Source organism: Tolumonas lignilytica (assembly GCF_000527035.1).
Taxonomy (GTDB): domain Bacteria; phylum Pseudomonadota; class Gammaproteobacteria; order Enterobacterales; family Aeromonadaceae; genus Tolumonas; species Tolumonas lignilytica.
On record NZ_AZUK01000001.1, the window covers coordinates 1,522,501 to 1,580,171 of the forward strand.

Sequence of the window (57,671 nt, forward strand, 5' to 3'; positions counted from 1 at the left end):
CATTGATTAAATTTTTTCAATCTAATCAATCTACGCAAGTGCCCACACAGATTGCTTGATATGTTGTTAAAGAGCGTGGCTGTTAGGCCAGGGAGGCGAATCATACGCTTTCCCTCTTCGTTGTCAAGCGGTGTTTATCACAAACGGCTTGGCAACTTGAATCTTTACTGAGTTAACGTGCTGAATCTCAACTCGTTGCGGCGTCTGCCGTCTCAGTGGGGCCGCATTATAGGGGCCGATCTTTTTTGATCAAGTGCTTTTTATGAAGTTTTTATCGAGCGATGTTTTTTTAACCTCATCGTTCATCTAACCATCATTTATTGACCGCGATCTCACCACCATTCTCAAATCATGTCGAATCCGTCCTGCTGAACTAATAAAAATGTGCCATCTTTAAAATACATTAATGTTGTTTTCTATAGGTTGCATGTTTATGAAACAGCTAACGATGGGTTCGGATTCTTTTCTTTCATTTGTACGCCAAGCGATCATTGTTGCTTGTTCCGTTCATTCTGTTTTCATACTACTGTTCTCTATCTTGAAAATTCCGGTACTGATTGTCACAAATATTGGTAGCTTGCTGCTTTATGCGGCTGCGATATGGCTTATCGCCTCTTCTTCATTTAGAGCTATAGCCACTTTATTCTGGATTGATCTCGCGGGTCATGCCCTGATCTCCAGTGAAGTCCTTGGATGGTATTCAGGTTTTCACTTCTATTTGCTAATGCTGATCCCCATGTGTTTTCTGTATACGAGTTGTAGTCAGACCAAGCGAATTTATCTGATTGAACTCATTATTTTGTTTTACCTGGTGTTGGATTATCACTCTTATAGCAAGCCAGCCATGGTTGAGTTATCGCCCCTTTTTCTCGAATTGATGCGCTACGCAAACATGACCATTGCCATTGGTGGGCTTACTTACCAAATCCATATGTATAAAACCTTGTTACAACAAGATGTCTCCTCTACCGAATCGTCTTTAACTGATCAATTAACCGGATTACATAATCGCTATGCCATTTTGAACAAGATTGATGAGTTGTTTTCATCCTCTTCACATACCCGTCAACCCATGGCATTAGTGATTGCAGATATTGATCACTTTAAATTACTCAATGAACAATATGGCCAAGCCACAGGAGATGATGTTCTGGTCTATGTCGCTCAGATATTACATGCATCGGTTCGTCACAATGATCGCGCCTCGCGCTGGGGCGGCAGTGAGTTTCTATTGTTATTACCGGGTGGCTCTCTTGATTCCGCAGAGAAAATAGCACTGAGAGCACAGAAAAAATTATCAACCGAACCGTTTAATGTAAAAGGAAAGAGTATTTCGGTTTCTATGACATTTGGTGTCGCTGAGTTATTACCTGATGAGGATTTTAATCAATGCCTGATCCGTGCTGACATCGCATTGCAGAGAGGGAAACAAAATGGGCGTAACCGGATCGAGTTGGCATCTGAAAATGATGCCGTGGCCGCATCTGTCTGATTTGTCATACCCACGGGCATTCAGATATGGGCATCTGAATATAAAATAGACAAAACATATCTAGTGATTTATACCCCTGCTGTCTCTTTATAATGAATTTTTATTCATTATAAAGAGACATAACTTTGCAAATATCTCGCTATTTGTAGTAAATTCCACCGAATATCTGGATACATTTTTACGCTTTTCTCTCTATCCCTTCTGCGATTTTGTAACTATGTACCTGCATATATGATGCATCCGCTTTGATTTACCACCATGGACAGGGCTCACTGACAGGATGTTTTTTGTTTTAACTACATCTACTTAGGAATAAAACTATAATGAAAATGAATAAACTGACAGCCATGATCCTGATCAGTATGTTGGTGGGGATTCTCACTGGCTACTTGTATCGGGCTAATGTGGCTGATCCTTCCTCGATTGCCTCGTTTGCATCAAACATTTCAATTCTGACCGATATCTTTTTGCGTCTGATCAAAATGATTATCGCTCCCTTGGTCTTTTCTACCTTAGTTGTAGGCATTGCCAAAATGGGTGATAGCAGCACGGTGGGGCGCGTAGGTATGAAGTCTATGGCTTGGTTCATGACCGCGTCACTGGTTTCTCTGACACTGGGCCTCATCATGGTCAATTTGTTGAAACCTGGTGTTGGTCTGAATTTGCCATTACCTGATATTTCAGCAAAATCAGGGATCAGTGCCGCAGCCATTACGTTGAAAGACTTTGTCACGCATGCGATTCCTAAAAGTGTTGTGGAAGCCATGGCGACCAATGAAATTCTGCAGCTAGTCGTTTTTTCGCTCTTTTTTGGTGTGGCCGCCGCTGGGCTGGGACAAAAAGCGAAGCCTGTGGTTGATGTCATGGAAAGCATTGCCAACATCATGTTGAAGGTGACCGGATATGTGATGAATTTTGCGCCATTTGCCGTCTTTGGTGCGATATCCGCGCTGATCGCCAAGCAGGGACTGGGTATCCTGCTGACTTATGGCACATTCGTTACGGAAGTCTACGGTTCGATTCTCATCCTTTGGGTCTTATTGCTGTTGATGGGAAGTGTATTCTTGGGAAGTCGTGTTTTGGGTTTACCGAAATTTATTCGTGAACCTATCCTCCTCGCTTTTTCTACTGCCAGTTCAGAAGCGGCTTACCCGAAAACACTGCAGGGTCTGAAACGTTTTGGCTGCTCAGAAAAAATCTCCAGTTTTGTATTGCCTGTGGGTTATTCCTTTAATCTGGATGGATCCATGATGTATTGCACCTTTGCGACGATGTTTATCGCTCAGGCTTACGGCATGGAGATTTCGATCAGCCAACAAATCACAATGCTGTTATTGCTGATGGTGACCTCCAAAGGGATGGCCGGGGTTCCACGTGCTTCTCTGGTCGTGATTGCTGCAGCGATGGCGCAGTTCCATATTCCAGAAGCGGGTTTATTACTGTTGCTCGGCGTGGATCATTTCTTGGATATGGCTCGTTCTGCGACCAATGTGGTCGGCAACGCGATTGCCTCTTCTGTGGTGGCTAAATTGGAAGGGGAATTAACTGCTGCACAGGAAGGCGATGAATTACTGGATGATACCGTTTTAGTTGAAGACCAGGTTACCAACTAACGCCATTAAAAAGCCCGCTCTGATAAGCGGGCTTTTTACTTAATCACTATTCAATGTTTTGGATCTGTTCACGCATCTGTTCAATCAGCACTTTCAGCTCCACCGCTGCTTGGGTTACTTCCGCATTAATTGATTTGGATGCTAACGTGTTCGATTCCCGGTTAAATTCCTGCATCATGAAATCCAGACGACGTCCGCAGGCACCACCCTTGCTGATGATCTTGTGGGTTTCGGTCACATGCATGTCAAGACGATCCAGCTCTTCGGCAACATCGATCTTCTGAGCCAACAAGACGATTTCCTGTTCCACGCGGGCAGGATCCAGCTCCACCTTGGCTTCAGCCAGACGGTCGAGTAGGCGCTGGCGCTGCCAGTTCAGGATCGCCGGCATATGCGCCCGCACTTTCGCCGCTTCACCGGCAACACTTTCCAGACGCTGTTCCAACAACAGTTTTAATTTGTCGCCTTCGGAACGTCGAGCCGCGATAAACGCCTTAAAGACCTCATCAAATGCCGCCAACAGGGTGACATTCAGCGCATCCATATCTTGCTCTTCACCTTCCATTACGCCCGGCCAGCGCAAAATATCCACGGGGTTCAGCTGCCCCTGCCCGGCACGATCAATCACCCATAGCGCATTATCAATCAGCTGCTCTGCAAGCGCCTCGTTGACTTGCAATTGTCCCTGACTGACCTGGCTTTCAAAGCGCAGGTTGCACTCTATCTTGCCGCGTTCCAAACCTTGACGGAAACGCTCACGCAATACCGCCTCCAAATTACGGAATGATTCGGGTAGACGGAAATAGGTTTCCAGATAGCGCTGGTTGACGGAGCGGATTTCCCAGACTGCCGTTCCCCAGTCGCCTTTGAATTCTTTGCGGGCGTAACCGGTCATACTATGGATCATGGCGTGCTCTTTAAATTGGCCAGAAATTCCGGTGATTATACGCGCCCAAGCCTGCGCCGTCAGTAGCCATGCAATGCATGCCGAGATCGCATATAATCTGCGGCAATTAAATACTGTCAGGAATCATCATGCGCCCAAGCGGAAGAACGCCGGAACAACTGCGTCCCATCACTATTACTCGTCAATATACCTGCCATGCGGAAGGCTCCGTGCTGGTTGAGTTTGGTCGCACCAAAGTGCTTTGTACCGCCACTGTTGCCGATGGGGTCCCGCGCTTTCTGAAAGGGAAAGGCCAAGGCTGGATCACCGCTGAATATGGCATGTTACCGCGCTCAACACATTCCCGAATGAACCGCGAGGCCGCTTCTGGTAAACAGGGTGGCCGGACACTGGAAATCCAGCGGTTAATTGCCCGTTCACTGCGTGCCGCCGTCGATCTCACCAAGCTCGGCGAATATACCATCACCGTGGACTGTGATGTATTGCAGGCCGATGGCGGCACCCGTACTGCGTCCATTACTGGCGCCTGTGTGGCTCTGGTGGACGCATTGAACTGGATGCTGGAAAAAGGCGTTATTAAAAACAATCCGATGAATTTCATGGTCGCGGCCGTGTCAGTCGGCATTTATGACGGTGTACCGGTTTGCGATTTGGATTATGACGAAGATTCCAGCGCCGAAACGGACATGAATCTGGTAATGACAGAAACCGGCAAAATGATTGAAATTCAGGGTACCGCCGAAGGCGAACCTTTCTCGCAGGAAGAACTCATGCAACTGCTGGAATTGGGTAAACAGGGTATTCAGCAGATTATTCAGCAGCAACATCAAGCACTGGCTTAATTTAACGTTTTACGTCACAAGGAATGAAATTACGATGAAGGCATATCAGCGCGAGTTTATTGAATTTGCTCTGGAAAAACAGGTTCTGAAATTTGGTGAATTTACCCTGAAATCAGGCCGTAAAAGCCCCTATTTCTTCAATGCCGGTTTATTTAATTCAGGCCGTGATCTGGCGAAATTAGGCCGTTACTATGCCGCTGCGCTGGTTGATAGCGCGATCAGTTACAACGTGCTGTTCGGTCCGGCCTATAAAGGGATCCCGATTGCCTCGGCAACTGCCGTACAGTTAGCGGAATTGCACGATCAGGATGTACCCTGGTGTTTTAACCGCAAAGAAGCCAAAGATCATGGTGAAGGTGGCAATCTTGTTGGCAGCCCGTTGAAAGGCCGGATCATGCTGGTTGATGATGTGATCACCGCTGGCACCGCCATTCGTGAATCGATGGATCTGATCCAGGCCAATGGTGCAGAGCTGGCCGGAGTATTAATTGCACTGGATCGTCAGGAAAAAGGCAAAGGGGAACTGTCTGCCATTCAGGAAGTACAGCGCGATTATCATGCGCCGGTGATCGCGATCATCACTCTGGGTGACTTAATCAGTTATCTGGAAACGCAGCCGGAAATGGCTGAGCATTTGGAAAAAGTAAAAGAATACCGCGCAACTTATGGCGTTTGATCGGCGTTAGATTCCGTCATGAAGCAGGCTGGTTACGGCTGGCCTGCCTGATTCAGCGCAAAACTACATCCCCAGCCATTTCATTAACATCAAGATGTAATCCACCATGTGGCACGCTCCGTCTTGTCATTATCATTTGTATAACTTGATACAAATTATGACAAAAGAAGCGTGCTTAGACACGCTTCTTTACACTTGATCCTAATGGATCAATGACGTCCTGACGAACCAAAACCACCTTCGCCACGTTCAGAAGCATCAAATTCATCAACCACCGCAAATGTCGCCTGCACTACCGGCATAAATACCAGTTGGGCAATGCGCTCGCCCGGCTGAATGGTAAATGTCACCTGACCCCGATTCCAGACTGACACCATCAGTTGCCCCTGATAATCAGAATCAATCAGACCCACCAAATTACCCAGTACGATACCGTGTTTATGACCTAAACCGGACCGAGGCAGAATGGTGGCACAAAGCCCCGGATCAGCGATATGAATGGCCAGCCCGGTTGGGATCAGTTGTGTTTCACCCGGAGCCAGCTCTACAGCGGCATCCAGACAAGCACGTAAATCTAAACCCGCAGAGCCGGGGGTTGCGTATTCCGGCAAAGGAAATTCATTACCGATGCGAGCATCGAGGATTTTCAGTTCAATTTGTTTCATGTTGATAGTGCTTAATAATTAATGAAATAAGTTGCTGTGCAACCTGCTGTTTACTGGCCAGTGGCAGTTCCTGCTGACCATCGGCCCAGAATACGGTCAGTGCATTCTGGTCGGCATTAAAGCCTTGGTCTGCGCGGCTGACATCATTGGCTGCGATCATATCGAGCCCTTTGCGTTGCAATTTATCCTGTGCATAGCGGGCCACGTCCTGTGTTTCGGCAGCGAAGCCTACCACAAACGGTTTATTCGTGCGCCTTGCCACACCTGCGATAATGTCTGGATTTTTAACCAACTCCAACGTCATGGTGTCACTGTCAGCCTGTTTTTTCATTTTCTGTGGTGCCACGGCGACCATCCGGTAATCCGCCACGGCAGCACAACCGATAAAAATCTGATGTTCCGCTACCTGCGCCTCGACGGCGGCCTGCATCTCCAGCGCACTTTCCACGTCAATACGCACCACCCCTTTGGGTGTAGGCAGATTCACCGGGCCGGCAACCAATGTCACCTTTGCACCTAATGCTGCGGCTGCGGCTGCGACGGCAAAGCCCATTTTGCCCGAGCTGTGGTTACTGATAAAACGCACCGGATCAATCGCTTCACGCGTTGGCCCTGCCGTGATCAAAAACGACAATTCAGGATAGGCAGCCGATTGAAAGAAACGGATAACTTCCGCAACAATATCAACCGGATCCAGCATCCGCCCCGGCCCCACATCGCCACAAGCCTGGCTGCCAATACCTGGCCCCCAGATCTGCACACCGCGTTGTGCCAACACTTGCAGATTACTTTGCGTCGCCGCATGCAGATACATTTGCATATTCATCGCTGGTGCAATCGCCAGCGGTGAAGGACTCGCGAGACACAGCGTGGTTAGCAACTCATCGCCCATGCCGGTGGTCAGACGGGAGATCACATTCGCGGTGGCCGGGGCAATCAAGACCAAATCGGCCCATTTGGCCAGTTCGATATGACCCATCCCCGCTTCCGCCTGCGGATCAAACATGCTGTTCGCCACCATATGGCCGGAGACAGCCTGTAACGTCAGCGGCGTAATGAATTCTTTGGCAGCGTCCGTCATCACGACCCTAACTTCCGCTCCTTGTTCCCGCAGACGGCGAACAATTTCTGCCGCTTTATAAGCCGCGATCCCACCGGTGACACCGAGCAGGATCCGTTTATCTTGTAATTGCATCAGTATGCCCCCAGATCCATCAAAACTTAGCCAGATAGTACACAATGCCTGTCGGGGATCACAGGCATTTACGCGTCAGTTCCTCACGTAAAGTAGGCATTTTCATTGCCGACAAAGGAAAAAAGATGGCGATCTGTGACTGGCCGGAAGACGAACGCCCACGCGAAAAATTGCTGCAACGCGGCGCAGCTGCACTCAGCGATGCTGAATTGTTAGCCATATTTTTACGTACCGGTGTGGCGGGTTGTAATGCCATCGAACTGGCTCGTAAACTGTTACGGGAATTTGGTTCATTACGGGCATTGCTGGCCGCCGAACAGACGCAATTCTGTCAGGCGCACGGGCTCGGCCCGGCTAAGTATGTACAACTGCAGGCCGTGTTAGAAATGAGTCATCGCTATCTGTCAGAACAGTTGCAACGCGGCGATGCCCTGACTAGTCCGCAGTTAGTCCGCCATTATCTGCAAGCCCAGCTTCGCGATCGCCCTCGTGAAATTTTCGCCATGTTATTGCTGGATAATCAGCATCGCGTGCTGCAATTTTGCGAATTATTTTTTGGCACCATCGATGCGGCCAGTGTTTATCCCCGCGAAATCGTACAAACCGTATTAAAACATAATGCCGCAGCAGTCATTCTCTGTCATAATCATCCTTCCGGCGTAGCAGAACCAAGTCACGCCGATCGCCATATCACTGCGCGCATTTGCGACGCTTTACGTCTGATCGACGTGCGGGTGTTGGATCACTTTGTGATCGGAGACGGTGAGCCAGTCTCCTTTGCCGAACGCGGATGGTTATAAAACGTTCCTGACAAGGGCTTTTTGCTTGATCTTGTCGGGGCGATGCTGTATAAAATGCCGCCTTCTATCTATGTGCTCTGCTATACGGCAGCGGGGCATCAGAAAATGCGCGAGCAGAAGTAAGATTTTTGGAGAGACAACAATGTCTAGAGTGTGTCAAGTAACTGGTAAGCGTCCAACAGTGGGGAACAACCGTTCTCACGCTAAAAACGCAACCCGTCGCCGTTTCCTGCCTAACCTGCAATCTCACCGTTTCTGGGTTGAAGGCGAGAAGCGTTTTGTTACCCTGCGTTTAACACCGAAGGGTATGCGTATCATCGACAAGCTGGGTATCGAAGCTGTGCTGGCTGATATCCGTGCTAATGGCGAAAAAGTGTAAGGAGATAAATCATGGCTAAAGGTGCTCGCGAAAAAATTCGTCTGAACTCCAGTGCCGGTACTGGTCACTTCTACACTACGACCAAGAACAAGCGCACCATGCCTGAGAAAATGGAGATCAAAAAATTTGATCCTGTTGTTCGTCAGCATGTAATCTACAAGGAAGGCAAGATCAAGTAATTGGTCTGCACTCCTGAAAAACCCGGTCTTGTGCCGGGTTTTTTGTTATCAGCCCGTCATCTGACCGGTATCACTTTTCCTGTTACTTGATAGGAGCGCATGATGGCTGCTGCAGGTACATTATTTATTATTTCCTCGCCCAGTGGCGCGGGAAAATCCAGCCTGTTAAGCGCGTTATTATCCCGCTATAACAGTGATGGCCGTATGGCACTTTCTGTTTCTCATACCACCCGCGCCATGCGCCCTGGTGAAGAGAATGGCGTGCATTACCATTTTGTCAGCAAAGACGAGTTTCAGGCCCTGATCGCCCGGGATGCCTTCTTTGAATGGGCAGAAGTCTTTGGTAATTATTACGGTACATCGAAAGAATTGATTGAACAGGCTCTGGCCCAAGGTATTGATGTCTTCCTCGATATCGATTGGCAGGGCGCGCGGCAGATCCGCGAACTGTATAGTGAAACACAGTCGATTTTTGTATTACCACCCAGTCTACCGGTGCTTGAGCAACGCTTGATTGGTCGTGGTCAGGACAGTGACGAAGTCATTGCCAAACGCATGGCGCAGGCAGTTTCTGAAATGTCACACTATCCTGAATATGACTATCTGATCATCAATGATGATTTTGAACTGGCATTGCAACAATTGCAGGCCATTGTACTGGCGGAACGTGCGAAATTGCGTCCGCAGGCGATTTGTCATGCCGATCTGCTCAATCAGCTACTGGCAGGATAAATTAAAACCAAGTAGAATTTTCACCCTCGATTTATATGGGAGTTTGCTATGGCACGCGTTACTGTTGAAGATGCGGTAAAACAAGTTGGCAACCGCTTTGATTTGGTGCTGGTGGCCGCTCGCCGCGCTCGTCAGCTTGCCGTTCAGGGCAAAGATCCGCTGGTGGATGAAGAGAACGACAAACCAACCGTGATCGCATTACGCGAGATCGAAGAAGGTTTGATCTCTGATCAGTTCATGGATGCACAAGAACGCATTGAACAACAACAGCAAGAAGCCAGCGAACTGGCTGCGGTAGCAGCGCTGACTCAGGATCGCGATTACGGATTCTAAGCAACGATTTGCTGCTTACGAACGGCACCTTAGGGTGCCGTTTTTGTCATTATTTACAAGTGTGCGGAATAATCGCAAACTGCAGGATATGGTTGTACGCCGATGAGTCGTGAAGCGGGGTCACTTTTGTATCTGTTTGAAGATTTAAAAACATTACTGGGCAGCTATTTGCCTGCGGAACAGGTGACTCAGATCCAGAATGCCTTTCTGGTCGCTCGTGATGCGCATGAAGGACAAACACGTTCCAGCGGCGAACCCTATATCACGCACCCCGTGGCGGTAGCGACGATCCTCGCTGACATGCACCTGGATTATGAAACGATCTCGGCCGCACTGCTGCATGATGTGATTGAAGATACCCCCGTCACCAAAGAGCAGTTGGCGGCACAGTTTGGTCAGCCGGTCGCCGAATTGGTCGCCGGTGTCTCCAAGCTGGATAAATTGAAATTCCGCGATCACGTCGAGGCGCAGGCGGAAAACTTCCGCAAGATGGTAATGGCGATGGTGCAGGATATCCGCGTTATCCTGATCAAGCTCGCGGACCGGACGCACAATATGCGCACCCTGGGTGCACTGCGGCCGGATAAGCGCCGTCGGATTGCCCGTGAAACGCTGGAGATCTTCTCCCCTATTGCCAACCGGCTGGGTATTCACGCCTTCAAGAGTGAACTCGAAGAGCTGGGGTTTGAAGCGCTCTATCCCATGCGCGCCCGGATCCTGCGAGAGTCGGTGAAACGCGCACGCGGCAACCGGAAAGCGGTGATCGACTCGATCAAAGAGGGCATCGCACATCGTCTGCAGGAAGTCGGCATCAAAGCCGAAGTATATGGCCGGGAGAAAAACCTCTATTCCATCTACAACAAGATGGTGAAGAAAGAGCTGCGCTTTTATGAGGTGATGGATATCTATGCGTTCCGTGTGATCGTCGATGATATCGATACCTGCTACCGTGTGCTCGGTCAGATGCACAGCCTGTATAAGCCCCGCCCCGGTCGTTTCAAAGATTATATTGCTATCCCCAAAACCAATGGCTATCAGTCGCTGCACACCTCATTGGTTGGCCCGCACGGTGTTCCGGTTGAGATCCAAATCCGCACAGATTATATGGATCAAATGGCCGATAAAGGGGTTGCCGCGCATTGGGCCTATAAGAGCAATGGCGATGCCTCTGGCAGTACGGCTCAAATTCGCGCCCAGCGCTGGATGAAAAATCTGTTGGAACTGCAACAAAGTGCCGGTAACTCGTTTGAATTTATTGAAAGTGTAAAAACCGACCTCTTCCCGGATGAAATCTATGTCTTTACGCCGGAAGGCCGAATTCTTGAGTTGCCGACAGGCGCCACACCGGTCGATTTTGCCTATGCCGTACATACCGATATCGGTAACAGCTGCGTCGGGGCACGGGTGGAGCGTCAACCCTTCCCGCTCAGTCGTCCGCTGACCTCCGGCCAGACCATTGAAATTATTACCGCGCCCGGCGCCCGTCCGAATGCAGCCTGGCTCAACTTTGTCGTCACTTCGCGGGCGCGAACCAAGATCCGCCAGTTCCTGAAAAATCTGCGCGCCGAAGAGTCGATTATTCTCGGCCGCCGCCTGCTCAGTCATTCACTGGGCGGCAAAAAAATCGAAGATCTGCCGCCGGAAAATCTGCAGCAGGTCTTGCACGATACCCGCCACGACTCGCTGGATGGTTTGCTCGCTGACATCGGCCTCGGCAATCAGATGAGCGTGGTGATTGCGCGTCGCCTGCTGGGACAACATGAGCAGGAACCCGAGAAGAAAACGTCAACCTCGCATCGCAAACTGCCGATCCGGGGTGCCGGCGGCATCCTGGTCAGTTTTGCCAAGTGCTGTCGACCGATCCCCGGTGATGCCATCATTGCCCATATCAGCCCGGGTAAGGGGCTGGTCGTGCATCAGGAAGGGTGTCCGAACATTCGCAACTACACCCGTGAACCAGACAAATACCAGCCCGTACAATGGGATATGGAACAGCTCGGGGATAAGGAATTCAAAACCGGCATTCTGGTGGAGGTGAATAACCATCAGGGCGTCTTGGCCCAGCTGGCCAATGTCATTGCCGCGACCGGCGCCAATATCCACAGCATCAGTACCGAAGAAAAAGATGCCCGTGTTTATCAGGTCAATCTGTTGATCACCGCACGACATCGCGTCCATCTGGCCGATATCATGCGCAAGATCCGTGTCATGCCGGATGTATTACGTGTCAATCGAACCACCAGCCGGTTACGCGTTAAAGAATCAGACTCATGAGCCCGGAACGACTTTCCCGAATCCGGCAGATGCTGGCCCGCCGGCAGCCGGATTTGACCGTGTGTCTTGAACACGTCAATAAGGCCCATAACATTGCGGCTATTATCCGCACCTGTGATGCGGTTGGCGTGCATGAGATCCATGCTGTTTGGCCCGAAGCGGTGCGGGAAAACAATCGAGCCGCCAAAGGCAGCCATCACTGGCTCAGACAGCAGCGGCACGACACCATTGCGCAGGCGATCTCGACGCTGAAACAGCAAAATATGCAGGTTTTGGCCACTCATCTCTCGTCCCGTGCCGTGGATTTTCGCGAAATTGACTACACCAAGCCGACCGCTATCCTGTTGGGCGCCGAAAAACACGGTATCAGCCAGGAAGCCTTAGCCCTTGCAGATCAAGACATCATCATTCCTATGGTAGGGATGGTGCAGTCGCTGAATGTCTCTGTTGCCAGTGCATTGATCTTGTATGAAGCACAACGTCAGCGACAGCAAGCCGGATACTATCAGCGTGAATGCCAGTTACCGCGGGATGAACAGCAACGTCTGCTATTTGAAGGCGGTTACCCCCGATTGGCCACCTTCTGCCAGGACAAAGCTCTCGAATATCCGGCCATTGGTGAACATGGGGAGATTTTGGCCCATGCCGACTGGTGGAAACGGCTACAATTAAACCCTGCACAGTGGGATGAGACGTCATTACCTGCCTAGGCATAGGCTTCACTCGTAATAAAAATCATTTCACTTGAATGTTAATGCGGTGTTATTGATCATTCGGTATACTGACACTGCTCTCATAATCCGCCATGTCGTCGTTATCTTGAGGTTCCCGCATGTATAAAGTCGTTATCTCTGATCTGGATGGAACGCTGCTGAACAATCAGCATCATGTTTCACCGCATACTCGTAAAATACTCAAAAAGCTGGTGGCGGAAGGAACCAAATTTGTGGTGGCAACCGGCCGCCATCATATTGATGTCAAGGCGATCCGGGATGCACTGGGGCTGGATATCTACCTGGTGACCGCCAACGGTGCAGTTGTGACCGATAAACAGGACGCCATCATCTTTAATCGCACCCTCCCCACTGATATTGCGCAGGAACTCTCAGAGTTACCGCTGCCCGATCCGGATATCGCGGTTAATATTTATACGCCAGAAGCCTGGTTTACGAATAAAGATATGCCGGAATATCTGGAATATCATAAAGATACTGGTTTCTGCTATACCAAAACCGATCTGGTGACATTGGATAAAAGCAGTATCAACAAATTCTTTTTCATTGCCGAACATGAACCGTTGCTGGAATTGGAAAATACCCTGCTGGAACGTTATGCCGGCCAGCTCAGCATCGCCTTTTCACAACCCGACTGTCTGGAAGTCATGGCGCTGGGCGTGAATAAAGGGGCCGCCATTGCCTCCATTCTGACCCAGCATGATATCCCGCTCAGTGCCGCGATTGCCTTTGGTGACGGCATGAATGATTACGAAATGTTATCGATGGTGGGGCATGGCGTGGTGATGGGCAATGCGCATGACCGGTTAAAGATGGCCTTGCCAGAACTGCCTCGCGCCGGGATCAACGACGAAGATGGTGTGGCAGAATATCTGCAGCAACTCCTGCTGACCGAATAAGCTTTTTTAACACGTACTGCGGCGAAAACAGGCAAAATCGGATAAACTGGACAGAATATTTTTTGTACGGGGAGCCCTATGCCGTTGTCACGTTTTGTCTTGTCTGGTTTGTTGATGGCGCTGGTCAGTTGCAGCAGCCAGACTGCCGGTACTTCCGGCAGTCACGCTCAGGTCGATATGTCAGCCAAGCTGCAGAAAGAGCTGGCTCCCTTGTTCCGGGGTACCATTCAACGCCAGAACGAACAAGCCACCTTTACGCCCTGCGGCAGCAAGCAGCAATGGCAAGTGGTCATGGATGACAACTTCTGGCAACAGTGGCAACAACTCGGTTCGCCACAAACACTACAAGCCAGTTTAAGTGGCCAACTTTCTGCAGGCGAAGATCGTGGCGCCCCTTTTCGTCTGGAGGCGGAACAGGTTTCCCACATCACGACCGACCAAAGCCTTTGCCAGGATACCGGCAATACGTATCTGTTAAAGGCTGGCAACAACCAACCGTTCTGGTCAATTGTCATCGATGGTCAGCAAGCCTCACTGACCACACCGAATGGGGTGGATAGTTATCAACTGGATACGGTTTCTCGACCAACCGACAAACAGTTACAACTGGCCTTAGTCAATACCAAGGGTAAAAAAGCGACACTGAATCTGCAGTCAGGTTATTGTCAGGATAGCGGTACGCAACAATGGCTCGGTTATACGGTGACACTGCAGTTGGATGATGGTCAGACCCTGTCCGGTTGTGGTGAACAAGGCACCTCACTCATTCAGAAACAGCCAGCTCATGACTGGCAGGGGCATGATGATGCACAGCAAGCGGATGTCAGCCTGATTCTGGATAGTAACTATCAGGCGAAAATGACTTATACCCGGGAAACAGGGCCGACCGTGACCTATGACGGGGTCTGGCAACCCCAGAAAAATCAAACAATCCGCGTCATGTTTAATCAGCGGTTGGGCTTACCGACCCATGAGAATATCCCTTTCCGCTGGCAGAATGACACCTTAACTGCAGATTATCGTGAACTGGAAGCGGGCAAAGCCTATTTTGATAAGCCACTGGTATTAAAAGCCAAAATCGGTGCGGAAAATTCGACGGCCAATACAGCTGCCGAGGCGACACCGGATGCTACCAGCACTGCCGCAGCAGTGGTGACGCCACCAGCACTGACTGAACCACCAGCCGGACAACAGAGTTTTGCGCAGAATGAAACCATACTGAACGGAGCCTCTGCGGCTGCGGCCACAACTACCACTGCAGCCACCGCAGCCACCGCAGCCACCGCAGCCACCGCAGCCACCGCAGCCACCGCAGCCACGATACCTGTAGCAGCAGGGACAGAGCAAACGCAAACGGTCACAGCAATAAAACCACCTGCGACGGCCAGCTTTTCTGCCGGTATGCTGCAAGCCTCAACACAGCCCGATCCGGCCATTGAACAGGCTTTACGCCAGATCCTGCAGAACAATGGCGGACAGGCCAGTGGCACGCAGTATCGCTATGTCAAAACTGACTTGAATGGAGATGGGTCGCTGGATGCACTGGTCGAAATGAACTGGTGCGATAAATCAGGCTGCGTCTGGCTGGTGTTGCAGGGCAACCATGGTCAGTATCAGCAAGTCGGCCGCTTAGAAGGCTTTAGTGGCACGGTTATGGTCTCTCCGGTGATGCATCAGGGTTGGTTTGATCTGCTCACGCCATCGAAAGACCAGGAAAATCACTATCTGGTGCTGGCGCATGATGATCAGGGTTATCCCGCCCGACCGGCAGAGACCAGCGAACAGCCGGATCTGAACACGCTGTTGCAGTTACGCTTTGACGGTGAAAACTGGCTGACGATGCCATAATGCCCAATCCGGGTCGGTACCACTTCTGACCGGCCCGGCTCTGGAAAAGCACATGACGTTCGTTATAATGCCCGCCCTTTTGAATCACAGAGAACTCGCTTATGGCCCGCACCGCATCCGCTTTACACATTCTGGTAAAAACAGAAGCGCAGGCGCTGGATATTATGAAACAACTGGCCGCAGGCGCAGATTTTCAGCAACTGGCCAAGAAATATTCCACCTGCCCGTCGAAAAAACGTGGCGGTGATTTGGGTGAATTTCAAAAAGGGGATATGGTCGCGCCCTTCGACAAAGCCGTCTTTTCCTGCGAACTGCTGCAACCAGTCGGACCGGTGAGAACCCGCTTTGGTTACCACATCATCAAGGTGTTATATCGCTCCTGAGCCTAAGCTCGGGTCGTTACGCGTAACAAAATTCTTTTCCTTATGACATGAGTAAGTAAGATAGGCTTCTTCTTTCCTTTTTCCGAGCCCGCTTATGTCATCTTCCGGGACACTGAAACACCCTGTTTTTGTACGTTTTTTAAGTAGCATGGCCCTCTCTTCGCTGGCCTATCAGATGCTGGTCGTTGCGGTAGGCTGGCAGGTTTATGATTTAACGCACAGCGCGTTGAATCTGGGCCTGATCGGACTCATGCAATTTACGCCACAACTGCTGCTGACCTTAGTCGTGGGCCATGTTGCCGATCGCTATGACCGTCGCTTGATCGTGGTCACCACCCGCTCGGTACAAGCCATTCTGGTGGCGGTGCTAGCGATTGGCAGTTGGCAGGCATGGATCAATATTCACGGCATCTTTGCCTGTGCGTTCTTGTTGGGGGCGACCAGAGCATTTGAATCGCCAGCCCAGCAAGCCTTGTTACCCAGCCTCATCGACAGCTCACATCTGCCTCGGGCACTGGCACTCAACAGCTCGTTGCGGGAGGCCTCGGTGATCATCGGTCCGGCCATGGGCGGTTTTCTGTATGCACTGCATCCGGAAATGGTTTATTGGTGCAGCTCGGTCAGCTTCCTGCTGGCGTCTGTGGCGATGTCGTTGATCCCCAAACCGGAACGGATCATCCACCGGGAACCGCCGACACTGCGTTCGGTCTTTGCCGGATTCAGCTACATCCGGCATAACCCGGTCGTACTCGGTGCCATGTCGCTCGATTTGTTCTCGGTGTTATTGGGTGGCGCCACCGCACTGTTACCCATCTTTGCCCGAGATATTCTGCATACCGGCCCCTGGGGACTTGGCCTGCTGCGTGCCGCCCCGTCAGTCGGTGCGGTGTTAATGTCGTTGGTATTGGCACGACACACCATTAAACGGCATGCCGGCATGCTGATGTTTGCCGCCGTCGCGACCTTTGGTGTCGCCACCATTATCTTTGGCTTATCCCAGTCCTTTCTGGTCTCGTTCAGTGCGCTGTTAATCTTAGGCGCCTCCGACATGATCAGTGTGGTGATCCGTTCTTCGCTGATCCAGCTGGAGACCCCGGATGCCATGCGCGGTCGGGTCAGCGCCGTGAATTTCATTTTTATCGGCGCATCCAATCAACTGGGCGAATTTGAGTCTGGTGTGACGGCGGCCTGGTGGGGTGTGGTGCCCGCCGTGATTGTGGGCGGTTTAGGAACGCTGATGATCGTCGGGTTATGGATGAAATTTTTCCCCGAATTAACCCGTCGTCAGGAACTGACCAAAGCCATCCGCTAATGAGAACGTAGCTTCAAGTTTGAAGTGCGACATAGCTTAACGATACTCACGGATAAATTCCTCCGGGGTTTTAAATCCAAGCACTTTCCTTGGTCTCGTGTTTAATCTTCTGGCTATGTCGCTGCAATGCCGTTGACCTAACAACGCCATGCTTTGCTTTTTGGGGATGTATTGTCTGATCAGACCATTGGTGTTTTCGTTGGTTCCTCGCTCCCACGAATGATACGGCGTCGCAAAGTAAAAGTCACAACCGTGGCTACGTTCTAACTGCTGATATTGGTTAAATTCAGTGCCGTTGTCGGCTGTGATGGTTTTAAATGGTAGGCCCGTTTCTTTGATCAGCCAACCGACTCGTCTGTTCAGGCTTTCTGTTGTCCGATCATCCAGTTGGCCTATGAGGGTATAGCGGCTTTGTCTTTCTACCATCGTGACTAGGCAATGTTTACTGCCGTGTCCAATGACTGTATCGATTTCCCAGTGTCCGAACTCTTCTCGTTCGTTCACTAGTGTAGGGCGTTCGCTGATATGCCGTTTGGCTGCTACTCGCCCTCGGCTGTCTTTGCTTCGATAGCGTTTACGTCTAATTTTCGGCGACTGTCTCAGGTATTGCCAAAGATTGCCGCCTTCATTTTTATCAGCCCAGACATGCTGGTAAATCGTTTCATGGCTCATCACCGGATAGCCTTTGTAACGAAAATAGCCAACGATCTGTTCTGGACTCCAATGCAATTTCAGTAAGGCATCAACCAGCAGAAAGTCCATGTGATCATACCGTTTGTTCCTTCGGGCTTTCTTTGTTCTTACCCTGACTTTTTGCTGGGCTCGCGCTGGTTGGTAACTATAAAGCTGGTCATAATTGCACCATCGGGAGTTTCGTTCCACTTCCCGGTAGACCGTACTTCGGTGACGACCTAAGGCTTTGGCGATGGATGCGACAGTCAGTCCTTGCTTTCTCAAGGCTGACAACATATATCTTTCATTCTCAGTGAGATGTGTGTATTTCATTGGCTTTTCACTTCTTGGCGGGAGTAAAAATCCTGAGTATCACATCTCGCTGTTTTTATGTTTAAAGTTGTCGCACTTCGTAATTGAATCCGCCGAATGAAAGAGCGGCCCGTCAGTGACGGGCCGTGATGCCTATGAATTGAGTGCGTTGGCCAATTCGGCAATGTGATCCGGCGTAATGCCACAGCAACCACCAATCACCGTAGCCCCCAGCGATACCCATTCCTTAGCCCAGTTCAGATATGCAGCCGGATTCAAATCAACGCGGATCTCATCCAGTTCGGCATTGGCTTCCGCCTCTTTCGATTGTGCCGGAAAGGCATTGGCATAAACCCCTACCGGGATCGCTTTTCCCTGCCGTTTGATTTCCGCCACCGCATCACGGACAGCCTGACTCATCACTTCCGGCTGACTGCAGTTGAACAGAATGGCTGAAACATTCAGTGCGATCGCTGCCGACACGGCTGCCGTGACAGTTTCACCAGAACGCAGCAAGGCTTGTCCTGCTGTCGGTTCATCATCCAGCGTAAAGGAAACCCAGAGCGGTTTGCTCTGCTCACCCAGCGCCTGACGTACCGCCTGAATCTCCGCAATCGAGCTTTGCGTTTCCGCCAGCCAGTGATCCACAAAAGGTTCCTGAGCTGCGATTAATACCCGGTAAATCCGCAAGGCGGCTTCCAATTGAAACAGATCCGGGCGGTAAGAACCCAACACCGGTGACAGCGACCCTGCCACTTTTACCGGATGGGCAGCCTTATCGGCGCAGGCGCGCGCAATCTCGGCAGCTAACTGAGCCAGTTCATGACCCCGCTCCGTGAACCGCAATTCACCAATATGAAATGGCACCACCGCATAGCTGTTGGTCGTAATGATATCGGCACCGCTGCTGATAAAAGCATTATGCGCCATCGTGACATATTCCGGCGCTTCCAACAGCGCCAGCGCAGACCATTCCGGTTGCTGAAACGGAGCACCAATACGCTTGAGTTCCCGCCCCATGCCACCATCAAGAATTTGTATCTTATTCACATTCATCTCCTTTGAGGCATCTCACTTCCAGTGTGCCTTAATGTACTGCTGACGCCACCGGTACGATTTCTTCCGCAAAAAATGCCGCCATCAGCAGCGGGTTATTCAACAAAAAAAGACGATGGTAATTTTGTACCACCGGGGAGCACCGCCTAAAAAATTATGGGCAAAAGCCCGACTTAAACTCGCTAACAGAACAGTCTCCTTGAATGAAGGAGCGGTACAACAGACAGCCAAGATCGGAAACAATGACTGACATTTTCTGAATTGAATCACCCGAAGTGTCTAGAAAGGCAATTTCATACCTGATGAATAAACCAACTTCGTTATAATCTTTGCTATTATTGTTTTCTGTAAATTCATCGCCGATTATGTATGTTTATCTACTTTGAGGGAACAATTATGCAAAACAAAACGCTGTTAAGCTTGGCATTACTGGCAGGTGTTGCTGCAGTCACTCACTCCGCAGTAGCTGGCGAAACGATGGACCGAATAAAACAACGTGGTGCACTGATCGGTGTGATGGATCAAGCTTATCCACCTTACTCTTTTCTGAACGACAAGAATGAAATGGATGGCATGGACGTCGATCTGACCAAAGAGTTTGCTCGTCGTTTAGGTGTGCAAGCCAAAATCGAAACACCGGCATGGGAAGTGACCACCGCCGGGAACTGGCGCGGCCGTTGGGACATCTGCATCTGCTCGATGACCCCGGATGCACAGCGTGCCCGTTCACTGGATTTCGTCACTCATTATTACAGCTCACCGGCGGTGCTGGTGACCTCGACCAATGGCACACCGCTGACCAAAGTTTCCGACATGGAAGGTAAGAAAATTGCGGCTCAACAAGGTGGTTCTTACGAGCAATATCTGAACCATACCCTGAAAATGGAAGGTTTCGGTGCTAAACCGCTGGTTTACCCATTCAAGAATGTTCAGGTCATGCCTTACAGCAGCGAAGATCTGGAATATCAGGATCTGGCACTGGGCGCCGGTAAACGTATTGACGGTCTGGTCTCTAATCTGGTCACCGCCAACGAACGCATCAAGAAAACACCAGGTAAATTCAAGATTGTCGGTGAACCTTTATACGAAGATCCGAACTGGGTTGCCACCGATAAAGGTGATAAAGAATGGCATGACACCGTCGTGAAAATCTTTGATGACATGCGTAAAGACGGCACCCTGAAGAAGATCAGCGTGAAATGGGTGGGTAGCGACATCTCCCGCTAATTGGCATGACCAGTGAATCAACAAAACAAGGGCGAGATTTCGCCCTTGTTTATGCTTTGTTAACTGCATTTTGTGATGTATTCCGCTAAACTAGCGCCTCTCTTGTCTTGACTCCACCTGAAAGGATTTCTCATTGAACCGCAACACCATCATGACCAGAAAGTTTAAGTGGCAGGTTTCCTTGGTCTGGCTGGCGCTGATGATCGGCTTTGTCTGGTTTATTGCCAAATTCAATCTTGATATGAGTTACGTATGGGCAAAACTGCCGTTCCTGGCAGGATTGCACCTTGCACCGGATGGATTTATTCAAGGGGTACCGCTCACGATTTATGTCTGTGTGCTGGCCATGCTGGCCTCGGTCGTACTCGGCCTGTTGGCGGCGCTGGGGCGTCTCAGCCTGAATCCGCTGGCGTATGGTATCTCCACGTTTTATACCTCTTTTTTCCGTGGTACACCGCTGCTGCTGCAAGTATTGCTGATCTATCAGGGATTGCCGCAACTCGGTCCGATCCCTACCGCCATTCCTTCCGGGATCATTGCCCTAGCGCTCTGCTACGGGGCTTACCTGAGTGAGATATTCCGCTCGGCCATTATTGCCATTCCGCGCGGACAGTGGGAAGCTGCGATGGCGCTGGGGCTGAAGAAGCCACAGATCTTTCTGAAAGTGATCCTGCCACAATCGATGAAGGTGGCGATCCCGCCCAGCATGGCCATGTTCATCGCCATGTTGAAAGATTCATCACTGGTGTCAGTGATGGGGTTATGGGAAATCATGTTCCTGGCCCAAAGCTACGGTCGTTCCGCCTACCGTTACATGGAGATGTTGATTACTGCGGCGGTTATCTATTGGATTTTGTCTTTCCTGCTGGAGCTGATTCAGGTGCGGTTGGAAAAAATCTTCCATGGTGGCAAAACACGTTAATCAAGTTCCGTACAGCGAGGTGCGTTTTTGATGTCCTACCCCATATCAGCCCGCGAAAAACGCATCCTCCCCTGGCTGGCCGCCGTTGGCTTCTTCATGCAGGCGCTCGACGCCACCATTCTGAATACCGCACTACCGACCATCGCCGCTGATTTCCACGAAAGCCCCTTACAGATGCAGGCCGCCATCATCAGCTACATGCTGACCGTGGCCATGCTGATCCCGGCGTCGGGCTGGCTCGCCGATCGCTTCGGCACACGCAACGTCTTCGTGTTCTCTATCGTGTTATTCTCCCTAGGTTCTTTCTTTTGCGCCGAATCCACCTCGCTCTCTCAGATGGTGCTGGCCCGCATCCTCCAAGGCGTGGGCGGCGCATTGCTGGTTCCGGTCGGGCGGCTGACGATCTTGCGGGTCTTTCCAAAGGCAGAATTTCTGCGCGCCATGTCGCTGGTGGTGATCCCCGGTTTAATTGGCCCCTTGCTCGGCCCGCTGTTAGGTGGGTTATTGGTGGAACACGCTTCGTGGCCATGGATTTTTTTGATCAACCTGCCGATTGGCGGGATCGGCTGTCTCCTGGCTTTTTTCTTTATGCCCAATATCCGTGAACAAACCGGCGCATTCGACTGGAAAGGCTATCTGTTCTTCAGCAGCGGTATTGTGTTGTTATCCATCGCCATCCAGCATCTCAGTGAACCCGACTCACCATGGCTGAAATTCCTGCTCTTCGGCATTCCAGGATGCATCGGGCTCTATGCCTACTTCTGGCACAGTCAGCGTAAACCACATGCGTTGTTTAGTCGTAAGCTGTTCCGGATCACCAGTTTTCGCATCGGTATTCTGGGAAATCTGATTGCCCGGTTAGGCAGTGGCGCCATGCCATTTCTGACCCCGCTGTTTTTGCAGGTCGCTCTGGGTTTTAATCCCACCCATGCTGGCCTGACCATGATCCCGATTGCACTCGGCGCCATGAGCACAAAATTACTGGCGAACCGGGTGGTGCTGCGGTTTGGTTATCGCGCGATACTGATGGTGAACACCCTGTTGCTGGGTGCACTGATTGCCGGTTTCAGTTCGGTCAGCAATAGTACACCCTACCCGTTATTGCTGCTCTATCTTGCCTTGATGGGCGTCTTCAATTCGCTGCAATTCACGGCCATGAACACCCTCACGTTAAGTGAGCTGGAACGCGAAGAAGCCAGTAGCGGCAACAGCCTGTTGTCGGTAGTTATGCAATTATCGATGAGTCTCGGCGTTGCGGTTTCGGCGACCTTATTCTCTTGGTTCTATGGCAGTCATGCCTCACTGCGCGGCTTACAGGCCACCAGCCTGCAACATGCCGAGATCCTGTCGGCGTTTCACGACACCTATATCACGGTCGGATGCCTCAGCATGCTGGCAACCCTCATTTTCCGCCAATTACCGCAAAAAACACCTTCGCTTGCTTCAGCCGAAGCAACCCCTGTACTCAGGAGATAACCATGTTTAAAGCGTTACTGTTACAGCAACACGATAAGCAAACACACGCAGCCATCACCGAACTGGATGAGCATCAACTGCCGGAAGGCGACGTTACCGTTGCCGTGCAATACTCCTCTTTGAATTACAAAGATGGTCTCGCAATCACCGGAAAGGGCAAGATTGTGCGGCAATGGCCGATGGTACCCGGCATCGATTTGGTCGGTACCGTGCTGGATTCTGCCGATGCCCGTTATCAGGCGGGTGAGCAGGTTGTCCTGACCGGCTGGGGCGTGGGTGAAGGCCACTGGGGCGGCATGGCAGAAAAGGCCCGGCTCAAGGCCGACTGGCTGGTTCCGTTGGCAGCGGGTCTGACACCGCTGCAGAGTATGCAAATCGGTACGGCCGGACTGACCGCCATGCTGTGTGTCATGGCCCTGGAAGAGGCCGGATTAACCCCGGACCAAGGCGACATTCTGGTGACGGGAGCCAGTGGTGGTGTGGGCAGCGTCGCGGTGGCACTGCTTGCAGCACTGGGTTTCAGTGTCGTGGCTGCCACTGGCCGCAGTGCCAATCATGAATTGCTGTTGAAGCTGGGTGCCAGCCGGGTTATTTCCCGTGATGAATTGTTGACGCCGATCCGCCCGCTGGACAAACAGCTCTGGGCCGGTGCAGTCGATACCGTGGGCAGTTCCGTGCTGGCCAAGATCCTGTCACAGGTCAATTACAACGGAGCCGTCGCCGCCTGTGGTCTGGCGGGTGGTTTTGAACTCCCTGCGACGGTCATGCCTTTTATTCTGCGCAATGTGCGCCTGCAGGGTGTCGATTCGGTCATGTGCCCGTTTGCACGTCGTCAGCAGGCCTGGCAGCGTCTGGCCACGCTGTTACCCGCACATTTCTATCAAACCGCCTGCAAAGAGATCCTGCTGGAAGAGGCACCGGAAGCGGCCGCCAAGATGATGGATGGTCAAATCACCGGACGCGTCGTCATCAAGATCGCCTAAGCGATGGTTTTCCCGCGTGTCGCCAGACGACGGCACGCGGCCTGCTCAATCGGTTATCTGCAAACCGGATAACATATCCTGTATTGATACCTTTACAGCGCGAAATGACCGCGGTTAGATTGAACCTCTTTTTTCCATTTCATTGTGACAAGGACGATTGCTCATGAAAGACGCAACCCTGGCGCTGCATCATGGTTTCCAGAATGACCCGACGACCAAGGCGGTCGCGGTACCGGTTTACCAAACCGTCGCTTATGAATTCGACAATGCCCAGCATGGGGCGGATCTGTTCAATCTGGCAGTACCGGGCAATATCTATACCCGCATCATGAATCCGACCAATGATGTGCTGGAACAGCGTCTGGCTGCACTGGAAGGCGGCATCGCGGCACTGGTGGTCTCTGCTGGCAGCGCCGCCATCAACTATGCCATCCAGACACTGACCCGCGTCGGTGACAACATCGTTTCCACCCCTCAGTTATATGGCGGCACTTATACCCTGTTTGCCCATATGTTGCCGAGTTTTGGTGTCGAAGTGCGGTTTGCCCGTGACGATTCACCGGAAGCTATTGCTGAGCTGATCGACGACAAAACCAAGGCAGTCTATTGCGAGAGTATCGGTAATCCGGCCGGTAATATTGTCGATCTGGAAGGGCTGGCCAATGTCGCGCACGCCAAAGGCGTACCGCTGGTGGTGGACAACACGGTCGCTTCGCCGGTGCTGTGCAAGCCGATTCAGTTTGGTGCCGACATTGTCGTGCATTCAATCACCAAATACGTGGGCGGTCATGGTAACTCACTGGGTGGTGTGATTGTTGATTCCGGTAAATTCCCGTGGGCAGAACACAAAGAACGTTTCCCACAGTTCAGCCAGCCAGAAGCCTCTTACCACGGCGTCATCTACAACGACACCTTTGGCCCCGCCGCTTTCATTGCCCGCGCCCGTACCGTGCCGCTGCGCAATACCGGTTCCGCCCTGTCACCGATGAATGCCTTCCTGTTGCTGCAAGGTTTGGAAACCCTGTCGCTGCGTATGGAACGCCATGTTGAAAACGCGCAGAAGGTCGCGGAATTCCTGCAACAGCATGACAAAGTGGCTTGGGTCAGCTATGCCGGTCTGCCGGAACATCCACATCATGCCCTGGCACAGAAATACATGAACGGCACGCCTTCCGCCATTCTCTCGTTTGGTCTGAAAGAGGGTTATGACGCCGGCGTCCGCTTCTACGATGCCCTGAAAATCTTCAAGCGTCTGGTGAATATCGGCGATGCCAAATCACTGGCTTGTCACCCGGCTTCCACCACACATCGTCAGATGACCGAGGAAGAACAGGCGAAAGCTGGCGTGAAACCAGAAATGATCCGCTTGTCTGTCGGCATTGAAGCGATTGAAGACATTCTTGACGATCTGGATCAGGCACTGAAAGCCTGAACACGTGAGCCATAGACAAAGAGCGCCTGAAGGCGCTCTTTTTATAGGAAAAACAGCGCAGATTACTGCGCGGTTAAACCGACTTCGGAACTCATGATCACCGCAGTTTCTTGCTGTGCCGCATGCAACCACGTTTGAATGTCGGCATCATGCAATACCGTCTGCAGATACTCCCCGGCCAGCCCCTGACAGTTCACACCATAGGTGTTAAATCGAAACACCACCGGCGCAAACATCGCATCGGCAATGCTGAACTCGCCAAATAACCACGGACCGGACTGACCATAACGCAGGCGGCATTCACTCCAGATGGCCTGAATACGTTCAATGTCCTTCTGCAACGCCGCATCCCCTTGCCCTTGTACTTCGCGTCCTGTTGCACGGCAATTCATCGGCATCTGGCTGCGTAACGCCATAAACCCGGAATGCATTTCGGCACAGACAGAACGTGCCAGTGCCCGGGCGGCCGGGTCTCTTGGCCAGGCTTGCGGAAATTGCTCTGCCAGATATTCGGCAATGGCCAGCGAATCCCAAATAACCAACTCGTCGGCCAGTAATACCGGCACTTTCGCCACTGGCGCATATTGCATCACCTGTTTTTGAAAATCCTCGGTTTGCAATAAGACCTGTGTTTCCTCAAAGCTAACGCCTAATTTTCGCAACAACAACCAAGGCCGTAACGACCAGGATGAATAATTTTTATTGCCAATAATCAATTGAAACACAGGCATAGTGCCTCCTTGAGATCATGCCTCGGGTGCTAACAGCTCTTTATGTACTTTAAACACGATTTTACGCAACTGACCCGGTTCGGTCAGTGTGCACAGTGGGGTATGCAGCTCTCCCGGCGCAATCACCACAAAATCGCCCGGTTGCAGACCGACATAGCTGGTCGGGGTCTCATCCATGAAATAGAGATCAGGATGCGGATTATCCGAACGATCCAATTCCGTTGTATGCGGGCCAATACCAATCCACTCCTCCCCCGAGAGCAGTAACTGAATATCCAGATAGGTATCATGGAATTCGGCACGACGTTCCGTCACCAGTTGTGAGGTATCCAGCGAGTTAATCATAAACAGCGGATTGTCAGGCAATACCGCAGGTGCAAACTTCGCCGGCACAGCCAGATCGGTTTTGCCCTTAGGCAACTCCAGAACGTCCACATTCGTGGCCACAAAATCACGCAACACCGCCGCAATCAGCGGATGCAACAGAACATCATTCAGTTCCTGTAAATTACCAATAAACATAATAAGCCTTTCCTCAAAAACCGGGCGCGTAACGCCGGGGGGTGAGCCATCAACTGCTCCCAGCATAAATAACTGCTCCGCGGATCACAAACCGGATTGATAATTCTGCTGGGAAATAACGGCCTGAATAGCGCAGTTCTGTACTTTCAGGCTTGCCTCAAACGGGAAAAATCCCAACAATACTGGAAAGTGAGTTTTTCCGGTAAACCATGACTAAACGCTTAACCATTCTTGATATCGCCAGACTGAGTGGTGTGGGTAAATCGACGGTATCACGGGTACTGAATCAAGACCCTAACGTGAACCCGCAAACCCGTGATCGCGTAGAAACCATCATTCGTGAACATGGATTCGAACCCAGCAAATCGGCGCGTGCGATGCGCACCAACAGCGCCCGTCTGGTCGGCATTATTGTCTCCCGTCTCGATTCCGCCTCGGAAAACCGGGCCGTGCGCGGCATGCTCGAAGTGCTGTATGCCCGTGGTTACGATGCCATGCTGATGGAAAGCGAGTTTGATCCGGCTAAAGTCGATGAACATCTGGCCCTGCTCGCCCGCCGTGGTGTCGATGGCGTGATCCTGTTTGCGTTCAGTGCGTTGCAACTGGAGCACCTGCGCAACTGGCAAGATAAACTGGTGCTGATGGCCCGTGACTGGCCACAAATGGCCTCCGTTTGTTACGACGATCAGGGAGCCATCCGGCAAATCCTGGAAAAACTCTATGCCGCCGGCCGTCGTCAGATTGATTTTATCGGTGTCGACCCGAGTGATGCGACCACCGGTGCATTGCGCCTACGGGCCTATCAGCAATTTTGCAATCATCATGAGCTGCCCTGTCGCTATCTGACCGGTTCATTGGATGTGCAAAGCGGCTATGATCTGGCCGCCAAGTTGTTAACCCCAGCGACAGAAGCGGTGGTCTGTGCCACCGACACGCTGGCAATGGGTGCGGCAAAATATCTGCAGGAACAGCAACGCCATGATGTGCAACTGACCGGGGTTGGCAACAATCCCTTGCTGCATTTCCTCTTTCCACAGGTTTTATCAGTTGATCCCGGTTATAAACAAGCCGGCCGACTGGCTGCAGAGCAATTGCTGCTGCAATTAGAACAACAAGCGGAACCCTGTGCTCAGATCGCTCCCTCGCATCATCTCTAACACTCAAACGAAAACCTGATCCTGCGCTAAAGATCCACCGGATCGCAGGATCTGTGAACAATCACGCAAATTGGGAACGTTCCCTTTTGTGTTTTATATAATCAGTTCCATACTAATTGGGAACGTTACCAACTATACTTAAATCGTCTTCCATCCCGGAACGATGATTTTGTTCACCAGGGGACACACATGAGCAAATCATTCTCTCAAGACGTCACACGTCTGATCAGTCTGGTCGGCGGCAAAGACAACATTGCCACCGTCAGTCATTGCCTGACCCGGCTGCGGTTTGTGCTGAAAAATACAGCGCAAGCGGATATTAAAGCGATTGAATCACTGGCATCCGTTAAAGGATGCTTCACCAATGCCGGTCAATTCCAGGTGGTGATAGGTACCGAAGTGGATCAATTTTATAAACTCCTGATTGCCGAAACCGGCGTCGATGGGGCCAGCAAAGAAGCCGCGAAAGTGGCTGCACGCCAGAACATGAATTTACTGGAACGGGCGATTTCACATCTGGCTGAAATTTTTGTGCCCTTACTGCCAGCCATCATCACCGGGGGTTTGATCCTCGGGTTCCGTAATGTCATCGGTGACATCAAGATGTTCGATGGCAAGAGTCTCACCGAAATCAGCCAGTTTTGGACAACGGTGCATTCGTTCCTGTGGCTGATTGGCGAAGCCATTTTCCATTTCCTGCCAGTGGGTGTCTGCTGGGCGACCGTCCGTAAAATGGGGGGCAGCGAGATCCTGGGGATTGTACTCGGTATCACCCTGGTCAGCCCGCAATTGATGAACGCCTATTTGATCGGCCAACAAGCACCCGACGTCTGGAATTTTGGGCTGTTTGCGATTCAAAAAGTTGGTTATCAGGCTCAGGTCATTCCTGCCATTCTGGCCGGTGCACTGCTCGCCCTGATTGAAACCCGACTGAAACAGATTGTCCCGGCCTACCTCTATCTGGTCATCGTACCGTTCGTCTCCCTGATCCTCGCCGTGATCCTGGCACACAGCCTGATTGGTCCATTCGGCCGCTGGATTGGTGACGGTGTGGCCTTTGCAGCGAAATCGGTCATGACCGGCAGCTTTGCTCCTATCGGTGCTGCACTGTTTGGCTTCCTTTACGCCCCGCTGGTCATTACCGGTGTGCATCACACCACCAATGCCGTGGATTTACAGCTCGTACAAAGCATGGGCGGCACCCCAATATGGCCACTGATTGCGCTGTCTAACATTGCTCAGGCATCTGCCGTCATGGGTATCATCTTCGTCAGCCGTAAAGCCAACGAACGTGAAATTTCCGTGCCTGCCGCTATCTCTGCCTATCTGGGCGTCACCGAACCTGCCATGTACGGTATCAACCTGCGCTACAAATTCCCAATGCTCTGCGCCATGGTCGGCTCGTCACTGGCCGCGCTGGTCTGTGGTTTCAGTGGTGTACTGGCCAATGGGATTGGTGTCGGCGGGTTACCGGGCATTCTTTCCATCCAGCCACGCTACTGGGGCATCTACTCAGTCGCCATGCTGATCGCGATCGCCGTACCGATGGTACTGACCATGGCGGTGTACAAGCATAAATTCCGCAATCAGTCACAAGCAGAAATCTCTGCCACAGAAGCCGCTTAACACTAATAACGATAATTTCCGCTGCGGTGAAATGCCGCAGCCTTTCTGGAATGGAGAAGTTTTGATGTCTTATCCGCAACACGATTGGTGGCGTCAGGCCGTGGTGTATCAGATCTACCCCAAAAGCTTTCAGGATTCCGGCGACAAAGGCACCGGCGATCTGCAGGGGATCATTCGTCGCCTCGATTATCTGCAACAGTTAGGTGTGGATGCGCTCTGGTTGACCCCCATCTACTGCTCCCCTCAGGTCGACAATGGCTACGACATCGCCGATTACTACGCCATCGACCCTGCGTTCGGCACCATGCACGATTTTGAGCAACTCGTGGCCGCCTGTCAGAAACGCGGTTTGCACCTCGTGATGGACATGGTCTTTAACCATACCTCAACCGAGCATAGCTGGTTTAAAACGGCCGTCAGCGATCCGCAAAGCCGGTTCCGCGATTTCTATATCTGGCGCGATCCCGTCAACGGGCAAGAGCCGAATAACTGGCAGTCCAAATTTGGCGGCAATGCCTGGGCATTCGATCAAAACAGCGGCCAATACTATCTGCATCTGTTCAGTGAACAACAAGCCGATCTGAACTGGGAAAATCCAGAAGTCCGCGAAGAGATCAAAAAAGTACTGCATTTCTGGGCCGACAAAGGGGTGGATGGTTTTCGTCTCGATGTCATCAACCTGATCTCCAAACAGCAGGATTTTTGCGATGACACCAGCGGCGATGGCCGCCGCTTCTATACCGATGGCCCGCGCGTACATGAATACCTGCAGGAACTGTCCCGCGATGTGTTTATCCCACGCAACTGTATGACCGTCGGTGAAATGTCATCCACCACCCTCGCTCATTGCCAGCAATATTCGCAACAGGATGGCCGTGAACTGTCGATGGTGTTTAACTTCCACCATCTGAAGGTCGATTATCCAAAAGGCGAAAAATGGCAACTGGCCGCACCCGATTTTATCGAATTGAAGAAGATTTTTGCCGAATGGCAGGGTGGATTGCATCAACAAGGCTGGAGTGCGCTATTCTGGTGTAACCATGATCAGCCCCGCATCGTCTCGCGCTTTGGTCATGAAGGCATCTATCGGGAAAAATCAGCCAAGATGCTTGCCACGACACTGCACATGCTACAGGGCACCCCCTATATCTATCAGGGCGAAGAGATCGGCCTGACCAATCCGCATTTCACACAAATTGATGATTACCGGGATGTGGAAAGTCTGAATCTCTATTTGGCGCATCAGGCGCAGGGCATGGCCACCGCAGATACGTTAAACGTCCTCGCTGCCCGTTCACGCGATAACAGCCGAACCCCGATGCCGTGGGATGCCTCGCCCGGTGCTGGTTTCAGCCAGGGAATACCCTGGATCCCGTTTGCAGACAATGTTGCTGATATCAATGTGGCAACCGCACTGGCGGATCCAGACTCCGTCTTTTACTACTATCAACGCCTGATCCAGCTCCGTAAGCAGTATCCAGTGATCGTCAATGGCAATTATCAGGATCTACAACCCGACCATCCGGATCTCTGGTGTTATCAGCGCGACGATGGTCAGCACCAGTTGTTGGTTGTCGCCAACCTGCGTGCCAGCACGACGCCTTTTGAACTGGCAGAGCATTGGCAATCCACCGCTGCGGAATGTCTGATCCACAACAGTGAAATATCACCCACACTTTGCAGCCGGGAACTGCAACCCTATGAAGTGATGGTGTGGCTGAGCAGATAGATCAACTATTTATACGCGTAATAGCAGCACACCCGCTTGTTGGTAACAGGCAGGTGTGCTAAAAATTCTGTACACCTTACGTATAAGGATTTTTTATGTCACCACTTGATGACGAGCTGCTCATGCAACTGATGGATGCGGCCAAAGCCAGCATCCGCCATGCCTATATGCCTTATTCCAACTATCCCGTTGGGGCTGCCGTGCTGACCGCCGATAACCAGATCATTGCGGGTGTAAACATTGAAAACGCGGCCTATCCTGCTGGCACTTGTGCCGAACGCGTTGCCCTTGGTAATGCCATCAGCCAGGGACACTCTCAATTCAAAGCCATCGCGGTGTTCTCACCCAAGGGTGAAATCAGCCCGTGCGGTGTCTGCCGCCAGTTTATCTCCGAATTTGGCCCGGATATTCAAATCCTGTTCCACTGGCAAGGCCAGTTGCAGCAGATGCCGATCAAAGAACTGCTGCCCTTTTCCTTCAGCCAGCATCAGTTAAACGCCTAAAGATCCACTGATCTGAATGCAATTTTCCCCGTACTGTCATTGACCAGCTATAGTGTCTGATAAAACAGTACGGGAGAATGACCTGTGAATACCACCAATCCAGTTGCCTTCAGTGAGCAGCAACCTGCGGCACACACCGCGTTGCCACCTCCTACTCACACCCTCTGGTTACAAGGTTCCGATGTCAGCACAAAGCGGCAGGAACTGCGAGACTACTTTATCCAGACCTACGATCTCTACGATTCGCTGTTTGATTGTCTGGCGTGTGATGATGCTTGGTATAAAAAAGCCATTCCGCTGCGCCATCCCCTGATTTTCTACTACGGTCATACCGCTGCTTTTTTTATCAACAAACTCTTGGCCGGTCAGTTCATTCAGCAGCGGATTGATGCGGATATTGAAGCCACTGTCGCCATCGGTGTCGACGAGATGAGCTGGGATGATCTGAATGAACAGCATTATCGCTGGCCGACAATTCCGCGATTGCGCGAATATCGGCAACAAGTCAGAACCCGTGTTATTCAATTTATCGAAACCATGCCGCTAGAATTACCCATCACCTGGGAAAGCCCGGCCTGGGCCGTGCTGATGGGGATAGAACACGAACGCATTCATCTTGAAACCTCATCCGTGTTAATTCGCCAGCTACCACTGGCATGGGTACAACCCCAACCCCGCTGGCCAGTCTGCCCTGAGCACCGACAACGGCTCACGGATGTACCGGCCAATGAACTCATCACCGTCGCCGGAACCAGCGTCCATCTGGGAAAACCTGAAACTGATGCAACCTATGGCTGGGATAACGAATACGGGCAACGTACCATCAATCTGGCTTCCTTTAAGGCCAGTAAATATCTGGTCAGTCATGCTGAATATCTCGAATTTGTGCAGGACGGCGGCTATCAACAACCACAGTGGTGGAGCGAGGAAGGTCAGGGCTGGTTGAATTTCACACAGGCAGATAAACCAACCTTCTGGCTCGGAGATATCACTCAACCCGCCTCATTGCGTCTGCGTCTGATGTGTGAAGAAATTCCAATGCCATGGGACTGGCCAGTTGAAACCAATCAACTGGAAGCCGCCGCCTTCTGTTGTTGGAAAGCGTCGAAAAGCGGGCTGCCGATTCAATTACCCAGCGAAGCAGAATGGACGACATTACGTAATGTAATACCCACTGATCAGGCTGATTGGTCACAGGCTCCAGGCAATATCAATCTGGAGTACTGGGCGTCCTCCAGCCCGATCGATCATTTTCCACAAGGCGACTTCTACGATGTCATCGGTAACGTCTGGCAATGGACCAGCACCGCGATCGACGGGTTTGACGGATTCAGAGTGCATCCACTGTACGATGATTTTTCCACACCCACCTTTGATGGCAAACATAACCTGATCAAAGGCGGATCTTGGATCTCAACCGGTAATCTGGCCATTAAAAATTCACGATACGCATTCCGCCGTCATTTTTTCCAGCATGCCGGTTTTCGTTATGTAGTGTCTCGCTATCAGGAACCGAATGTCGTGAATCCTTACGAAACGGATCCGTTGATCGCGCAATATCTCGATTCTCATTATGGACCGGAACATTTCGGCGTCCCCAATCACTGTCAGCTTCTGGCTGAAATTGGCAATCAAATTTGCCCGCATAAAACCCGAGCCTTAGATATTGGTTGCTCTGTCGGTCGTGCCAGTTTCGAACTGGCGAAATATTTCCAGCACGTCGATGCGGTAGACTATTCAGCCCGTTTTATCGATATCGCTCAACTCCTGGCACAACAAAACAGCTTCCGCTATGCCATGGCCACCGAAGGCGATCTCGTTGCTTACCGGGAAGCCAAATTGACCGATTGCCAGTTAACCCCTGACTTAGCACACCATATCCTCTTCACACAGGGTGATGCGTGTAATCTGAAGAGTAAATATCAACATTATGACCTGATCCTCGCCGCAAACCTGTTAGATCGGCTACGCGAACCGGCTCATTTTCTGAATGATTTAGCGCATCGATTACGTGATGGAGGCATTTTAATGCTCTGCTCACCACATACCTGGCAGGAGGAATCGACAAACAAAAGCAACTGGCTCGGAGGGATCAGAGAGAATGGCGAAGCTTTGACAACTTATCAGGCATTACAACGGATATTAAATCGAGACTTTGAGGAAATAACCGCGCCGCAGGATATTCCATTTGTTTTGCAGGAAACCGCGCGTAAATACCAATATCTGGTATCACAGCTCACCATCTGGCGCAAAAAATAAATCCGCAGAAAACAAAAAGCCCCGAACTCATGTTCGGGGCTTCATATTTGAGAGCCTGGCAGTGTCCTACTCTCACATGACGAATGTCACACTACCATCGGCGTAACAGCATTTCACTTCTGTGTTCGGAATGGGAACAGGTGGTTCTACTGTGCTATGGCTACCAGGCAAATTCTGTTTAACAAAAACGCCTTAGTTATCACTAAGGCGTTTTTCAAATAAGTGGCGGAGTGGACGGGACTCGAACCCGCGACCCCCGGCGTGACAGGCCGGTATTCTAACCGACTGAACTACCACTCCGCGTTTTCCTTCATGCTCGCTCAACCGTTGTCACCCAGTCAAGGTCTTCGCATTAATTCGGTGCCTGGCAGTGTCCTACTCTCACATGGCGAATGCCACACTACCATCGGCGCTACAACGTTTCACTTCTGTGTTCGGAATGGGTACAGGTGGTTCCATCGCGCTATCGCCGCCAGGCATATTCGGTTCATTGGAAAGCTATCATTCAATCAGTCAAACAAGCATTGGGGTTTGAAACCACTTGGGTGTTGTATGGTTAAGCCTCTCGGGTCATTAGTATGAGTTAGCTCAACGTATCACTACGCTTACACACCTCACCTATCAACGTCGTCGTCTCCAACGGCCCTTCAGAGGACTTAAAGTCCTAGGGATGACTCATCTCGTGGCAAGTTTCCCGCTTAGATGCTTTCAGCGGTTATCTTTTCCGAACTTAGCTACCGGGCAGTGCCATTGGCATGACAACCCGAACACCAGCGGTTCGTTCACTCCGGTCCTCTCGTACTAGGAGCAACCCCACTCAATCATCCAACGCCCACGGCAGATAGGGACCGAACTGTCTCACGACGTTCTGAACCCAGCTCGCGTACCACTTTAAATGGCGAACAGCCATACCCTTGGGACCAACTTCAGCCCCAGGATGTGATGAGCCGACATCGAGGTGCCAAACACCGCCGTCGATATGAACTCTTGGGCGGTATCAGCCTGTTATCCCCGGAGTACCTTTTATCCGTTGAGCGATGGCCCTTCCATTCAGAACCACCGGATCACTAAGACCTGCTTTCGCACCTGCTCGACCTGTCCGTCTCGCAGTTAAGCGGGCTTATGCCTTTGCACTAACCTCACGATGTCCGACCGTGATTAGCCCACCTTCGTGCTCCTCCGTTACTCTTTGGGAGGAGACCGCCCCAGTCAAACTACCCACCAGACACTGTCCCTGGCCCGGATAACGGGCTAAGGTTAGAACATCAAACATACCAGGGTGGTATTTCAAGGACGGCTCCATGACAACTAGCGTCATCACTTCAAAGCCTCCCACCTATCCTACACAGGTAGGTTCAATGTTCAGTGTCAAGCTGTAGTAAAGGTTCACGGGGTCTTTCCGTCTAGCCGCGGGTACACCGCATCTTCACGGCGAATTCGATTTCACTGAGTCTCGGGTGGAGACAGCGTGGCCATGGTTACACCATTCGTGCAGGTCGGAACTTACCCGACAAGGAATTTCGCTACCTTAGGACCGTTATAGTTACGGCCGCCGTTTACCGGGGCTTCGATCAAGAGCTTCGCTTGCGCTAACCCCATCAATTAACCTTCCGGCACCGGGCAGGTGTCACACCCTATACGTCCACTTTCGTGTTTGCAGAGTGCTGTGTTTTTGTTAAACAGTCCCAGCCACCTGGTCACTGCGGCTGACATTCGCTCCAAGAGTAAATCTCTTCACCAACATCAGCGTACCTTCTCCCGAAGTTACGGTACTATTTTGCCTAGTTCCTTCACCCGAGTTCTCTCAAGCGCCTTGGTATTCTCTACCTGACCACCAGTGTTGGTTTCGGGTACGGTTCTTTGTAACCTGAAGCTTAGAGGCTTTTCCTGGAAGCGTGGCATCAGTAACTTCATGACCGTAGTCACTTCGTCTCGGCTCTCGGAATATAGTACAGCGGATTTGCCTACCGTACTTCCCTACCACCTTTCACCAGCTCTACCAACCGCTGGCCTACTTAGCCTTCTCCGTCCCCTCATCGCAGTTACAAAAAGTGCAGGAATATTAACCCGCTTCCCATCGACTACGCCTTTCAGCCTCGCCTTAGGGGCCGACTCACCCTGCCCCGATTAACGTTGGACAGGAACCCTTGGTCTTCCGGCGAGGGAGTCTTTCACTCCCTTTAACGTTACTCACGTCAGCATTCGCACTTCTGATACCTCCAGCATGCGTTACCACACACCTTCACAGGCTTACAGAACGCTCCCCTACCACTTGCCTTTCGGCAAATCCGCAGCTTCGGTGACTAGTTTAGCCCCGTTACATCTTCCGCGCAGGCCGACTCGACTAGTGAGCTATTACGCTTTCTTTAAATGATGGCTGCTTCTAAGCCAACATCCTAGCTGTCTAAGCCTTCCCACATCGTTTCCCACTTAACTAGTACTTTGGGACCTTAGCTGGCGGTCTGGGTTGTTTCCCTCTTCACGACGGACGTTAGCACCCGCCGTGTGTCTCCCGGATAGTACTTACTGGTATTCGGAGTTTGCATCGAGTTGGTAAGTCGGGATGACCCCCTAGTCGAAACAGTGCTCTACCCCCAGTAGTATTCGTCCGAGGCGCTACCTAAATAGCTTTCGGGGAGAACCAGATATCTCCGAGTTTGATTGGCCTTTCACCCCTAGCCACAGGTCATCCCCTAATTTTGCAACATTAGTGGGTTCGGTCCTCCAGTACCTGTTACGGCACCTTCAACCTGCCCATGGCTAGATCACCCGGTTTCGGGTCTACACCCTGCAACTAGTCGCCCAGTTAAGACTCGGTTTCCCTACGGCTCCCCTATTCGGTTAACCTTGCTACAGAATGTAAGTCGCTGACCCATTATACAAAAGGTACGCAGTCACACCACGAAGGTGCTCCCACTGCTTGTACGTACACGGTTTCAGGTTCTATTTCACTCCCCTCACAGGGGTTCTTTTCGCCTTTCCCTCACGGTACTGGTTCACTATCGGTCAGTCAGGAGTATTTAGCCTTGGAGGATGGTCCCCCCATATTCAGACAGGATACCACGTGTCCCGCCTTACTCGTTTTCATTCCAAGGTCGCTTTCATGTACGGGGCTATCACCCTGTATCGCCAGCCTTTCCAGACTGTTCCACTAACTTCCAAGAAACTTAAGGGCTAATTCCCGTTCGCTCGCCGCTACTAAGGAAATCTCGGTTGATTTCTTTTCCTCGGGGTACTTAGATGTTTCAGTTCTCCCGGTTCGCCTCGTATGACTATGTATTCATCATACGATACTGAGTAAACTCAGTGGGTTTCCCCATTCGGACATCTGTGGATAATAATGTCTCTTACCGACTCTCCACAGCTTAACGCAGGTTAGCACGTCCTTCTTCGCCTCTGACTGCCTAGGCATCCACCGTGTACGCTTAGTCACTTAACCATACAACCCCAAATGGTTTCCCATTCAGCGCTGTTGTTATGACCAGTTTACTGGTTTAACACCAAGTTTTTCCAAGACGCTTGTTTGTCTTGATTGAACTTTATCAGCTTTCCAATTTTTTAAAGAACAGTCTTCCAGTTAAGAAGACACAGTGATAACGCAGTAGTCTCTACCTGCATCATTACTCTGGCTTCTTTAGAGTGGTGGAGCCATGCGGGATCGAACCGCAGACCTCCTGCGTGCAAAGCAGGCGCTCTCCCAGCTGAGCTATGGCCCCTCCGTCGGAAGTGGTGGGTCTGAGTAGACTCGAACTACCGACCTCACCCTTATCAGGGGTGCGCTCTAACCACCTGAGCTACAGACCCACTTCAAGGTACTCTTCATCTCAAGCAATCTGTGTGAACACTCACATAGAGTCAATTAGTTAAGGTAAGGAGGTGATCCAACCGCAGGTTCCCCTACGGTTACCTTGTTACGACTTCACCCCAGTCATGAATCACACCGTGGTAATCGTCCTCCCGAAGGTTAGACTAACTACTTCTGGTGCAACCCACTCCCATGGTGTGACGGGCGGTGTGTACAAGGCCCGGGAACGTATTCACCGCAACATTCTGATTTGCGATTACTAGCGATTCCGACTTCACGGAGTCGAGTTGCAGACTCCGATCCGGACTACGACGTACTTTTTGGGTTCCGCTTGCTCTCGCGAGGTCGCTTCCCTCTGTATACGCCATTGTAGCACGTGTGTAGCCCTGGCCGTAAGGGCCATGATGACTTGACGTCATCCCCACCTTCCTCCGGTTTATCACCGGCAGTCTCCCTTGAGTTCCCGGCATGACCCGCTGGCAACAAAGGATAGGGGTTGCGCTCGTTGCGGGACTTAACCCAACATCTCACGACACGAGCTGACGACAGCCATGCAGCACCTGTGTCTGAGTTCCCGAAGGCACATTCGTATCTCTACAAACTTCTCAGCATGTCAAGGCCAGGTAAGGTTCTTCGCGTTGCATCGAATTAAACCACATGCTCCACCGCTTGTGCGGGCCCCCGTCAATTCATTTGAGTTTTAACCTTGCGGCCGTACTCCCCAGGCGGTCGATTTATCGCGTTAGCTTCGGAACCCACGCTCATAATGGCACAAACTCCAAATCGACATCGTTTACAGCGTGGACTACCAGGGTATCTAATCCTGTTTGCTCCCCACGCTTTCGCACCTGAGCGTCAGTCTTTGTCCAGGGGGCCGCCTTCGCCACCGGTATTCCTCCAGATCTCTACGCATTTCACCGCTACACCTGGAATTCTACCCCCCTCTACAAGACTCTAGTCGGACAGTTCGAAATGCAGTTCCCAGGTTGAGCCCGGGGCTTTCACATCTCGCTTATCCAACCGCCTGCGTGCGCTTTACGCCCAGTTATTCCGATTAACGCTTGCACCCTCCGTATTACCGCGGCTGCTGGCACGGAGTTAGCCGGTGCTTCTTCTGTGGGTAACGTCAATGCTGATGAGTATTAGTCATCAACCCTTCCTCCCCACTGAAAGTGCTTTACAACCCGAAGGCCTTCTTCACACACGCGGCATGGCTGCATCAGGGTTTCCCCCATTGTGCAATATTCCCCACTGCTGCCTCCCGTAGGAGTCTGGACCGTGTCTCAGTTCCAGTGTGGCTGGTCATCCTCTCAGACCAGCTAGAGATCGTCGCCTTGGTGAGCCGTTACCTCACCAACTAGCTAATCCCACATGGGTGCATCCAATCGCGGTAGGCCCGAAGGTCCCCACCTTTCCCCCGCAGGGCGTATGCGGTATTAGCAACCGTTTCCAGTTGTTATCCCCCTCGATTGGGCAGCTCCCCATGCATTACTCACCCGTCCGCCACTCGCCGGCAGGATAGCAAGCTATCCCCCGCTGCCGTTCGACTTGCATGTGTTAGGCCTGCCGCCAGCGTTCAATCTGAGCCATGATCAAACTCTTCAATTAAAGTTTTGGCTCAATGAATGACTTGTCTTTACAGACACTTCGTATCATTGATTAAATTTTTTCAATCTAATCAATCTACGCAAGTGCCCACACAGATTGCTTGATATGTTGTTAAAGAGCGTGGCTGTTAGGCCAGGGAGGCGAATCATACGCTTTCCCTCTTCGTTGTCAAGCGGCGTTTATCACAAACGGCTTGGCAACTTGAATCTTTACTGAGTTAACGTGCTGAATCTCAACTCGTTGCGGCGTCTGCCGTCTCAGTGGGGCCGCATTATAGGGGCCCGTTCTTTTTAGGCAAGCAATTTCTGTGATTTTTTTCACATTAATTGTTACCAACAAACTGTACGCAATTATTCACAATTTTATCCACAAAAAGGCTGTTTTTCGGTGGTTCTTCTCCTGATTTTCTTGCACTGGAGTCGTGCGGGAAATAAGAAAATGTTAACTCGCTAGCGTTAAAGCAGTATCTCAATAGCAGCTATGGCTATTAACATCTACCATGGTGGAGACATCATCTCTATAACAACAATTTTAGTGAGTGCTATTCAATGAACATTCCACCTCGTTATACGTATTGTGTAATGGTTACGGTTGTATTGACCGTGATCGCCTATTTTATTTCTCCAACTATCGCGGTTGGTATTCTGGTTGGCGGTTTAATTTCTCCTTTATTTGCCATGTGTCAGCCGACATCCCAACAATCTGTTGCCCCTGTTGCTTCATCTACTGCACAGACACCAGCAAAATCTTTTTCTGTTGCAGCAGCGACCAGTGCTGAACAAGATGAAACCGTTATTATCTCTCGGGCCGACTATACGGGGGATGTTAAAACAATTTATGTTGGTAACCTGCCTTATCGTGCTAATGAGGCGGCTATCCGTAAGTTATTTTCGGAATATGGGTTGGTGCTGTCGGTTCGCTTAGTCAAAGATCGGGATACAGGCAAACGCCGTGGTTATGGTTTTGTTGAAATGCCAGCCGATGCAGCCGATGCGGCGATTGCCGCGCTGAATGAAACCGAATATCTGCAGCGTACATTAAAAGTACGTGAAGCTAATGAAAAGAAAGAAGTGCTGAAACCGGAAGATGAGAGTTCAAATTCTGCGGAACTCTGATTCAACAAAGCGCCAAGACATTCAGTTCATCAAAGCCGTATTCCGCCAGAATGCGGCTTTTTTTCGTCGCGTCATGATCCAGCACGGTACAAAATGCCCGTCCTTTGGTATTGCTGCTATGTACTGTTTCTTGTTCTTTCAATAAAACCGCAACACGTTTCGCAATGGCAGCACCGGAATCCACCAACCGGACTCCAGGCATGAGTCGATATATCTCTTCTTTTAATAGAGGAAAATGAGTACACCCCAGCACCAAGGTATCAGGCAGAGTTGGCTGTGTGAGTAAGGGCTGTAATGCCTGATGAATGGCGTGTTCATCCACCGCATATCCCGCCATCTTTCTTTCTGCTTGCACGACGAGATCGGTGACACCCAGTTTTGATACCTGACAATGATTGGCAAATTGGGCAATGAGTCGTGAGGTGTAGGGTCGTTGAACCGTGGCCGGTGTCGCCAGCAAGGCAATATGGCCATTCCGTGTCAATGCGGCTGCCGGTTTGATGGCAGGAACAACACCAACCACAGGAATGGACAAACGCTCACGTAACGCGGGCAGCGCAATGGTACTGGCGGTGTTACAGGCAATCACAACCAGATCGATCTGACGCTCTGTGACCAGATGTTCTACCAGCAAACAGCAACGCGCCGTGACAACGTGCTCCGGCTGCTCGCCATAGGGGAAATAAGCATTATCGAATACGTAATCATAGCGATGCTCAGGCAGAGTATTTCGGACTTCCTGATATATGGATAATCCGCCCATGCCGGAATCAAAAAGCAGTATGTTCACATTGATTCTCACCTGATAACAACGGGCCGGATCATACTCTCTTCCATGCCGCTCGTCATCGGGCTAGATACTAGCTGTTGTAATTTGTTATGGCTGTCGGGTGTTCTAATAACTGAGCCTGTTCGGACAGCATGCGGAATTGGTTCTGCCAGAATTCCGGCTGATTGAACCAGGGAAAGGCCTGAGGAAACGCCGGGTCTTGCCAGCGCTGATGGAGCCACACCAGATAATTGATCATGCGTAATGTGCGTAAAGGCTCGATAAAGTCGAATTGCCGCTCATCAAATTCACAGAACATTTCATATCCATCTAAGATGGTATAAAGCTGTTGGCGTTGTTCGTGGGTATCGCCGGATAACAGCATCCAGAGATCCTGCATGGCAGGCCCCATGCTGCAGTCATCCAGATCGAGTAACTGCGGGGTGTCACGCCAGAGAATATTGCCGGCATGACAGTCACCGTGTAAGGCCAGTTGTGGGGCAGAAAAAACAGCGTGAGACTGCAGCATTTGGTGCAATCTGGCCAGTAAATCGTCCCAAGGCAAAACACTGCGGCCCCATGGCTGGTGTTGCAGCAGATAGTGTATGGGCGTTGATAGACGGTGGGACACATCAAAGGCAGGCCGATACTGGAGCTGGTAGTCGGCCGGGCACGCATGCCAGCGACCTAAAGCCTGACCAACGGCTTCCAGTTGGGTCATATTATCCAGCTCAATGGCTCGACCAGCCCGATATGGCCAGACCGCATAATAGAAGCCATCAATATGATGTAGTGACTGCCCCTGAAGGATTAAGGGTGCAATCAGCGGGATATCGTGTGCAACCAAAAACTGAGTGAACGCATGCTCTTCCTGCAACTGCAATGAATTCCAACGCTGTGGACGATAAAACTTCACCACATACCGCTGGCGATCTTCGGCCTGAAACAGATATACCCGATTTTCATAGCTGTTCAGTGGCGTTAATCCAGATTCTGGCGATAGCCCTACCGCCCCCAGAGCAGAGAGGATCAACTCCGGGGTTAATGATAGAAATTCAAAGGAAGAGTGCATGTAAACCTTATTTGATGATGCCGCGCGCGCGCAGAATGGCTTCTTTAAAATCAGGAACCGCATCCTTGGCCAGCCCCGGGATCATTTCGCTTTGATCACGGCTACGCATTTTCAGCTGGTAGATCAGCGTATCATCACTAATCGTGGTTAATGGTTCATTAAAACCAGCTTCCGTTGCCACTTTTTGCAGAAATTGCAGCAGGCTCAAATCCTGATCTTGCAGCCATTCGCCTTGTAATAACTCCAGTAATTCTTCAATCCGGTGACATTGCATGGGGTACTTCTCCTGAAACAGAAAATGGTATTAACAAGCTATGTTTTAGCTTACCAACAACTCACTGTCTGGTATAGCTGCTGGTAACTGCGTCGCTGACACCCCAAACCACGAGACCACCAGCGAAACAATAACCGTAATGCCGTATTACAACGTCCAGTGACCCGACACCAGAGAATGACAGAACGAACATCCTGCCGGGTGATCTTGACATTATTGCCCTGTAGATATTCATCCGAATGCTGAATTTTCTGCAAGGTCAGCACTGCCATACCGACTGCCCATAAGCAAAATTGACGCAAGCCTTGTTCTTCCGCAGGTAAAGCGAGCGTGTAATCCAGAGCATCTCGCAAATGCCCCATCGCAACCGCAACCAGTTCATTTCTGCTGGTGAGCAGTGTTTGCCGGTCTGCCGGAGGCCAGACAATGCCCTGCTGAGTCAAGGTCTGTGGCCACCAGCAAACCCCTCTTCGGGCATCATCCCAGACATCTTTTAATATATTGGTCAGTTGCAAGCCCAAACCAAATGACACTGACAGTGCAGCCAGTTCTTTTTGATTTGCCTGCAACGCGGGACGATAGGCAATAAACAGTGCCGTCAGCATTTCACCAACCACACCAGCCACTGCATAGCAGTAGTGATCCAAGGCGGTTTGGTCAGACAAACCGTGGGGTGAGGCCAAATGCTGATAACGCGTCATGCCCTGACTCATGATCGCCACACCACGTTGCAAGATCGCCTGAACATCAGCCGGAAATTGCCGGTAGCACTGAATGACACTCGCCGTTTGTTCGATGAGTTGGCATTCTGCCGCCGAAGTGCCTGCTGAAAGACGCGGAGAGAGCTGCGCATGCAATACAGACTCTGAAGCCTTACTAGAGAGGATATCCAGAAATAACTGAATGAAGTCGGCTTTTTCGTCACAACTGAGCGCCGGTTCATCTTCAATGGTGTCCGCAATCCGGCATAACAGATAAGCATTACCGACCCAATCCGCCAATGGCGCAGGGAGTTGCGGAATGGTCAGTGCAAACGTGCGTGAAACATTTGCCAATAATTCGGCTTGTAAGGGTTCGCTCATCAGCTCAGTTCGGGAGTTTGGCCAGCAAAGCGGAGTTTATCATCGATCCGTGTGGTCTGCAGCAAGCCAAAACCCGGAACTGTTCGTATAATCAAACCAGTTTTATCGAGCGGTAACCTTTATGAAATACCGAGACTTACGTGATTTTATTCAATTACTGGAACAGCGCGGTCAATTAAAGCGTATTAAACAGGAAATTGATCCCTATCTGGAAATGACGGAAATTGCTGACCGGACGCTGCGTGCGCAAGGCCCGGCATTGTTGTTTGAAAACCCGAAGGGTTCCCGTCATCCGGTGCTGGCGAATTTATTTGGTACACCACAACGAGTTGCCTGGGGCATGGGACAGGATGATGTCAGTGCCTTGCGTGATGTCGGCGAATGGATGGCGATGCTGAAAGAACCGGAGCCACCGAAAGGACTCCGCGATCTGTTTGACAAGTTGCCACTGTTTAAACAGATCCTGAACATGCCGGTAAAACGCCTGAATAAAGCGCCTTGTCAGGAGATCGTGCTGACTGGCGATGAGGTCGATTTGTATCAACTGCCGATACAACATTGCTGGCCCGGTGATGTGGCGCCGTTGGTGACCTGGGGGCTGACGATTACCCGAGGCCCGTACAAGAAGCGTCAGAATCTGGGGATCTACCGGCAACAGTTACTGGCCAAGAATAAGCTGATCATGCGCTGGCTGGATCATCGCGGTGGCGCACTCGATTTTCGTGAATGGCAGGAGGCACACCCCGGTGAACCCTATCCGGTCGTCGTTGCCATCGGTGCCGATCCCGCCACTATTTTAGGTGCCGTGACCCCTGTCCCTGACACCTTATCTGAATATGCCTTTGCCGGATTATTACGTCAGAGCCGGACCGAAGTCGTGAAAGCCTTGAGCTGCGATCTGGATGTCCCGGCCAGTGCCGAAATCGTGCTGGAAGGTTATCTGATGCCCGGTGAAATGGCACCGGAAGGCCCCTATGGCGATCACACCGGTTATTACAACGAAGTCGATGAGTTTCCGGTTTTTACCATCACGCATATGACGCTGCGTCGGGACGCCATTTATCACAGCACCTATACCGGACGTCCGCCAGATGAACCGGCGATGCTGGGCGTGGCACTGAATGAGGTATTCGTCCCGCTGCTGCAAAAGCAGTTTCCGGAAATTGTCGATTTTTATCTGCCCCCGGAGGGATGTTCTTATCGTCTGGCCGTGGTCACGATGAAGAAGCGTTACCCCGGTCATGCCAAGCGCGTCATGATGGGCGTATGGAGTTTTCTGCGCCAGTTTATGTATACCAAGTTTGTGATCGTTTGTGACGAAGATGTTAACGCGCGCGATTGGAATGACGTAATATGGGCGATAACTACACGTATGGATCCGGCCAGAGATACTACTCTTATAGAACATACGCCGATTGATTATCTCGACTTCGCTTCACCGGTTGCGGGCTTAGGTTCTAAGATGGGACTGGACGCCACCAATAAATGGCCGGGCGAGACACAACGCGAATGGGGCACCCCTATTCATATGGATGAGGCGGTAAAACGCCGTGTTGATGCACTCTGGGATACTTTGGGTATTTTTGACTAACCCGCATCTCCAGAATCTTTATACGAGGAATGTTATGTCACGCACTGTCTGTCATCTGGAAACCCTGCATGAATGTGCGGAACACATCTGGCATGTCCGTTTGATTCCGGAACAGCAGATTGCCTACAAACCAGGGCAATATCTGCAAGTGATCATGGGCGAGAAGGATAAACGTTCATTTTCTATCGCCAGCTCGCCCAGCCGCGGCAATGTGCTGGAACTGCAAATTGGCGCAACACCGGGCAACCCGTATCCCGGAGAAGTGCTGGAAGCCTTACGCACAACAGGCAAAATCGACGTGGAAATGCCATTAGGCAACGCTTACTTGCGTGAGCACAGCGAACGTCCGATCCTGCTGATAGCCGGTGGTACGGGATACAGTTATGCCCGCTCCATTCTGCAATATCTGGTGGATCACCAGATGCCGCGCCAGACTTATCTCTATTGGGGGGTAAGGAAAGCCGATCAGCTGTATGAAGGGGAAGAGGTTTTAAGCTGGGTCAGTGAATTCAAAAATCTGACTTTTGTGCCTGTCGTGCAGTTCCCGGATGATGATTGGCCTGGACGCACCGGTTTGGTACATGAAGCGGTTTTGAGTGATTTTCATTCTTTTAATCAGTTTGATATCTATGTGGCGGGGCGCTTTGAAATGGCAGCCGTCGTGCGTGATGCGTTACGACATCGCGGCATTGATGAAGAACAGTTATTTGGTGACGCCTTTAACTTCATCTGACACTATTGGCTGCACCCGGAATGGTGTGCAGCCAGCTTTTCAGTCGCGATCAGAGAGCTGTTTTTCAAGCTGTTGCAGTTTTTCTTCCAATGCCTGCAGCTTTTCCCGCGTCCGCAGCAAGACCTTCGTCTGCACTTCAAATTCTTCACGGCTGACCAGATCCAACTTCATCAGTTGCGCCTGAATCACCTGTTTCACTTTTTTATCCACCTCTGCGCCGACACTTTTCAGTCCGGGAGGCAAAGCGGCCTGAATTGAGCGCGCCATTTCTTCAATTTTGTTCGGATTAATCATGCTGTTCTCCTCTGCACGGAACGATTTTGCCGCAGGATACGCTAACTTACCAGTTACAGTTCGGCATGTTCCCGGATACACGCCAAAAAGGCAGCACCAAACCGCTCTAATTTGCGATAACCCACCCCGTTGATCATCAGCAATTCGGCTTCGGTTGTCGGTTTAAACTGCGCCAACTCCAACAAAGTAGCATCGTTAAAGACCACATAGGGCGGAATTCCCTCCTCTTCCGCCAATTGTTTCCGCAGCTTGCGCAGTTCACGGAACAGCGCCGCATCGTCACCCTGCGCCAATTCCAGCTCACGGCGTCGGAGTTTTTTCGCGGATAACAGTTCGGTACGGGGCACTGCCAATTCCAGTGGCTGCTCCCCCCGTAACACAGGGCGTGCCGCTTCGGTCAGTTGCAACACCAGATGGCGGGTGATGTTTTGTACTAGCAAGCCTTTGTGGATCAGTTGCCGCAGAACCGACAGCCAGTATTCATGTGACTGCTCTTTCCCAATACCATAGGTCGACAGTTTGTCGTGTCCGAGTTCGCGAATACGCTGGCTTTGCGCGCCGCGCAATACCTCGATGACATGGCCCATGCCGTAGCGCTGCCCTACCCGATAGACGCAGGAGAGTGCTTTTTGGGCATCTTCGGTACCGTCATAGGTTTTCGGCGGATCAAGACAGATATCGCAATTGCCACAGGGCTCGGCATGGTATTCACCAAAATAGTTGAGCAATACCTGACGTCGGCAGGTTTGTGCTTCGGCAAACGCCGACATCAGGTTGAGCTTGAAAACTTCAACCTGTCGCTGTTCGGCATTTTCATTATTTTCCAGCAGACCCCGCACCCGCTCGATATCCGCAGGATCAAATAACAACAGCGCCTCGGCAGGTAACCCGTCTCGGCCGGCACGTCCGGTTTCCTGATAATAAGATTCGATATTTTTCGGAATATCATAGTGCACGACAAAGCGAACATTGGGTTTATCGATACCCATGCCAAAGGCAACCGTGGCCACGACGATATCGAGATCATCGCGGATGAAGGCATCTTGTACCCGGGCCCGTTCCTCGGCCGGCAAACCCGCGTGATAGCAAGCCGCCCTGATGTTGCGCACCTTCAGCAGATCCGCAACTTCCTCAGTACGTTTACGACTGGTGCAATAGACGATACCGCACTGACCGGCCTGCTTTTGTACATACTGCAGCAGTTGTTCCGATGGTTTGAATTTCTCAACCAAGGTATAGCGGATATTCGGACGATCGAAACTGGCCAGATGCACAAACGGTTCCGGCAAGCTGAGACGGTTGAGAATATCAATCCGGGTCGCATCGTCGGCCGTGGCCGTTAATGCCGCAATGGGAACCTGAGGAAACAGCTTTTTCAGCTGGCCTAATTCGGCATATTCCGGGCGAAAGTCATGACCCCACTGCGATATGCAATGGGCTTCATCGATAGCAATCAACGCCAGCGGCATGGTCTGCAGCCGCGCCAGAAAATCCGGTAGCAAAATACGTTCTGGAGCAATATAGAGCAGTTTCAGATCGCCCCGCCAAAGCTGACTGTACACCTCCAGCAACTCGTCTCGTGCCAGCCCGGAATGTAATCCGGCCGCGGCAACCCCGTTGGCCCGCAGGGCATCCACCTGATCTTTAATCAGTGCAATCAGCGGAGAGACCACGATCGCCAGACCAGGACGCACCAGAGACGGGATCTGATAACAGAGTGATTTGCCCCCGCCGGTCGGCATGATCGCTAACACATCCCGACCCGCGACTAATTGCTCGATAACGGCATCCTGCCCCGGACGAAAATTCTGATAGCCGAAAACCTCCCGCAGCACATCCAGCGGCTGAGGATACAAGTGTGACTGCACGGAAATGGGTTCCTGCATGGCGGGATCTGAAATCATAACGACATTCTAATTAACAACCGCCGTGAGTGATACCATCCTGTTAATCTGAATGATAATCAGAGGGTTATTGGGTATATAATTTTTAAGCGGAAACAGCTCATTTTTTATGCAAATTTGTAACTATACGTAACCATTTTATTTCATCTAGAATTGATGTGCGTCAAATTTTCCCCCGGCATTGATTGCAACCTCGTTCCATACTATGAGCAGGGAGGAATGACCTATGGGGCAGACTACACCAATCCGTTGCGATGAGCTCCTGCGTCAATTAGAGCATTTGCAGCATACCGCGCAAGATTCCAGCCTGTTGCTTTGGTTGCAACGGGAGCTGGAAGGCTACGAAGCAAATGATGAATTGCCGTGGTATCGCATCATGGAATGTCGGCAACGCGGATTATTCATGGATCGTAATACGGCTCATCAACAAACTTGTCAGATCAATGAAAAATGCCTGTGTCAGCGTGATATGGAACGGGTTCGTTTCCTGTTGATCAGAGGCCCGCTCTCCAGTTATCTGGATTGTCATGCCCCTACGCTGGAACGCTGGCCCGATTCTTTACTGCGGGAATACAGTCAACATCTGATCCCGGATCAGGTCTGTTTGTATGCCTGGAAAGAACCGATTGTTTCGGTACGGGAACACCTGTTGATGGGTGTCAGCAGTGTGTTAAAACAATATGTCCCTTCTATGTGTCGTGAAATGGAAAATGCCAACCGTTCACTACGCTCATTACAACATCGCCAGTGGTGGGTTTAGGTTCTGGCGTAAACTATCCTGAATTGCAGTGGCGTGTTCCTTGATATACCAAGCTATGGTATATGATTGACTCTTATCTTCCCTTTTTCGTTGTTTATCATGAAATCATCGACCCAAGGCATGTTGTATGCTCTGACTGCATTTTTGATCTGGGGTGTGGCGCCTCTGTATTTCAAGCATATCGGTTTTGTACCTGCTGAAGAAATTGTCACCCACCGAATTATCTGGTCCTGTCTCTTTCTGATTGGGCTGGTCTGGTGGAGCAAGACCGGCCGGGAGGTATTGGCCGTATTCCGTACGCCTCGTTATCTGTTGTTGCTCACCCTGACCGCCCTCTTGATTGCCGTGAATTGGCTGTTGTTTATCTGGGCCATTAATCATGATCATATGTTGGAATCCAGTCTGGGTTATTTCATCAATCCACTACTGAATATTCTGCTGGGTATGCTGTTCCTGGGTGAACGCCTGCGCCGCTGGCAGTGGTTCGCCGTGGCGCTGGCTGTCATTGGTGTCGTGCTGCAAATTGTCATGCTGGGTACTTTTCCGTGGATCGCCCTCACTCTGGCCGGCAGCTTTGCGGTTTATGGCTTGATCCGGAAAAAAATCGCGGTGGATTCATTGACCGGTTTGCTGATTGAAACACTGGTATTAACGCCGGTGGCAGCCTGGTACCTCTTCATTCATGCCAACAGCGCCACCAGTCAGCTCAGTCAGAATCCGCTGTCTCTCAATCTCTGGTTATTCGCCGCTGGCATCATTACCACGGTGCCCTTGCTTTGTTTCACCGCCGGTGCAAAACGGCTGCGACTTTCCACGATTGGCTTCTTTCAATATCTCGGACCGAGTTTGATGTTCATCTTTGCCATCACGCTCTATCACGAGCCGATTGTCTGGCAAAAATGGCTGACCTTCGCCCTGATCTGGTCGGCACTGGTGATTTTCAGTTGGGATGCCGTACGGCATAACCGCAAAACAGAGCACTGATCACGCTACCGCTCAGGAAATAAACTGATTCTGCGATACCCATCATAAAATCTGTAACCGGTTACTGAAACCGGTTACAGATCTTCTTATAGTTAGCCCCGACACACAGAAAGGAAACCTTGGAGGTTTAACTATGAAAAAAATATTTCTCTGCTGTGCTGCAGGGATGTCCACCAGCATGGTAGTTAACAAAATGAAACAGGCCGCATCACAGAAGGGTATTGAAGCTGAAATCATTGCCGTGGCAATGGAAGAATTCGATAACACACTGCCGAAATATGACTGCTGTCTGTTAGGGCCACAAATCAAATACAAATTCGATGAATTCAAGAAAAAAGCAGAAGCCGTTGGCAAACCGATCGCGGTGATCAACAGCATGGATTACGGCATGATGCGCGGCGATAAGATCCTCGCTGATGCACTGGCCATGATGGCTTAAAAATAAGACGGCGTAATAAGTTGTAGCCACTTTTCAACAACTCACTGTCTCTGGGAGACATGTTATGTCTAATGCATTTTTTGATTTTATCGAAAACAAGATCAGCCCCATCGCGGCACAAGCGGGCACTCAACGCCACATCATGGCCGTTCGTGATGGTTTTATCGGTGCGATGCCGTTCATGATTGTCGGTTCGTTCCTGCTCGTGTTCGCCTTCCCGCCGTTTTCGCCAGATACTACCTTTTTCCTCGGTCAGTGGTGGAATGCCATGTCCAAGGCTTATTTCAACGAGATCATGACGCCATTCAATATGTCGATGGGGATCATGGCCTGTTATATCAGTGCGGGTATTGCCTATAACCTGGCACAAAGCTACAAACTGGACGCTTTCCCTTGTGCCATGCTATCGCTGATGACCTTTCTGCTGATTGCAGCCCCAATGAAAGATGGCACATTGCCAGCGAACTTCTTGGGCGGCACCGGTATTTTCACCACCATCATCGTCGGTATTTATGTCACCGAGCTGATGCGTTTCCTGAAAATACGCAATATCGGCATCAAACTACCAGAACAGGTACCCGAAAAAATCCGTCAGTCGTTCAACCTGCTGATCCCGGCACTGATTGTGATCCTGACTATTTACCCGCTGAATCTGTTCATGCAACACCAGTTTGGCATGATTCTGCCAGATGCCATCATGGCCATTTTCAAACCACTGATTTCTGCGGCTGATTCACTGCCTGCGATCTTGTTCGCGGTGTTCCTGTGCCACGTATTATGGTTTGCTGGTATTCATGGCGCGGCGATTGTTGGCGGTATTCTGGCTCCGTTCTATCTGGTGAACTTAGGTCTGAACCAAGCTGCGCTGGCGGCTGGTCAACCGCTGCCCCACATCTTTGTTGAACCTTTCTGGTCATTTTTCATCGTGTTAGGTGGCTCTGGTGCTACGTTGGGTTTAGTTCTGCTCTACATGGGAAGTAAATCAGCTCACCTGCGTTCCATCGGTAAGCTGGGTATCGTGCCTGCTATGTTTAACATCAACGAACCGGTTATTTTTGGTAGCCCAATCGTGATGAACCCAATTCTGTTCGTCCCATTCATTGTTGCGCCAATGGTGAATGCGACCGTAGCCTGGTTTGCAGCCAGCTCAAATCTGATTGGTAGAGCGATCTCATTAGTACCATGGACTGCACCAGCGCCCATCGGTGCCGCATGGGGTGCTGGCTGGCAGTTCAGTAATGCATTTATGGTGATCGGTTTGATTGCACTGGACTTAGTCATCTACCTGCCATTCTTCAAAATCTATGAAAAACAACTGTTGGCACAAGAAGCAGAAAACGAAGTTGAAATGAATGCTCAAGTAGATGCTGCGTAACTAACAACAAAGAAAAGGAAATTTGGCAATGAGCGAACAAGCTGAATTCAATCTGGAATCCACCGTCATGGAACTGATCATCAACGCTGGCGAAGCACGCAGCTTCGCCATGCAGGCCCTGCGTGCAGCGAAACAGCACAATTGGCAACAAGTTGATCTGTTACTGACGCAAGCTTCCGCAGCCTCCAAACGGGCACATGATGTGCAAACCATGCTCATCGGCCTGGATGAAGGCTGCGGCAAAGTCCCGGTCAACTTGATCATGGTGCATGCACAAGACCATATCATGACCTCCATGCTGGCTCGCGAGATGATCGAGGAATTGATCGAAGTGCACCGCATGCTGAGCAAGGATTGAAAATAAGCATGAGTGTATTTCCGAAAGATTTTCTGTGGGGTGCGGCAACCGCATCCTATCAGGTTGAAGGGGCACATGATGCCGATGGGAAAGGGCTCTCCAACTGGGATGTCTATTCTCACCAGCCAGGTACAACCTATATGGGTACCAATGGCGATGTCGCGGCTGACCACTACCACCGCTTTAAAGAAGACGTGGCACTGATGGCCGAACTGGGAATGAAGAGCTACCGCTTTTCCGTCTCCTGGCCCCGCCTGTTTCCGAAAGGACGCGGTGAGGTGAATGAAGCCGGTGTCAAATTCTACAGTGATCTGATCGATGAACTGCTGAAATATGGCATTGAACCGATGCTGACCATGTACCACTGGGATCTGCCTCAGGTGTTGCAGGATGAAATCGGCGGCTGGGAATCGCGCGAAATTGTGGATGCCTTTGAAGGTTATGCCCGGTTATTGTATGAACGTTTCGGTGATCGGGTGAAATTGTGGGCAACCTTTAACGAAACCATCGTCTTCACAGGATTGGGTTACCTGACCGGCATGCATCCACCGGGAGTCAAAGATCCGAAACGGGCGATTCAGGCCTGTCACCATGTGTTCATCGCCCATGCCCGTGCCGTGGAAACATTCCGCAAAATGGGTGTGCAAGGTCAGATTGGTTTTGTGAACGTGTTACAACCCAACGACCCGATCAGCGACAAACCGGAAGATATCCGGGCTTGTGAGCTCGCCGAAGGTTGTTTCACTCACTGGTTCTTCGATCCGGTGCTGAAGGGGGAATATCCGGCAGAATTGCTGGCAATGTCTCAGGCTGCCTTTGGCGTGCCTGAATTTGCACCGGGTGATGCCGAACTCTTAAAAAACAACATCTGTGATTTCATCGGGGTGAACTATTACAAACGCGAAATGGTTGCGGCCAACTATGATGTCGATGGGTTCGAGATGAACACCTCTGGCCAGAAAGGTTCCGGCAAAGAGCTGGGCTTTAAAGGCTTATTCAAGCTGGTACGCAATCCGAACGGGCGCTATACCGACTGGGACTGGGAGATCTATCCTGAAGGGCTGACCGATGCCATCATGCGGATCAACAAACGCTATGGTAAGGTACCGATCTACATCACCGAAAACGGCTTGGGTGCAAAAGACCCAATCGTGAATGGTGAGGTGCTGGATCAGCCACGCATTGACTATCTGCGTGAGCATATTGAAGCGACTGGCGAAGCGATCCGACTGGGAGCCGATGTACGGGGATATTATCCCTGGTCGTTTATCGATCTGCTTTCCTGGTTAAATGGTTACCAAAAACAGTATGGTTTTGTTTACGTTGACCACGAAAACAATCTGGCCCGCAAGAAAAAACTGAGTTTTGGCTGGTATCAGAATGTGATCCGCACTAACGGTGAAATGTTGTAACTAATGTCCCCTCTCTTGGAGAGGGGACTGTTGATTGTAGTCAGGAATATTATTCACCATGGATGCTTCATCGACAGAATTACTGGGCTTGATAGCCGGTTGTCTTACTACCGGTTCTTTCATTCCTCAGGTCGTCAAGATCATGAAAACCCGCGATGTTTCCAGTATTTCACTGGTGATGTATATCGCGTTTACGCTGGGTGTGTTGCTGTGGTGTATCTACGGGATCATAAATGGCCAGGCTTCTATCGTTGCGGCCAATGGTATTACGCTGGCGCTGGCAGCGGTGATTCTGGGGATGAAAATTCGCTATCGTTAATATTTGCAAAGGAATGAACGCAGTATAGAGTGACATCTCTTGCGGTAGCCGGCAGCAGCACTGATAATTCGTGGTTTGGGTCATACCAATCGGCAGCATGTTTTATGGGATGGAACACATGGCGACAATCACAGATGTATGCCGCTTAGCGGGCGTATCAAAAGCGACAGTATCCCGCGTACTGAACAATACCGGACAGGTCAAAGAAAGCACCCGCGAACAAGTCTACCGGGCCATACAAGAACTCAATTATCGCCCCAACGGTCTGGCTCAGGCACTGGCAACCCAACGCTCGAATACGATTGGTCTGATCCTTTCTGATTTTAATGGCAACTTCTTCGGCGATTTGCTCAAGCAGGCTGCCCAGAGTGTCGAGCAGGCTGGTAAACATCTGATTGTGACGGATGGACATGATAATCCCGAGCGGGAAATCGCCGCCGTCAATATGCTGGTCGATCGCTGTTGCGACGCGATCGTGCTCTATAGCCGTTACATTCCGGAAGACAAACTGATGACCATGATCGAGGAATTACCAATTCCTCTGGTGGTCATGAACCGTCAGTTACCGCAGGCGCCGGAACGCTGCATCGTATTTGCCCAGCAGGAGGCAGCGCATGCGGCTGTTTCGCACCTGCTGAAACTCGGACACCGTGATATCGCCTGTATTACCGCCCGTATGCACAGCCCGAGCGCCCAAGCCCGTCTGCAGGGCTACCGGGATGCCCTCGCCGATTATGGCATCGCCTATAATCCGGATCTGGTGGTGCACGGACAGAACCTGATCCCCAGTGGTTATACTGCCTGCCGTGAATTAATAGAAAACGGGAAGAAATTCAGTGCGTTATTCAGTTGTACTGACAATATGGCCGAAGGTGCTTACCGTGCATTGAATGAAGCGGGCCTGAAAATCCCCGATGATGTTTCGGTTTTCGGTTTTGACAATGATGAGATGACCGCGTTTATGACGCCGTCATTATCCACTGTTAACATTCCGGTGATCGATATGACCAGAACGGCTATTGAGCAGGCGATCCATCTGGCGAATGGTGACAATGCGTTTGCGATCCCCATCTTCCATGGGGAACTGATTCTGCGTGAATCGGCGATCCCCTACCCAACAAAATAAAAGCCTCTTGCGAGGCTTTTATTTTTTCGTATCTCAGCGCAGACGATGCTGCCACTGTTTCACCAGTGCATAAATGGCCGGGATCACCAGCAGTGTCAGCAGGGTGGATGAAATCATGCCGCCAACCATCGGCGCCGCGATCCGCCGCATGACCTCTGACCCCGTTCCGGTGCCCCACATGATAGGTAAGAGACCACACATGATGGTAACCACGGTCATCATCTTCGGTCGAACCCGTTCTGCGGCCCCAACCACAATGGCCGCATACAGATCGCTGACGCTCGGATGCACATCCTCACCCAGTTGCTGCTGTTTTTCCTGCCAGGCATGTTCCAGATAAATCAGCATGATCACACCCGTTTCCGACGCCACGCCAGCAAGGGCGATGAACCCCACCGCCACCGCCACTGACCAGGCATAATGCAGCCACCACATCAACCAAATTCCGCCGATCAGTGCAAAGGGCACCGACAACAGCACGATCAGACTGTCAGTCAGATTGCGGAAGTTGAGATACAGCAACAGAAAAATAATCAGCAGGGTAAAAGGCACCACGATCGCCAGTCGGGCTTTGGCGCGTTCCATATATTCAAACTGGCCACTCCAGCTCAGGTGATAGCCCGGCTCCAGTTTGACGTGCTGCGCGACCGCCGCCTTGGCATCCGCGACATAGGAACCAATGTCCCGATCACCACTATCGACATAGACATAGCCGGCCAGCTCCGCGTTTTCCGTGCGGATACTCGGCGGCCCCTGTTCCAGTCGCAAACTGGCGAGCTGCCCCAGCGGGATCAAGCCACTGCTGGTCGGCACCATCACTTCGGTGGCAATGGATTGTGGCGTATCGCGCAATTCCCGCGGATACCGCAGGATCACGCCGTAACGTTCGCGCCCCTCCACCGTATTGGTGATGGTTTCGCCTCCCAATGCGGACGCAATGACCTGTTGCAGCGTGTTGATACTCACCCCATACCGGGCCAGCGCTTCACGATCCGGCTCCAGCGTCAGGTAATAGCCGCCCGTAATGCGCTCTGCATAGGCGCTGCGGGTGCCTGGCACCGGCTTCACAGCTTGTTCCACCTGCCGGGCAATGCGTTCAATTCCCGCCAGATCCGGGCCAAACACCTTGATGCCAATCGGCGTACGGATACCGGTCGACAGCATGTCGATGCGGGCGCGGATCGGCATGGTCCAGGAATTGGCCACCCCCGGCATTTTGACTGCCTTATCCAGTTCATCCACCAATTTTTCCGTCGTCATGCCCGGCCGCCACTCTGACTCCGGCTTCAGATTGACAACGGTTTCAAACATCTCCAATGGCGCCGGATCGGTCGCAGTATTGGCGCGGCCAGCCTTGCCAAAGACCGAGGCCACTTCCGGGAAAGATTTGATGATGCGATCCTGCTGTTGAATGAGTTCTGCCGCTTTCGTCACGCTCATTCCCGGCAAGGCCGCCGGCATGAACAACAACGTCCCCTCGTGCAGGGTCGGCATGAATTCACTGCCAATCTGTTTCAGCGGGAACCAAGTTGCCCCCAGGATCATCAGCGATAACAGTATGGTTGTTTTCTTAAAGCGCAAGGCCAGCGTAATGAATGGCTTATAGCCCGCAATTAATACCCGGTTGATCGGGTTTTTCTGTTCCGGAATGATGTGTCCTCGGATAAACAGCAACATCAAGACCGGCACCAGTGTCACCGACAGCAAGGCTGCTGCCGCCATGGAGAAGGTTTTGGTGAATGCCAGCGGGCTGAACATCCGCCCTTCCTGCGATTCCAGCGTAAATACCGGCAGGAAGGAGACCGTAATGATCAACAGCGAGAAAAACAGCGCCGGCCCTACCTCTTTACAGGCGAAATAAATAATATCGCGCCGCGGCGTTCCCGGCGGGGCACGCTCCAGATGCTTGTGGGCATTCTCCACCATCACAATCGCCGCATCGATCATGGCACCGATGGCGATGGCAATCCCCCCCAGACTCATGATGTTTGAGTTCATACTCAACAAATGCATACCGATAAAAGCGGCCAAAATACCGACCGGCAGCATCAGGATCGCTACCAGCGCACTGCGCACATGCAACAAAAACAGCACGCAAACCAGTGCCACAATCGTGCTTTCTTCCAGCAGGGTATGTTTCAGGGTATCAATTGCACGATAAATCAGCTCCGAACGATCGTAGACCGGGATCATCGAGGTGCCCGCTGGCAGGCTGGCAGTCAGACCTTGCAATTTCGCCTTGACCTGTTCGATGACGTTCAGCGCATTTTCACCGCTGCGGGCCACCACGATCCCCGACGCCACCTCACCTTCCCCATTTAATTCGGCCAGACCGCGCCGCTCATCGGGCGTCAATTCGACCCGCGCCAGATCCCCCACCCGCACCGGCGTACCGTTGACCGATTTCACCACCAGTTGCCGGATATCGTTGAGGTTGCGCAGATACCCTTTTGCTCGCACCATAAATTCGGTTTCCGCCATTTCAATGACCCGGCCACCGACATCCTGGTTGTTGTTACGAATGGTGTCCATCACCTCAACCGGCGAAATATTGAACGCCTGCAATTTCCGCGGATCGAGCACCACCTGATACTGTTTAACGAAACCACCGACGCTGGCGACCTCCGCGACCCCCGGCGTGGCCGACAACGGATAGCGGAGTGTCCAGTCCTGCAGGGTACGTAGCGCCGCCAGAGTTTGGTTTTTCGCCACCAGCGCATATTGATAGACCCAGCCCACCCCCGTGGCATCCGGCCCCAGCGTCGGCGTAACCCCACTCGG

The 57,671-nt window shown here is 51.3% G+C and carries 50 protein-coding genes, 3 tRNA genes and 4 rRNA genes (1 of these 57 running past the window's edge); 36 read left to right on the forward strand and 21 right to left on the reverse strand.

All coding sequences use genetic code 11. The features are described 5' to 3' along the window. Positions 1 to 433 precede the first annotated feature (433 nt). Positions 434 to 1,492, forward strand: a complete 1,059-nt coding sequence (locus H027_RS0107085) for a GGDEF domain-containing protein (RefSeq protein WP_024871785.1) — start codon at positions 434 to 436, stop codon at positions 1,490 to 1,492. Positions 1,493 to 1,815: 323 nt separating this feature from the next. Then, a complete protein-coding gene (locus H027_RS0107090; protein WP_024871786.1) occupies positions 1,816 to 3,105 on the forward strand; it encodes a dicarboxylate/amino acid:cation symporter in 1,290 nt (429 codons plus the stop codon). A gap of 46 nt (positions 3,106 to 3,151) precedes the next feature. Here H027_RS0107090 and H027_RS0107095 read toward each other — a convergent pair whose 3' ends face one another. Beyond that, the gene (locus H027_RS0107095; protein ID WP_024871787.1) at positions 3,152 to 4,012 is read right to left on the reverse strand and encodes a YicC/YloC family endoribonuclease; all 861 of its coding nucleotides are present in this window, start codon (positions 4,010 to 4,012) and stop codon (positions 3,152 to 3,154) included. 125 nt (positions 4,013 to 4,137) lie between these two features. Here H027_RS0107095 and rph point away from each other — a divergent pair, with 125 nt between their 5' ends. Beyond that, positions 4,138 to 4,854: a ribonuclease PH gene (rph, locus tag H027_RS0107100; protein WP_420804654.1), complete on the forward strand. Its 717-nt coding sequence runs from the start codon at positions 4,138 to 4,140 to the stop codon at positions 4,852 to 4,854. A gap of 34 nt (positions 4,855 to 4,888) precedes the next feature. Beyond that, the gene (gene pyrE / locus H027_RS0107105; protein ID WP_024871789.1) at positions 4,889 to 5,530 is read left to right on the forward strand and encodes an orotate phosphoribosyltransferase; all 642 of its coding nucleotides are present in this window, start codon (positions 4,889 to 4,891) and stop codon (positions 5,528 to 5,530) included. Between the two features lie 209 nt (positions 5,531 to 5,739). Here pyrE and dut read toward each other — a convergent pair whose 3' ends face one another. Both dut and coaBC read right to left on the reverse strand, forming a co-directional pair. Further along, positions 5,740 to 6,195, reverse strand: coding sequence for a dUTP diphosphatase (gene dut, locus H027_RS0107110; protein WP_024871790.1), 456 nt, complete (start codon positions 6,193 to 6,195; stop codon positions 5,740 to 5,742). Further along, on the reverse strand, positions 6,182 to 7,390 hold the full coding sequence (gene coaBC / locus H027_RS0107115; RefSeq protein ID WP_024871791.1) for a bifunctional phosphopantothenoylcysteine decarboxylase/phosphopantothenate--cysteine ligase CoaBC: 1,209 nt from the start codon (positions 7,388 to 7,390) through the stop codon (positions 6,182 to 6,184). Before coaBC ends, dut begins: the two co-directional genes overlap by 14 nt. Positions 7,391 to 7,515: 125 nt before the next feature. On the opposite strand from coaBC, the gene radC reads away from it, so the two are divergent. The 11 genes from radC (at position 7,516) to H027_RS0107170 (ending at position 17,263) form a co-directional block, all read left to right on the forward strand. Then, on the forward strand, positions 7,516 to 8,190 hold the full coding sequence (gene radC / locus H027_RS0107120) for a RadC family protein (protein WP_024871792.1): 675 nt from the start codon (positions 7,516 to 7,518) through the stop codon (positions 8,188 to 8,190). Positions 8,191 to 8,332: 142 nt separating this feature from the next. Further along, the gene (rpmB, locus tag H027_RS0107125) at positions 8,333 to 8,569 is read left to right on the forward strand and encodes a 50S ribosomal protein L28 (protein WP_024871793.1); all 237 of its coding nucleotides are present in this window, start codon (positions 8,333 to 8,335) and stop codon (positions 8,567 to 8,569) included. An 11-nt stretch (positions 8,570 to 8,580) separates the two neighbouring features. Next, positions 8,581 to 8,748, forward strand: coding sequence for a 50S ribosomal protein L33 (gene rpmG, locus H027_RS0107130; RefSeq protein ID WP_012728410.1), 168 nt, complete (start codon positions 8,581 to 8,583; stop codon positions 8,746 to 8,748). A gap of 102 nt (positions 8,749 to 8,850) precedes the next feature. Further along, positions 8,851 to 9,480, forward strand: a complete 630-nt coding sequence (gene gmk, locus H027_RS0107135) for a guanylate kinase (protein WP_024871794.1) — start codon at positions 8,851 to 8,853, stop codon at positions 9,478 to 9,480. Between the two features lie 48 nt (positions 9,481 to 9,528). Continuing rightward, complete coding sequence (gene rpoZ, locus H027_RS0107140) at positions 9,529 to 9,813, forward strand: DNA-directed RNA polymerase subunit omega (protein WP_024871795.1); 285 nt, start codon at positions 9,529 to 9,531, stop codon at positions 9,811 to 9,813. 126 nt (positions 9,814 to 9,939) lie between these two features. Beyond that, complete coding sequence (gene spoT, locus H027_RS0107145) at positions 9,940 to 12,087, forward strand: bifunctional GTP diphosphokinase/guanosine-3',5'-bis pyrophosphate 3'-pyrophosphohydrolase (RefSeq protein WP_024871796.1); 2,148 nt, start codon at positions 9,940 to 9,942, stop codon at positions 12,085 to 12,087. Further along, positions 12,084 to 12,797: a tRNA (guanosine(18)-2'-O)-methyltransferase TrmH gene (trmH, locus tag H027_RS0107150; protein ID WP_024871797.1), complete on the forward strand. Its 714-nt coding sequence runs from the start codon at positions 12,084 to 12,086 to the stop codon at positions 12,795 to 12,797. Before spoT ends, trmH begins: the two co-directional genes overlap by 4 nt. A gap of 122 nt (positions 12,798 to 12,919) precedes the next feature. Further along, positions 12,920 to 13,720: a Cof-type HAD-IIB family hydrolase gene (locus tag H027_RS0107155; protein WP_024871798.1), complete on the forward strand. Its 801-nt coding sequence runs from the start codon at positions 12,920 to 12,922 to the stop codon at positions 13,718 to 13,720. A 78-nt stretch (positions 13,721 to 13,798) separates the two neighbouring features. Then, positions 13,799 to 15,568 (forward strand): hypothetical protein, encoded by a 1,770-nt coding sequence (locus H027_RS18915; protein ID WP_024871799.1) that lies wholly within the window; start codon positions 13,799 to 13,801, stop codon positions 15,566 to 15,568. Positions 15,569 to 15,669: 101 nt separating this feature from the next. After that, the gene (gene ppiC, locus H027_RS0107165; RefSeq protein ID WP_024871800.1) at positions 15,670 to 15,951 is read left to right on the forward strand and encodes a peptidylprolyl isomerase PpiC; all 282 of its coding nucleotides are present in this window, start codon (positions 15,670 to 15,672) and stop codon (positions 15,949 to 15,951) included. 94 nt (positions 15,952 to 16,045) lie between these two features. Then, positions 16,046 to 17,263: an MFS transporter gene (locus tag H027_RS0107170; protein WP_024871801.1), complete on the forward strand. Its 1,218-nt coding sequence runs from the start codon at positions 16,046 to 16,048 to the stop codon at positions 17,261 to 17,263. 36 nt (positions 17,264 to 17,299) lie between these two features. Here the strand turns inward: H027_RS0107170 and H027_RS0107175 are convergent, their stop codons facing one another. After that, positions 17,300 to 18,268 (reverse strand): IS30 family transposase, encoded by a 969-nt coding sequence (locus tag H027_RS0107175; RefSeq protein ID WP_024870569.1) that lies wholly within the window; start codon positions 18,266 to 18,268, stop codon positions 17,300 to 17,302. Between the two features lie 132 nt (positions 18,269 to 18,400). After that, positions 18,401 to 19,303, reverse strand: a complete 903-nt coding sequence (locus H027_RS0107180) for a homocysteine S-methyltransferase family protein (protein ID WP_038149209.1) — start codon at positions 19,301 to 19,303, stop codon at positions 18,401 to 18,403. 396 nt (positions 19,304 to 19,699) lie between these two features. On the opposite strand from H027_RS0107180, the gene H027_RS0107190 reads away from it, so the two are divergent. The 5 genes from H027_RS0107190 (at position 19,700) to H027_RS0107210 (ending at position 25,343) form a co-directional block, all read left to right on the forward strand. Further along, entirely contained in the window at positions 19,700 to 20,530 is an 831-nt protein-coding gene (locus tag H027_RS0107190; protein ID WP_024871803.1) for a transporter substrate-binding domain-containing protein, read from the forward strand. 151 nt (positions 20,531 to 20,681) lie between these two features. Beyond that, positions 20,682 to 21,452 (forward strand): amino acid ABC transporter permease, encoded by a 771-nt coding sequence (locus H027_RS0107195; protein WP_038149566.1) that lies wholly within the window; start codon positions 20,682 to 20,684, stop codon positions 21,450 to 21,452. Between the two features lie 30 nt (positions 21,453 to 21,482). After that, on the forward strand, positions 21,483 to 22,928 hold the full coding sequence (mdtD, locus tag H027_RS0107200; RefSeq protein WP_024871805.1) for a multidrug transporter subunit MdtD: 1,446 nt from the start codon (positions 21,483 to 21,485) through the stop codon (positions 22,926 to 22,928). 2 nt (positions 22,929 to 22,930) lie between these two features. Then, positions 22,931 to 23,911 (forward strand): acrylyl-CoA reductase (NADPH), encoded by a 981-nt coding sequence (gene acuI / locus H027_RS0107205; protein ID WP_024871806.1) that lies wholly within the window; start codon positions 22,931 to 22,933, stop codon positions 23,909 to 23,911. Positions 23,912 to 24,074: 163 nt separating this feature from the next. Continuing rightward, positions 24,075 to 25,343, forward strand: a complete 1,269-nt coding sequence (locus H027_RS0107210) for an O-acetylhomoserine aminocarboxypropyltransferase/cysteine synthase family protein (RefSeq protein WP_024871807.1) — start codon at positions 24,075 to 24,077, stop codon at positions 25,341 to 25,343. 62 nt (positions 25,344 to 25,405) lie between these two features. Here H027_RS0107210 and H027_RS0107215 read toward each other — a convergent pair whose 3' ends face one another. Next, complete coding sequence (locus H027_RS0107215) at positions 25,406 to 26,074, reverse strand: glutathione S-transferase family protein (protein WP_024871808.1); 669 nt, start codon at positions 26,072 to 26,074, stop codon at positions 25,406 to 25,408. Positions 26,075 to 26,089: 15 nt separating this feature from the next. Beyond that, positions 26,090 to 26,596 carry a NanQ anomerase/TabA/YiaL family protein gene (locus H027_RS0107220; protein WP_024871809.1) on the reverse strand — a complete coding sequence of 169 codons (507 nt, stop codon included), beginning with the start codon at positions 26,594 to 26,596 and terminating at the stop codon, positions 26,090 to 26,092. Positions 26,597 to 26,805: 209 nt separating this feature from the next. On the opposite strand from H027_RS0107220, the gene treR reads away from it, so the two are divergent. The 5 genes from treR (at position 26,806) to ovoA (ending at position 33,870) form a co-directional block, all read left to right on the forward strand. After that, positions 26,806 to 27,753: a trehalose operon repressor TreR gene (gene treR, locus H027_RS0107225; protein WP_024871810.1), complete on the forward strand. Its 948-nt coding sequence runs from the start codon at positions 26,806 to 26,808 to the stop codon at positions 27,751 to 27,753. Between the two features lie 189 nt (positions 27,754 to 27,942). Further along, positions 27,943 to 29,379 (forward strand): PTS trehalose transporter subunit IIBC, encoded by a 1,437-nt coding sequence (gene treB, locus H027_RS0107230; protein WP_024871811.1) that lies wholly within the window; start codon positions 27,943 to 27,945, stop codon positions 29,377 to 29,379. A 64-nt stretch (positions 29,380 to 29,443) separates the two neighbouring features. Then, positions 29,444 to 31,108: an alpha,alpha-phosphotrehalase gene (gene treC / locus H027_RS0107235; RefSeq protein ID WP_024871812.1), complete on the forward strand. Its 1,665-nt coding sequence runs from the start codon at positions 29,444 to 29,446 to the stop codon at positions 31,106 to 31,108. Between the two features lie 95 nt (positions 31,109 to 31,203). Further along, positions 31,204 to 31,611, forward strand: coding sequence for a cytidine deaminase (gene cdd / locus H027_RS0107240; protein WP_024871813.1), 408 nt, complete (start codon positions 31,204 to 31,206; stop codon positions 31,609 to 31,611). 84 nt (positions 31,612 to 31,695) lie between these two features. Continuing rightward, complete coding sequence (gene ovoA, locus H027_RS0107245) at positions 31,696 to 33,870, forward strand: 5-histidylcysteine sulfoxide synthase (protein WP_024871814.1); 2,175 nt, start codon at positions 31,696 to 31,698, stop codon at positions 33,868 to 33,870. A 53-nt stretch (positions 33,871 to 33,923) separates the two neighbouring features. Here ovoA and rrf (H027_RS0107250) read toward each other — a convergent pair. The 7 genes from rrf (H027_RS0107250) to H027_RS0107280 all read right to left on the reverse strand — a co-directional run bounded on the left by rrf (H027_RS0107250) (position 33,924) and on the right by H027_RS0107280 (position 39,283). Next, positions 33,924 to 34,038 (reverse strand): 5S ribosomal RNA (rrf, locus tag H027_RS0107250). A gap of 55 nt (positions 34,039 to 34,093) precedes the next feature. Beyond that, positions 34,094 to 34,170 (reverse strand) — tRNA-Asp (locus tag H027_RS0107255). A gap of 62 nt (positions 34,171 to 34,232) precedes the next feature. After that, positions 34,233 to 34,347 (reverse strand): 5S ribosomal RNA (gene rrf, locus H027_RS0107260). A 75-nt stretch (positions 34,348 to 34,422) separates the two neighbouring features. After that, positions 34,423 to 37,309, reverse strand: a 23S ribosomal RNA gene (locus H027_RS0107265). Between the two features lie 201 nt (positions 37,310 to 37,510). Further along, positions 37,511 to 37,586: transfer RNA gene (locus H027_RS0107270), tRNA-Ala, on the reverse strand. Between the two features lie 11 nt (positions 37,587 to 37,597). Next, a tRNA-Ile gene (locus H027_RS0107275) sits at positions 37,598 to 37,674 on the reverse strand. 65 nt (positions 37,675 to 37,739) lie between these two features. Then, a 16S ribosomal RNA gene (locus tag H027_RS0107280) occupies positions 37,740 to 39,283 on the reverse strand. Together the 16S, 23S and 5S rRNA genes with 3 tRNA genes alongside form the textbook arrangement of a ribosomal RNA operon. A gap of 548 nt (positions 39,284 to 39,831) precedes the next feature. Here H027_RS0107280 and H027_RS18305 point away from each other — a divergent pair. Further along, a complete protein-coding gene (locus H027_RS18305) occupies positions 39,832 to 40,398 on the forward strand; it encodes an RNA recognition motif domain-containing protein (protein ID WP_038149210.1) in 567 nt (188 codons plus the stop codon). 1 nt (position 40,399) lies between these two features. On the opposite strand, the gene murI is transcribed toward H027_RS18305, so the two are convergent. The 4 genes from murI to H027_RS0107305 all read right to left on the reverse strand — a co-directional run bounded on the left by murI (position 40,400) and on the right by H027_RS0107305 (position 43,595). Then, complete coding sequence (gene murI, locus H027_RS0107290) at positions 40,400 to 41,161, reverse strand: glutamate racemase (RefSeq protein ID WP_038149573.1); 762 nt, start codon at positions 41,159 to 41,161, stop codon at positions 40,400 to 40,402. 97 nt (positions 41,162 to 41,258) lie between these two features. Further along, on the reverse strand, positions 41,259 to 42,239 hold the full coding sequence (locus H027_RS0107295) for a serine/threonine protein kinase (RefSeq protein WP_024871817.1): 981 nt from the start codon (positions 42,237 to 42,239) through the stop codon (positions 41,259 to 41,261). Positions 42,240 to 42,246: 7 nt separating this feature from the next. Next, positions 42,247 to 42,513, reverse strand: coding sequence for a YihD family protein (locus H027_RS0107300; protein WP_024871818.1), 267 nt, complete (start codon positions 42,511 to 42,513; stop codon positions 42,247 to 42,249). A 50-nt stretch (positions 42,514 to 42,563) separates the two neighbouring features. Beyond that, positions 42,564 to 43,595, reverse strand: a complete 1,032-nt coding sequence (locus H027_RS0107305) for a phytoene/squalene synthase family protein (protein WP_024871819.1) — start codon at positions 43,593 to 43,595, stop codon at positions 42,564 to 42,566. 121 nt (positions 43,596 to 43,716) lie between these two features. Here H027_RS0107305 and ubiD point away from each other — a divergent pair, with 121 nt between their 5' ends. Next, entirely contained in the window at positions 43,717 to 45,186 is a 1,470-nt protein-coding gene (gene ubiD / locus H027_RS0107310; RefSeq protein ID WP_024871820.1) for a 4-hydroxy-3-polyprenylbenzoate decarboxylase, read from the forward strand. 34 nt (positions 45,187 to 45,220) lie between these two features. Beyond that, positions 45,221 to 45,919: an NAD(P)H-flavin reductase gene (fre, locus tag H027_RS0107315; RefSeq protein ID WP_024871821.1), complete on the forward strand. Its 699-nt coding sequence runs from the start codon at positions 45,221 to 45,223 to the stop codon at positions 45,917 to 45,919. Positions 45,920 to 45,958: 39 nt separating this feature from the next. On the opposite strand, the gene ubiK is transcribed toward fre, so the two are convergent. After that, the gene (gene ubiK, locus H027_RS0107320; RefSeq protein ID WP_024871822.1) at positions 45,959 to 46,213 is read right to left on the reverse strand and encodes a ubiquinone biosynthesis accessory factor UbiK; all 255 of its coding nucleotides are present in this window, start codon (positions 46,211 to 46,213) and stop codon (positions 45,959 to 45,961) included. Between the two features lie 53 nt (positions 46,214 to 46,266). Beyond that, entirely contained in the window at positions 46,267 to 48,099 is a 1,833-nt protein-coding gene (gene recQ, locus H027_RS0107325; RefSeq protein WP_051449023.1) for a DNA helicase RecQ, read from the reverse strand. Between the two features lie 244 nt (positions 48,100 to 48,343). Here recQ and H027_RS0107330 point away from each other — a divergent pair, with 244 nt between their 5' ends. The 8 genes from H027_RS0107330 (at position 48,344) to H027_RS0107365 (ending at position 54,890) form a co-directional block, all read left to right on the forward strand. Further along, a complete protein-coding gene (locus H027_RS0107330) occupies positions 48,344 to 48,877 on the forward strand; it encodes an AbiTii domain-containing protein (RefSeq protein WP_024871824.1) in 534 nt (177 codons plus the stop codon). 99 nt (positions 48,878 to 48,976) lie between these two features. Continuing rightward, on the forward strand, positions 48,977 to 49,861 hold the full coding sequence (rarD, locus tag H027_RS0107335; protein WP_024871825.1) for an EamA family transporter RarD: 885 nt from the start codon (positions 48,977 to 48,979) through the stop codon (positions 49,859 to 49,861). 133 nt (positions 49,862 to 49,994) lie between these two features. After that, complete coding sequence (locus H027_RS0107340) at positions 49,995 to 50,300, forward strand: PTS sugar transporter subunit IIB (RefSeq protein WP_024871826.1); 306 nt, start codon at positions 49,995 to 49,997, stop codon at positions 50,298 to 50,300. A gap of 64 nt (positions 50,301 to 50,364) precedes the next feature. Then, complete coding sequence (locus H027_RS0107345) at positions 50,365 to 51,675, forward strand: PTS sugar transporter subunit IIC (protein WP_024871827.1); 1,311 nt, start codon at positions 50,365 to 50,367, stop codon at positions 51,673 to 51,675. Positions 51,676 to 51,703: 28 nt separating this feature from the next. Further along, entirely contained in the window at positions 51,704 to 52,033 is a 330-nt protein-coding gene (locus tag H027_RS0107350) for a PTS lactose/cellobiose transporter subunit IIA (RefSeq protein WP_152536700.1), read from the forward strand. 8 nt (positions 52,034 to 52,041) lie between these two features. Further along, entirely contained in the window at positions 52,042 to 53,445 is a 1,404-nt protein-coding gene (locus H027_RS0107355) for a GH1 family beta-glucosidase (protein ID WP_024871829.1), read from the forward strand. 58 nt (positions 53,446 to 53,503) lie between these two features. Then, entirely contained in the window at positions 53,504 to 53,764 is a 261-nt protein-coding gene (locus H027_RS17580; RefSeq protein ID WP_038149212.1) for a SemiSWEET transporter, read from the forward strand. A gap of 118 nt (positions 53,765 to 53,882) precedes the next feature. After that, on the forward strand, positions 53,883 to 54,890 hold the full coding sequence (locus H027_RS0107365; protein WP_024871831.1) for a LacI family DNA-binding transcriptional regulator: 1,008 nt from the start codon (positions 53,883 to 53,885) through the stop codon (positions 54,888 to 54,890). 33 nt (positions 54,891 to 54,923) lie between these two features. Here H027_RS0107365 and H027_RS0107370 read toward each other — a convergent pair whose 3' ends face one another. Beyond that, on the reverse strand, positions 54,924 to 57,671 hold the 3' portion of the coding sequence (locus H027_RS0107370) for an efflux RND transporter permease subunit (protein WP_024871832.1). 363 nt of this gene lie beyond the right edge of the window; 2,748 of the gene's 3,111 nt are visible here — the last part of the coding sequence; its start codon lies beyond the right edge, outside the window; the stop codon is at positions 54,924 to 54,926.

Bases quoted from the DNA above. Each gene is read 5' to 3' on its own strand.
- H027_RS0107085 (WP_024871785.1), top strand. From the start codon at position 434: ATGAAACAGCTAACGATGGGTTCGGATTCTTTTCTTTCATTTGTACGC.
- H027_RS0107090 (WP_024871786.1), top strand. From the start codon at position 1,816: ATGAAAATGAATAAACTGACAGCCATGATCCTGATCAGTATGTTGGTG.
- H027_RS0107095 (WP_024871787.1), bottom strand. From the start codon at position 4,012: ATGATCCATAGTATGACCGGTTACGCCCGCAAAGAATTCAAAGGCGAC.
- pyrE (WP_024871789.1), top strand. From the start codon at position 4,889: ATGAAGGCATATCAGCGCGAGTTTATTGAATTTGCTCTGGAAAAACAG.
- dut (WP_024871790.1), bottom strand. From the start codon at position 6,195: ATGAAACAAATTGAACTGAAAATCCTCGATGCTCGCATCGGTAATGAA.
- coaBC (WP_024871791.1), bottom strand. From the start codon at position 7,390: ATGCAATTACAAGATAAACGGATCCTGCTCGGTGTCACCGGTGGGATC.
- radC (WP_024871792.1), top strand. From the start codon at position 7,516: ATGGCGATCTGTGACTGGCCGGAAGACGAACGCCCACGCGAAAAATTG.
- rpmB (WP_024871793.1), top strand. From the start codon at position 8,333: ATGTCTAGAGTGTGTCAAGTAACTGGTAAGCGTCCAACAGTGGGGAAC.
- rpmG (WP_012728410.1), top strand. From the start codon at position 8,581: ATGGCTAAAGGTGCTCGCGAAAAAATTCGTCTGAACTCCAGTGCCGGT.
- gmk (WP_024871794.1), top strand. From the start codon at position 8,851: ATGGCTGCTGCAGGTACATTATTTATTATTTCCTCGCCCAGTGGCGCG.
- rpoZ (WP_024871795.1), top strand. From the start codon at position 9,529: ATGGCACGCGTTACTGTTGAAGATGCGGTAAAACAAGTTGGCAACCGC.
- trmH (WP_024871797.1), top strand. From the start codon at position 12,084: ATGAGCCCGGAACGACTTTCCCGAATCCGGCAGATGCTGGCCCGCCGG.
- H027_RS0107155 (WP_024871798.1), top strand. From the start codon at position 12,920: ATGTATAAAGTCGTTATCTCTGATCTGGATGGAACGCTGCTGAACAAT.
- H027_RS18915 (WP_024871799.1), top strand. From the start codon at position 13,799: ATGCCGTTGTCACGTTTTGTCTTGTCTGGTTTGTTGATGGCGCTGGTC.
- ppiC (WP_024871800.1), top strand. From the start codon at position 15,670: ATGGCCCGCACCGCATCCGCTTTACACATTCTGGTAAAAACAGAAGCG.
- H027_RS0107170 (WP_024871801.1), top strand. From the start codon at position 16,046: ATGTCATCTTCCGGGACACTGAAACACCCTGTTTTTGTACGTTTTTTA.
- H027_RS0107175 (WP_024870569.1), bottom strand. From the start codon at position 18,268: ATGAAATACACACATCTCACTGAGAATGAAAGATATATGTTGTCAGCC.
- H027_RS0107180 (WP_038149209.1), bottom strand. From the start codon at position 19,303: ATGAATGTGAATAAGATACAAATTCTTGATGGTGGCATGGGGCGGGAA.
- H027_RS0107190 (WP_024871803.1), top strand. From the start codon at position 19,700: ATGCAAAACAAAACGCTGTTAAGCTTGGCATTACTGGCAGGTGTTGCT.
- H027_RS0107195 (WP_038149566.1), top strand. From the start codon at position 20,682: ATGACCAGAAAGTTTAAGTGGCAGGTTTCCTTGGTCTGGCTGGCGCTG.
- mdtD (WP_024871805.1), top strand. From the start codon at position 21,483: ATGTCCTACCCCATATCAGCCCGCGAAAAACGCATCCTCCCCTGGCTG.
- acuI (WP_024871806.1), top strand. From the start codon at position 22,931: ATGTTTAAAGCGTTACTGTTACAGCAACACGATAAGCAAACACACGCA.
- H027_RS0107210 (WP_024871807.1), top strand. From the start codon at position 24,075: ATGAAAGACGCAACCCTGGCGCTGCATCATGGTTTCCAGAATGACCCG.
- H027_RS0107215 (WP_024871808.1), bottom strand. From the start codon at position 26,074: ATGCCTGTGTTTCAATTGATTATTGGCAATAAAAATTATTCATCCTGG.
- H027_RS0107220 (WP_024871809.1), bottom strand. From the start codon at position 26,596: ATGTTTATTGGTAATTTACAGGAACTGAATGATGTTCTGTTGCATCCG.
- treR (WP_024871810.1), top strand. From the start codon at position 26,806: ATGACTAAACGCTTAACCATTCTTGATATCGCCAGACTGAGTGGTGTG.
- treB (WP_024871811.1), top strand. From the start codon at position 27,943: ATGAGCAAATCATTCTCTCAAGACGTCACACGTCTGATCAGTCTGGTC.
- treC (WP_024871812.1), top strand. From the start codon at position 29,444: ATGTCTTATCCGCAACACGATTGGTGGCGTCAGGCCGTGGTGTATCAG.
- cdd (WP_024871813.1), top strand. From the start codon at position 31,204: ATGTCACCACTTGATGACGAGCTGCTCATGCAACTGATGGATGCGGCC.
- H027_RS18305 (WP_038149210.1), top strand. From the start codon at position 39,832: ATGAACATTCCACCTCGTTATACGTATTGTGTAATGGTTACGGTTGTA.
- murI (WP_038149573.1), bottom strand. From the start codon at position 41,161: ATGGGCGGATTATCCATATATCAGGAAGTCCGAAATACTCTGCCTGAG.
- H027_RS0107295 (WP_024871817.1), bottom strand. From the start codon at position 42,239: ATGCACTCTTCCTTTGAATTTCTATCATTAACCCCGGAGTTGATCCTC.
- H027_RS0107300 (WP_024871818.1), bottom strand. From the start codon at position 42,513: ATGCAATGTCACCGGATTGAAGAATTACTGGAGTTATTACAAGGCGAA.
- H027_RS0107305 (WP_024871819.1), bottom strand. From the start codon at position 43,595: ATGAGCGAACCCTTACAAGCCGAATTATTGGCAAATGTTTCACGCACG.
- ubiD (WP_024871820.1), top strand. From the start codon at position 43,717: ATGAAATACCGAGACTTACGTGATTTTATTCAATTACTGGAACAGCGC.
- fre (WP_024871821.1), top strand. From the start codon at position 45,221: ATGTCACGCACTGTCTGTCATCTGGAAACCCTGCATGAATGTGCGGAA.
- ubiK (WP_024871822.1), bottom strand. From the start codon at position 46,213: ATGATTAATCCGAACAAAATTGAAGAAATGGCGCGCTCAATTCAGGCC.
- recQ (WP_051449023.1), bottom strand. From the start codon at position 48,099: ATGCAGGAACCCATTTCCGTGCAGTCACACTTGTATCCTCAGCCGCTG.
- H027_RS0107330 (WP_024871824.1), top strand. From the start codon at position 48,344: ATGGGGCAGACTACACCAATCCGTTGCGATGAGCTCCTGCGTCAATTA.
- rarD (WP_024871825.1), top strand. From the start codon at position 48,977: ATGAAATCATCGACCCAAGGCATGTTGTATGCTCTGACTGCATTTTTG.
- H027_RS0107340 (WP_024871826.1), top strand. From the start codon at position 49,995: ATGAAAAAAATATTTCTCTGCTGTGCTGCAGGGATGTCCACCAGCATG.
- H027_RS0107345 (WP_024871827.1), top strand. From the start codon at position 50,365: ATGTCTAATGCATTTTTTGATTTTATCGAAAACAAGATCAGCCCCATC.
- H027_RS0107350 (WP_152536700.1), top strand. From the start codon at position 51,704: ATGAGCGAACAAGCTGAATTCAATCTGGAATCCACCGTCATGGAACTG.
- H027_RS0107355 (WP_024871829.1), top strand. From the start codon at position 52,042: ATGAGTGTATTTCCGAAAGATTTTCTGTGGGGTGCGGCAACCGCATCC.
- H027_RS17580 (WP_038149212.1), top strand. From the start codon at position 53,504: ATGGATGCTTCATCGACAGAATTACTGGGCTTGATAGCCGGTTGTCTT.
- H027_RS0107365 (WP_024871831.1), top strand. From the start codon at position 53,883: ATGGCGACAATCACAGATGTATGCCGCTTAGCGGGCGTATCAAAAGCG.